Source organism: Rossellomorea sp. GQ25 (assembly GCF_059758515.1).
In genome coordinates this window covers 746,579-804,249 of sequence record NZ_JCAXEQ010000001.1, presented here as the reverse complement: position 1 = coordinate 804,249, position 57,671 = coordinate 746,579, and the positions used below count along the sequence as shown (strand labels likewise).

General features: G+C 39.5%; 60 protein-coding genes, 1 pseudogene and 4 other annotated features (1 of these 65 cut by a window edge). Of the genes and pseudogenes, 43 read left to right on the top strand and 18 right to left on the bottom strand.

The features are described 5' to 3' along the window. Nucleotides 1-526, bottom strand: the beginning of a protein-coding gene (locus AC6CIB_RS04430) for an ATP-binding protein (protein ID WP_498278284.1). 725 nt of this gene lie to the left of the window's left edge; the window shows 526 of its 1,251 coding nt (coding positions 1-526); the start codon lies at nt 524-526; its stop codon lies beyond the left edge, outside the window. Between the two features lie 410 nt (nt 527-936). Here AC6CIB_RS04430 and AC6CIB_RS04425 point away from each other — a divergent pair, with 410 nt between their 5' ends. The 7 genes from AC6CIB_RS04425 (at nt 937) to AC6CIB_RS04395 (ending at nt 7,348) form a co-directional block, all read left to right on the top strand. Beyond that, entirely contained in the window at nt 937-1,839 is a 903-nt protein-coding gene (locus AC6CIB_RS04425) for a YitT family protein (protein WP_498278283.1), read from the top strand. Between the two features lie 208 nt (nt 1,840-2,047). Further along, complete coding sequence (locus AC6CIB_RS04420; RefSeq protein WP_498278282.1) at nt 2,048-2,356, top strand: hypothetical protein; 309 nt, start codon at nt 2,048-2,050, stop codon at nt 2,354-2,356. Nucleotides 2,357-2,401: 45 nt separating this feature from the next. After that, nucleotides 2,402-3,223, top strand: coding sequence for an undecaprenyl-diphosphate phosphatase (locus AC6CIB_RS04415; protein ID WP_498278281.1), 822 nt, complete (start codon nt 2,402-2,404; stop codon nt 3,221-3,223). A 499-nt stretch (nt 3,224-3,722) separates the two neighbouring features. Next, nucleotides 3,723-3,944 (top strand) — a binding site (T-box leader). 33 nt (nt 3,945-3,977) lie between these two features. Next, nucleotides 3,978-4,201, top strand: a binding site (T-box leader). Between the two features lie 50 nt (nt 4,202-4,251). Beyond that, complete coding sequence (gene thrS / locus AC6CIB_RS04410; RefSeq protein ID WP_498278280.1) at nt 4,252-5,475, top strand: threonine--tRNA ligase; 1,224 nt, start codon at nt 4,252-4,254, stop codon at nt 5,473-5,475. 188 nt (nt 5,476-5,663) lie between these two features. Beyond that, entirely contained in the window at nt 5,664-6,395 is a 732-nt protein-coding gene (gene pyrH / locus AC6CIB_RS04405) for a UMP kinase (RefSeq protein ID WP_498278279.1), read from the top strand. A 45-nt stretch (nt 6,396-6,440) separates the two neighbouring features. Then, complete coding sequence (locus tag AC6CIB_RS04400; RefSeq protein ID WP_498278278.1) at nt 6,441-6,929, top strand: GNAT family N-acetyltransferase; 489 nt, start codon at nt 6,441-6,443, stop codon at nt 6,927-6,929. After that, a complete protein-coding gene (locus tag AC6CIB_RS04395; protein WP_498278277.1) occupies nt 6,929-7,348 on the top strand; it encodes a GNAT family N-acetyltransferase in 420 nt (139 codons plus the stop codon). Before AC6CIB_RS04400 ends, AC6CIB_RS04395 begins: the two co-directional genes overlap by 1 nt. A 46-nt stretch (nt 7,349-7,394) precedes the next feature. Here AC6CIB_RS04395 and AC6CIB_RS04390 read toward each other — a convergent pair whose 3' ends face one another. From AC6CIB_RS04390 to AC6CIB_RS04375, 4 genes are all read right to left on the bottom strand, one after another. Next, a complete protein-coding gene (locus AC6CIB_RS04390; protein ID WP_498278276.1) occupies nt 7,395-7,688 on the bottom strand; it encodes a 4a-hydroxytetrahydrobiopterin dehydratase in 294 nt (97 codons plus the stop codon). Beyond that, a complete protein-coding gene (locus AC6CIB_RS04385; protein WP_498278275.1) occupies nt 7,685-9,412 on the bottom strand; it encodes an aromatic amino acid hydroxylase in 1,728 nt (575 codons plus the stop codon). Before AC6CIB_RS04385 ends, AC6CIB_RS04390 begins: the two co-directional genes overlap by 4 nt. 93 nt (nt 9,413-9,505) lie before the next feature. After that, nucleotides 9,506-9,716: a binding site (T-box leader), on the bottom strand. 210 nt (nt 9,717-9,926) lie between these two features. Then, on the bottom strand, nt 9,927-10,151 hold the full coding sequence (locus AC6CIB_RS04380; RefSeq protein ID WP_498278274.1) for a hypothetical protein: 225 nt from the start codon (nt 10,149-10,151) through the stop codon (nt 9,927-9,929). Nucleotides 10,152-10,396: 245 nt separating this feature from the next. Further along, a complete protein-coding gene (locus AC6CIB_RS04375; protein WP_498278272.1) occupies nt 10,397-10,864 on the bottom strand; it encodes a DUF2062 domain-containing protein in 468 nt (155 codons plus the stop codon). Between the two features lie 178 nt (nt 10,865-11,042). Here AC6CIB_RS04375 and pssA point away from each other — a divergent pair, with 178 nt between their 5' ends. Further along, complete coding sequence (gene pssA / locus AC6CIB_RS04370) at nt 11,043-11,717, top strand: CDP-diacylglycerol--serine O-phosphatidyltransferase (protein ID WP_498278270.1); 675 nt, start codon at nt 11,043-11,045, stop codon at nt 11,715-11,717. A 171-nt stretch (nt 11,718-11,888) separates the two neighbouring features. Here pssA and AC6CIB_RS04365 read toward each other — a convergent pair whose 3' ends face one another. The 3 genes from AC6CIB_RS04365 to AC6CIB_RS04355 all read right to left on the bottom strand — a co-directional run bounded on the left by AC6CIB_RS04365 (nt 11,889) and on the right by AC6CIB_RS04355 (nt 15,398). Further along, entirely contained in the window at nt 11,889-13,121 is a 1,233-nt protein-coding gene (locus AC6CIB_RS04365) for a chromate transporter (protein ID WP_498278268.1), read from the bottom strand. Continuing rightward, entirely contained in the window at nt 13,093-13,401 is a 309-nt protein-coding gene (locus tag AC6CIB_RS04360) for a PadR family transcriptional regulator (RefSeq protein ID WP_498278266.1), read from the bottom strand. Before AC6CIB_RS04360 ends, AC6CIB_RS04365 begins: the two co-directional genes overlap by 29 nt. 218 nt (nt 13,402-13,619) lie before the next feature. Beyond that, on the bottom strand, nt 13,620-15,398 hold the full coding sequence (locus tag AC6CIB_RS04355; RefSeq protein WP_498278264.1) for a dihydroorotate dehydrogenase: 1,779 nt from the start codon (nt 15,396-15,398) through the stop codon (nt 13,620-13,622). 318 nt (nt 15,399-15,716) lie between these two features. Between AC6CIB_RS04355 and AC6CIB_RS04350 the strand changes: the two genes are divergently transcribed. Further along, a complete protein-coding gene (locus AC6CIB_RS04350; protein WP_498278263.1) occupies nt 15,717-17,198 on the top strand; it encodes an esterase/lipase family protein in 1,482 nt (493 codons plus the stop codon). Between the two features lie 255 nt (nt 17,199-17,453). Next, a complete protein-coding gene (locus AC6CIB_RS04345; protein WP_498278262.1) occupies nt 17,454-18,503 on the top strand; it encodes a M14 family metallopeptidase in 1,050 nt (349 codons plus the stop codon). 627 nt (nt 18,504-19,130) lie between these two features. On the opposite strand, the gene AC6CIB_RS04340 is transcribed toward AC6CIB_RS04345, so the two are convergent. Beyond that, nucleotides 19,131-19,547, bottom strand: a complete 417-nt coding sequence (locus AC6CIB_RS04340) for a universal stress protein (protein ID WP_498278261.1) — start codon at nt 19,545-19,547, stop codon at nt 19,131-19,133. A 268-nt stretch (nt 19,548-19,815) separates the two neighbouring features. Between AC6CIB_RS04340 and AC6CIB_RS04335 the strand changes: the two genes are divergently transcribed. From AC6CIB_RS04335 to AC6CIB_RS04300, 8 genes are all read left to right on the top strand, one after another. Further along, the gene (locus AC6CIB_RS04335) at nt 19,816-21,297 is read left to right on the top strand and encodes a SulP family inorganic anion transporter (RefSeq protein ID WP_498278260.1); all 1,482 of its coding nucleotides are present in this window, start codon (nt 19,816-19,818) and stop codon (nt 21,295-21,297) included. A 258-nt stretch (nt 21,298-21,555) separates the two neighbouring features. Then, the gene (locus AC6CIB_RS04330) at nt 21,556-21,900 is read left to right on the top strand and encodes an ArsR/SmtB family transcription factor (protein ID WP_498278258.1); all 345 of its coding nucleotides are present in this window, start codon (nt 21,556-21,558) and stop codon (nt 21,898-21,900) included. Nucleotides 21,901-21,914: 14 nt separating this feature from the next. Beyond that, nucleotides 21,915-23,213 (top strand): arsenic transporter, encoded by a 1,299-nt coding sequence (locus tag AC6CIB_RS04325; protein ID WP_498278257.1) that lies wholly within the window; start codon nt 21,915-21,917, stop codon nt 23,211-23,213. 28 nt (nt 23,214-23,241) lie between these two features. Beyond that, on the top strand, nt 23,242-23,661 hold the full coding sequence (arsC, locus tag AC6CIB_RS04320; protein ID WP_149155688.1) for an arsenate reductase (thioredoxin): 420 nt from the start codon (nt 23,242-23,244) through the stop codon (nt 23,659-23,661). 132 nt (nt 23,662-23,793) lie between these two features. Next, nucleotides 23,794-24,156, top strand: coding sequence for an arsenite efflux transporter metallochaperone ArsD (arsD, locus tag AC6CIB_RS04315; protein WP_498278255.1), 363 nt, complete (start codon nt 23,794-23,796; stop codon nt 24,154-24,156). A 15-nt stretch (nt 24,157-24,171) separates the two neighbouring features. Beyond that, nucleotides 24,172-25,944, top strand: coding sequence for an arsenical pump-driving ATPase (gene arsA / locus AC6CIB_RS04310; protein WP_498278253.1), 1,773 nt, complete (start codon nt 24,172-24,174; stop codon nt 25,942-25,944). Between the two features lie 12 nt (nt 25,945-25,956). Next, nucleotides 25,957-26,373 (top strand): protein-tyrosine phosphatase family protein, encoded by a 417-nt coding sequence (locus AC6CIB_RS04305; protein WP_498278251.1) that lies wholly within the window; start codon nt 25,957-25,959, stop codon nt 26,371-26,373. 128 nt (nt 26,374-26,501) lie between these two features. Continuing rightward, on the top strand, nt 26,502-26,684 hold the full coding sequence (locus tag AC6CIB_RS04300) for a hypothetical protein (protein WP_498278249.1): 183 nt from the start codon (nt 26,502-26,504) through the stop codon (nt 26,682-26,684). 137 nt (nt 26,685-26,821) lie between these two features. Here the strand turns inward: AC6CIB_RS04300 and AC6CIB_RS04295 are convergent, their stop codons facing one another. Then, entirely contained in the window at nt 26,822-28,399 is a 1,578-nt protein-coding gene (locus AC6CIB_RS04295) for a M4 family metallopeptidase (protein ID WP_498278654.1), read from the bottom strand. A gap of 374 nt (nt 28,400-28,773) precedes the next feature. After that, complete coding sequence (locus AC6CIB_RS04290) at nt 28,774-29,988, bottom strand: S8 family serine peptidase (RefSeq protein ID WP_498278247.1); 1,215 nt, start codon at nt 29,986-29,988, stop codon at nt 28,774-28,776. A 697-nt stretch (nt 29,989-30,685) separates the two neighbouring features. Here AC6CIB_RS04290 and AC6CIB_RS04285 point away from each other — a divergent pair. Further along, nucleotides 30,686-31,045 carry a FixH family protein gene (locus AC6CIB_RS04285; RefSeq protein ID WP_498278246.1) on the top strand — a complete coding sequence of 120 codons (360 nt, stop codon included), beginning with the start codon at nt 30,686-30,688 and terminating at the stop codon, nt 31,043-31,045. A 173-nt stretch (nt 31,046-31,218) separates the two neighbouring features. On the opposite strand, the gene AC6CIB_RS04280 is transcribed toward AC6CIB_RS04285, so the two are convergent. Then, nucleotides 31,219-32,034 carry an STAS domain-containing protein gene (locus AC6CIB_RS04280; RefSeq protein WP_498278245.1) on the bottom strand — a complete coding sequence of 272 codons (816 nt, stop codon included), beginning with the start codon at nt 32,032-32,034 and terminating at the stop codon, nt 31,219-31,221. 437 nt (nt 32,035-32,471) lie between these two features. Between AC6CIB_RS04280 and AC6CIB_RS04275 the strand changes: the two are divergent. After that, nucleotides 32,472-33,021 (top strand): annotated as a pseudogene (locus tag AC6CIB_RS04275) (GNAT family N-acetyltransferase). A 99-nt stretch (nt 33,022-33,120) separates the two neighbouring features. Here AC6CIB_RS04275 and AC6CIB_RS04270 read toward each other — a convergent pair. Genes AC6CIB_RS04270 through AC6CIB_RS04260 form a run of 3 tightly spaced genes read right to left on the bottom strand, consistent with a single transcriptional unit; the run spans nt 33,121 to nt 35,055 of the window. Then, the gene (locus AC6CIB_RS04270; protein WP_498278243.1) at nt 33,121-33,825 is read right to left on the bottom strand and encodes a sodium:solute symporter family transporter; all 705 of its coding nucleotides are present in this window, start codon (nt 33,823-33,825) and stop codon (nt 33,121-33,123) included. A 22-nt stretch (nt 33,826-33,847) separates the two neighbouring features. Further along, nucleotides 33,848-34,687 (bottom strand): sodium:solute symporter family transporter, encoded by an 840-nt coding sequence (locus AC6CIB_RS04265; protein ID WP_498278241.1) that lies wholly within the window; start codon nt 34,685-34,687, stop codon nt 33,848-33,850. Continuing rightward, entirely contained in the window at nt 34,687-35,055 is a 369-nt protein-coding gene (locus AC6CIB_RS04260; RefSeq protein ID WP_498278240.1) for a hypothetical protein, read from the bottom strand. The genes AC6CIB_RS04265 and AC6CIB_RS04260 overlap by 1 nt, the downstream gene beginning before the upstream one ends. 216 nt (nt 35,056-35,271) lie before the next feature. Between AC6CIB_RS04260 and AC6CIB_RS04255 the strand changes: the two genes are divergently transcribed. After that, nucleotides 35,272-36,528 (top strand): helix-turn-helix transcriptional regulator, encoded by a 1,257-nt coding sequence (locus AC6CIB_RS04255; protein ID WP_498278238.1) that lies wholly within the window; start codon nt 35,272-35,274, stop codon nt 36,526-36,528. Between the two features lie 136 nt (nt 36,529-36,664). On the opposite strand, the gene AC6CIB_RS04250 is transcribed toward AC6CIB_RS04255, so the two are convergent. Further along, the gene (locus AC6CIB_RS04250; RefSeq protein ID WP_498278236.1) at nt 36,665-37,210 is read right to left on the bottom strand and encodes a GNAT family N-acetyltransferase; all 546 of its coding nucleotides are present in this window, start codon (nt 37,208-37,210) and stop codon (nt 36,665-36,667) included. Between the two features lie 329 nt (nt 37,211-37,539). Between AC6CIB_RS04250 and AC6CIB_RS04245 the strand changes: the two genes are divergently transcribed. From AC6CIB_RS04245 to AC6CIB_RS04175, 15 genes are all read left to right on the top strand, one after another. Next, nucleotides 37,540-37,806 carry a CD3324 family protein gene (locus AC6CIB_RS04245; RefSeq protein WP_498278235.1) on the top strand — a complete coding sequence of 89 codons (267 nt, stop codon included), beginning with the start codon at nt 37,540-37,542 and terminating at the stop codon, nt 37,804-37,806. A 181-nt stretch (nt 37,807-37,987) separates the two neighbouring features. Next, nucleotides 37,988-38,626 carry a FusB/FusC family EF-G-binding protein gene (locus AC6CIB_RS04240; RefSeq protein ID WP_498278233.1) on the top strand — a complete coding sequence of 213 codons (639 nt, stop codon included), beginning with the start codon at nt 37,988-37,990 and terminating at the stop codon, nt 38,624-38,626. A gap of 163 nt (nt 38,627-38,789) precedes the next feature. Beyond that, nucleotides 38,790-39,857: a dual-specificity RNA methyltransferase RlmN gene (rlmN, locus tag AC6CIB_RS04235; protein ID WP_498278232.1), complete on the top strand. Its 1,068-nt coding sequence runs from the start codon at nt 38,790-38,792 to the stop codon at nt 39,855-39,857. 173 nt (nt 39,858-40,030) lie between these two features. Continuing rightward, the gene (locus AC6CIB_RS04230) at nt 40,031-41,077 is read left to right on the top strand and encodes an ArsR/SmtB family transcription factor (RefSeq protein WP_498278230.1); all 1,047 of its coding nucleotides are present in this window, start codon (nt 40,031-40,033) and stop codon (nt 41,075-41,077) included. A gap of 14 nt (nt 41,078-41,091) precedes the next feature. After that, nucleotides 41,092-42,318 carry an MFS transporter gene (locus tag AC6CIB_RS04225; protein ID WP_498278228.1) on the top strand — a complete coding sequence of 409 codons (1,227 nt, stop codon included), beginning with the start codon at nt 41,092-41,094 and terminating at the stop codon, nt 42,316-42,318. Between the two features lie 73 nt (nt 42,319-42,391). Beyond that, nucleotides 42,392-43,240 carry a DUF2785 domain-containing protein gene (locus AC6CIB_RS04220; RefSeq protein ID WP_498278227.1) on the top strand — a complete coding sequence of 283 codons (849 nt, stop codon included), beginning with the start codon at nt 42,392-42,394 and terminating at the stop codon, nt 43,238-43,240. Nucleotides 43,241-43,256: 16 nt separating this feature from the next. Beyond that, the gene (locus AC6CIB_RS04215; RefSeq protein ID WP_498278226.1) at nt 43,257-44,606 is read left to right on the top strand and encodes an NAD(FAD)-utilizing dehydrogenase; all 1,350 of its coding nucleotides are present in this window, start codon (nt 43,257-43,259) and stop codon (nt 44,604-44,606) included. 95 nt (nt 44,607-44,701) lie between these two features. Beyond that, complete coding sequence (locus AC6CIB_RS04210; RefSeq protein ID WP_498278224.1) at nt 44,702-45,067, top strand: hypothetical protein; 366 nt, start codon at nt 44,702-44,704, stop codon at nt 45,065-45,067. A 50-nt stretch (nt 45,068-45,117) separates the two neighbouring features. Continuing rightward, on the top strand, nt 45,118-45,552 hold the full coding sequence (locus AC6CIB_RS04205) for a hypothetical protein (protein ID WP_498278222.1): 435 nt from the start codon (nt 45,118-45,120) through the stop codon (nt 45,550-45,552). A gap of 21 nt (nt 45,553-45,573) precedes the next feature. Next, the gene (locus AC6CIB_RS04200; RefSeq protein WP_498278220.1) at nt 45,574-45,858 is read left to right on the top strand and encodes a hypothetical protein; all 285 of its coding nucleotides are present in this window, start codon (nt 45,574-45,576) and stop codon (nt 45,856-45,858) included. Nucleotides 45,859-46,079: 221 nt separating this feature from the next. After that, entirely contained in the window at nt 46,080-46,814 is a 735-nt protein-coding gene (locus tag AC6CIB_RS04195) for a hypothetical protein (protein ID WP_498278218.1), read from the top strand. Nucleotides 46,815-46,877: 63 nt separating this feature from the next. Further along, nucleotides 46,878-47,069: a hypothetical protein gene (locus tag AC6CIB_RS04190; RefSeq protein WP_498278217.1), complete on the top strand. Its 192-nt coding sequence runs from the start codon at nt 46,878-46,880 to the stop codon at nt 47,067-47,069. 318 nt (nt 47,070-47,387) lie between these two features. Continuing rightward, nucleotides 47,388-47,816, top strand: coding sequence for a MarR family winged helix-turn-helix transcriptional regulator (locus AC6CIB_RS04185; RefSeq protein ID WP_498278216.1), 429 nt, complete (start codon nt 47,388-47,390; stop codon nt 47,814-47,816). A 43-nt stretch (nt 47,817-47,859) separates the two neighbouring features. Next, the gene (locus AC6CIB_RS04180; protein WP_498278214.1) at nt 47,860-48,495 is read left to right on the top strand and encodes a nitroreductase family protein; all 636 of its coding nucleotides are present in this window, start codon (nt 47,860-47,862) and stop codon (nt 48,493-48,495) included. Between the two features lie 24 nt (nt 48,496-48,519). After that, nucleotides 48,520-48,816 (top strand): putative quinol monooxygenase, encoded by a 297-nt coding sequence (locus AC6CIB_RS04175; protein ID WP_498278212.1) that lies wholly within the window; start codon nt 48,520-48,522, stop codon nt 48,814-48,816. An 81-nt stretch (nt 48,817-48,897) separates the two neighbouring features. On the opposite strand, the gene AC6CIB_RS04170 is transcribed toward AC6CIB_RS04175, so the two are convergent. Next, nucleotides 48,898-50,571, bottom strand: a complete 1,674-nt coding sequence (locus tag AC6CIB_RS04170) for a ribonuclease J (RefSeq protein ID WP_498278211.1) — start codon at nt 50,569-50,571, stop codon at nt 48,898-48,900. Between the two features lie 203 nt (nt 50,572-50,774). Between AC6CIB_RS04170 and AC6CIB_RS04165 the strand changes: the two genes are divergently transcribed. From AC6CIB_RS04165 to AC6CIB_RS04135, 7 genes are all read left to right on the top strand, one after another. Beyond that, a complete protein-coding gene (locus AC6CIB_RS04165) occupies nt 50,775-51,119 on the top strand; it encodes a PadR family transcriptional regulator (protein WP_498278209.1) in 345 nt (114 codons plus the stop codon). Nucleotides 51,120-51,123: 4 nt separating this feature from the next. Continuing rightward, nucleotides 51,124-52,131, top strand: coding sequence for a hypothetical protein (locus AC6CIB_RS04160; RefSeq protein ID WP_498278207.1), 1,008 nt, complete (start codon nt 51,124-51,126; stop codon nt 52,129-52,131). A gap of 311 nt (nt 52,132-52,442) precedes the next feature. Next, nucleotides 52,443-52,919 (top strand): class I SAM-dependent methyltransferase, encoded by a 477-nt coding sequence (locus AC6CIB_RS04155; protein WP_498278206.1) that lies wholly within the window; start codon nt 52,443-52,445, stop codon nt 52,917-52,919. A 69-nt stretch (nt 52,920-52,988) separates the two neighbouring features. Continuing rightward, nucleotides 52,989-53,654 (top strand): O-methyltransferase, encoded by a 666-nt coding sequence (locus tag AC6CIB_RS04150; RefSeq protein WP_498278205.1) that lies wholly within the window; start codon nt 52,989-52,991, stop codon nt 53,652-53,654. 56 nt (nt 53,655-53,710) lie between these two features. After that, nucleotides 53,711-53,919, top strand: a binding site (T-box leader). A gap of 207 nt (nt 53,920-54,126) precedes the next feature. Continuing rightward, the gene (gene tyrS, locus AC6CIB_RS04145) at nt 54,127-55,374 is read left to right on the top strand and encodes a tyrosine--tRNA ligase (RefSeq protein WP_498278203.1); all 1,248 of its coding nucleotides are present in this window, start codon (nt 54,127-54,129) and stop codon (nt 55,372-55,374) included. 164 nt (nt 55,375-55,538) lie between these two features. Further along, nucleotides 55,539-55,859, top strand: a complete 321-nt coding sequence (locus AC6CIB_RS04140; protein WP_498278201.1) for an ArsR/SmtB family transcription factor — start codon at nt 55,539-55,541, stop codon at nt 55,857-55,859. 570 nt (nt 55,860-56,429) lie between these two features. After that, a complete protein-coding gene (locus AC6CIB_RS04135; protein WP_498278199.1) occupies nt 56,430-56,834 on the top strand; it encodes a GyrI-like domain-containing protein in 405 nt (134 codons plus the stop codon). On the opposite strand, the gene AC6CIB_RS04130 is transcribed toward AC6CIB_RS04135, so the two are convergent. Continuing rightward, entirely contained in the window at nt 56,827-57,444 is a 618-nt protein-coding gene (locus AC6CIB_RS04130; protein ID WP_498278197.1) for an acetate uptake transporter, read from the bottom strand. The two genes, AC6CIB_RS04135 and AC6CIB_RS04130, sit on opposite strands and share 8 nt — an antisense overlap. Nucleotides 57,445-57,671: the final 227 nt, after the last annotated feature.

Sequence of the window (57,671 nt, the reverse complement as noted above, 5' to 3'; positions counted from 1 at the left end):
GAGCCACAAATGTAAAATAGAAAACAGTGAAATAAATAAAATAAAACGGCAAATGAAGAATGGGAATATAGTTGTTTATAATCGTGATGTAAAACAATGAATGAAACAGGAAGATGATTGTACTCCCCAGTAATTTATATTTTGTCTTTAATAACATCCTACGAAAGAGAATACCTATTACAAACGCCAGCACTGAGACCGTTATTCCAACCATTACATATGGACCACCTATTATATACCGGAAGATGATCACGCATCCTAAAACGATCGATCCTGATAATAATCCGGCGTAGATTGTCGCAATTAGAATGGCGATCATGCGTAAGTCAAAATGAGTTTCTCCAAGAGTTTCAATCGGATAGAGCATACACAATAAAGCCCCAAAGGATGCGATAAGACCATAAGTGATTTTATGTTTATAATGTGGAACTTGGTTTTCTTTAAATGGAAATAATACGTTAGCATTATACGTAAATGAAAACAAAATTGTAATATTGACCAACAAAGTTTTGATTAATGTAATCAAAGAAAAGCCTCCAAAACCTAATTTACCTGGAAACAGAAAACAGTTCCAGCCTATCCAAAATATGAATATACAAGTATTAAAAATACTTCATTTTCCCCTTTGAGTCAAATCTTACAATTAGCTGAGGGACGGACCTCGAAAATATATAAAGAAAATGGCTAAATAACTTGAATAACATGATAAAACAGGATATTCGTTATGCCCATGAAAGTTAGATGGTGCTCATTTAGAGGTCCGTCCCTTACTCTTAGCAGGTATTTTGAAGGTGATAATAGAATATATAAGTTATACAAGCCGGTTTTTGTGGCTTTGATGGATTGGTTGTGTGTATGTTACATAGATCATTTTGGTTCCACTGAGATGAGTTCAGTAGTTGTCGCCGGATGTTTATCTTAGGAGGAGGAAGAAAGATGATTGAAGGACAGGTAATAAATCAATTGCAGCAAGTGAAGATAAAGCATAAGAAGATTCCACTTAAGGAGGTAGTGAAGAGAGCTTTCCTTATAACCATCGGGGCGATGATCATGGCGGTTGGACTTGAAATATTTCTAGTCCCTAATCAGGTCATTGATGGAGGAATCGTTGGCGTCTCGATTATGCTCTCTCATATAACAGGCGTTAAGCTTGGTCTTTTCATCTTTATTCTCAACATCCCCTTTTTCTTCATCGGATATAAACAAATCGGAAAAACCTTCGCATTCTCTACATTATACGGAATTATTATACTATCGATTTCAACTACATTTCTTCATCCGGTAGCTGCCTTCACACAAGATGTTCTGCTGGCTTCTTTATTCGGCGGGATCGTTCTCGGAATAGGAGTGGGTATGGTCATTCGTTACGGTGGATCTCTTGATGGAACGGAAATCCTTGCTATTTTATCAAGTAAAAAGCTCCCATTCTCTGTCGGTGAAATTATTATGTTTGTCAATCTGTTCATTTTGGCTTCCGCCGGATTTGTGTTTAGCTGGGATAGAGCCATGTATTCTCTTCTGGCCTATTATGTAGCTTTTAAAATGATTGATATTACCATTAAAGGACTGGATGAATCCAAATCGGTTTGGATCATAAGTGAGAATCACAAAGAAATCGGTGATGCCCTCTTACATCGACTGGGGAGAGGAGTGACTTATTTAAAGGGAGAAGGGGCCTTTTCAGGAGATGATAAAAAAGTGATATTCTGTGTCATCACTCGTTTGGAGGAAGCGAAACTTAAAGACATCGTAGCAGAACATGATCCATCCGCCTTTCTAGCCATTGCGGATATAGCAGAGGTAAGGGGCGGAAGGTTTAAGAAGAAAGATATTCATTAGCCGTAAGATAGAAGCGCAGTATTGGGAATTCCCTTTACTGTGCTTTTTATTGATTTGACCCTGAAAATTAATCTTTTATGCCCTTTTCGTGAGAATGTTGGCTCATGATTCATTGAAAGTCCTCTGTTCAATATCGTACAATTCCTTATTGTCGTCCCCTGTAGCTTATAGTATGATTAGCTAGATTATCACGAGAGGGGGGAAGAGAGTGAAAAAAATCATGTTGCTTGTGCTAGTTTGCTGTTTTGGAATTTTTCAGCAGATAAACGATATTCAGGCTCATAGGGGAGAAGAAGTCATTCAGGATCAAGCGCAAATTGCCTATCTTGACGATGATTCTTTCTCATTAACTCCTTCTTTAGTGACGAAGAAAATAGAAGATAAAAGTAGAATTCCTTTTAAAAGAATTCCTTTAATTCCTCCCATTCTTCCCAATGTCCAACTATATTCCCATTATCGTGGGGATTCAACAGGGTATGGGGTCATCGTGAAATACCACTCCAACTATCTTTCATGACTGTCTTATTTACTTTATGATTAAACGATAGAGGAGAAATGATAAATGGACGTCATTATGTTAATAAAAGCATTCATATTGGGTATGGTCGAAGGGTTAACGGAGTTTGCTCCTGTATCTTCCACGGGCCATATGATAGTAGTAGACGATTTATGGATCAAATCGAAAGAAGTATTGGGTAAATATCCGGCAAATACGTTTAAAGTTGTGATTCAACTAGGATCAATTTTAGCAGTTGTCATTGTATTTAGAGAGAGATTTAAAGATTTACTCGGTTTTAATCAACGTACTGCAAGTAAATCATCCAATTTAAAAGTAACCCACATACTGGTTGGATTAATTCCCGCAGTGATTCTAGGCTTGTTATTTGAGGATTATATCGATGAGCATCTTTTTTCGCTTAATACAGTTCTGGTTGGTTTAACGATCGGTGCTTTCCTCATGATTGCAGCGGATTTGTTTCGTCCCAAAAGCGTCACAGTGGAAAACGTCGATCAAATAACACACAAAAAAGCGCTGGTGATCGGGCTTATTCAATGCTTGTCATTATGGCCAGGTTTTTCACGCTCCGGTTCCACCATTTCAGGAGGTGTCTTACTTGGATTAAGCTACCGGGCAGCATCGGATTTCACATTCATTATGGCGGTTCCGATCATGCTGGGAGCAAGTTCCCTTTCTCTAATGAAGAACTGGATGTATTTCACACCTGAGTTTTTACCATTTCTATTGGTTGGATTCTTAAGTGCATTTCTATTCGCTTTTCTATCGATACACTTTTTCCTTAAGGTGATCAATAAAATCAAGCTAATTCCTTTTGCGATTTACCGACTTGTATTAGTAGCGATTATTTTTCTTGTTTTCTATTGAGACCCCTTCGGCAAAGTATATTATTTTTTAACGTGAAATCTGTATGTGGCTCTGTCAAACAGTGTGTGCTAGATGGTGCTGGGAACTGCTACGCATCCTGGGTCTCGGCACGCCAAATATCCTCTGAAGTATACGCAGTTCTCCTCACCATTAAGAATTTTTCATAACAGAGGTTACTAGACTAGAGCTTTAAAATGGGTATTTTCAAACAGTAGCTTTTATGTAAATTTCATGCTGAGAAAGTTGATTCTCGCTGCAGGTAGCTCGACTCCTGCGGGAATAGCGGGACAGGTGAGACCCCTCAGGAGCGCAGCGACGAGGAGGCTCACCGCCCGCCCCGCGGAAAGAGAGTATCCTGTTGCGGAAATCAACTATTACTCTCTTTTTTTGAATAGCAACAAACATCACCAAAAGAGTTATTATCGAAATCACTCTTGACAGTTAGTAAATATCACCATATAATTTCAATAACAAATTTCTTCTAAATTGAATATACTATACAAAAGCAAAGATGAGGACATGATTCATTCCGTTTATTCTTGATCAGAGAGCAGGGTCATTGGCTGAGAGCCCTGAAGAGAAAAGAATGTTTTACCACCTCGGAGCTATTATGGTGAAAAGTCAGTATCCATAATCGGGAAAACCGTTATCTTACTTAAGCGAAGAGTAATATTTTACACTTCTGAATTAGGGTGGAACCACGACCGCACTCGTCCCTTGGTTAGGGATGGGTGCGGTTTTTTTATTAATTGAATAAAAAGTGAGGAAGAGGACACGAATCATTTGCTGTTTTTCTTACCAGAGAGCAGGGTCACATGGCTGAGAGCCCTGAGGAAAAGGAGATGATTTACCACCTCGGAGCTATTATGGTGAAAAGTCAGTATCCATAATCGGGAAAACCGTTATCAACTTTGAGCGGAGAGCTATGTTTTAGCACTTCGGAATTAGGGTGGTACCACGACCGCATTCGTCCCTTGATAGGAATGAATGCGGTTTTTTATATAAAAAAATGATTAGGAGGAAACAAAATGTCAATTCAATCTGAAGTAGAAAAAAGAAATCATAGGAAATTAGGTCAGGAGCTGGAGTTATTTGTATCAATGGAGGAGGCACCCGGGATGCCCTTCTATTTACCGAAAGGGATGCTATTACGGAATGAGTTAGAAGATTTTTGGAAGAGGGAACATCGGAAAGCAGGATACCAGGAGATTAGGACTCCCATTATGATGAAGCAGGAACTATGGGAAAAGTCAGGGCACTGGGAACATTACCATGAGAATATGTATTTCTCTGAGGTAGATGATCAGAAATATGCGATCAAGCCAATGAGTTGCCCCGGGGCAGTCTTGATCTATAAAAGCAAGAGAAGAAGTTATCGGGAGTTACCCCTTCGTTATGGTGAACTGGGATTAGTTCATCGACATGAGCTATCGGGTTCATTAAGTGGATTATTGAGAGTCCGTTCCTTCACTCAGGATGATGCCCATCTATTTGTAAGGGGAGATCAGATTCGATCTGAGCTTCATAAAGTATTGGATCTTATCGATCTTTTCTATAGCAAATTCGGGTTTGACTATAAGGTTGAGCTTTCGACTCGGCCGGAAGATTTTATGGGCTCTGTTGAATTATGGGATAAAGCTGAAGCAGATTTGGAAGTTGTATTGGAAGAGAGAGGAGTCAACTATCACATTAATAAAGGAGACGGTGCTTTCTACGGGCCAAAAATAGACTTTCATATATTGGACGTTCTTGGTCGAAGCTGGCAATGTGGTACGGTTCAACTTGATTTCCAAATGCCTGAAAAATTTGAGTGTGAATATATTGGGGAAGACAATGAAGCAGTCAGACCTATTATGATTCACCGAGCCATTTACGGTTCACTCGAACGCTTTACGGCAATCATCATTGAACATTTCGGAGGAGACTTTCCCCTTTGGTTAGCTCCTCACCAGGTCAAAATCCTTCCTATCTCCGACGCACATATCCAATATGCTCAAGGAGTGAAATCTCAGTTAGAAAGAGAAGGCTTTAGGGTGGAAGTCGATGATCGTGTAGAAAAAGTCGGTCTGAAAATCAGAGAAGCAGAGATGCAAAAAGTTCCTTATATGATGGTAATAGGAGACAAGGAAATCAAGAGTGAAGCGATTTCATTACGTAAGAGAAAGGAAGGAAACGTTGGTATGTTGAAGATAAAAGAAGTTATGCTGAAATTACAAGAAGAGGTAAATGGCTTGGATAGTAGGGCAAACTAAATCTAAAAATTCACTTGACCATTTCCTATATTTTCTATACAATTAGAGAGGGAAAATTCTGAATTGCGTGAGAGAGGGGGAGGAGAAATGTTAATCAATCATGTTTCGGCATTTCTTCTCCTATAAAAAGAGCTAAAAAGGGTATTCATTTCCTTTTTAGTTCTTTTTTTATGTCAAGGGGAGGAATATTGATGAGATACAAGCGTGTGTTAATTAAATTAAGTGGTGGAGCATTGGCGGATAAGGAAGGAAATAATTTTGGTACTGAAGAGCTTGATCACATTGCCAACGAAATCATGTCGATCGTCAATATGGGGATTGAAGTCTCCTTAGTTGTGGGTGGTGGCAATATATTTCGAGGCAGCTTGGCAGATACATGGGGAATAGAGCGGGTAGAAGCGGATAGTATTGGGACTCTAGGAACCATCATCAACAGTTTGATGCTTAGAGGTGTGTTGAAAAGTAAGACCGACAAAGAAGTTCGAGTGATGACTTCAATCCCTGTTTCAACGGTTGCCGAACCGTATATTCGCCTTCGTGCCGTTCACCATCTTGACAAAGGATACATTGTTATATTCGGTGGAGGAAACGGTCAACCCTTCGTAACGACGGATTACCCTAGCGTTCAGCGAGCCATCGAAACGAATAGTGAGGCTATCCTGGTAGCAAAGCAGGGGGTCGATGGTGTTTTCACGAGTGACCCTAAACGAAATAAAAAGGCAAAGATGTACCACAATTTAAATTATGATGACGTTGTAACAAATAATATTAGAGTCATGGATCAATCAGCTCTGCTGTTAGCAAGGGACTATAAACTCCCTGTACACATTTTTAACTTCGATCAGGCAGGACTCATGGAGAAAATATGCTCCGGTCAGAAGCGGGGAACACTGATTAATCATGAAGAGACGAGACTTTGAGAATGGCCATATCATTTACATAAGTATTGATGGGAGGAGCAAAAAATGGATTTTTCTTTTCAAATCATCACACAGGAGCAAGCTGAGCATATTGCCTACAACTGGAAATATGATGGGGAATATGCATTTTATGACCTTACAGCGGATGAAGAGGATTTGGCGGAATTTTTAGATGGATATCAACGTGGACAATCAACCTATGCTGTGCATCACGAAGGGGAAATGATTGGTTTTTACACATTTAATCCATTAAATGAGACGACTATTGATATCGGTCTAGGCATGCATCCGAATCTTACAGGAAAAGGAATAGGAGAGGAGTTCACCAGGGCGGGTGTTGATTTCTCAATCGCAAGGTATGCTCCGGAAGTCTTGACTTTGGCCGTAGCTACCTTCAATACTCGTGCGATCAAGGTGTATAAGAAAGTGGGGTTCGTTCCCATGGAAATATTCATTCAAGAAACAAATGGAAATAGCTATGAATTTATGAAAATGAGTTATGCCCTTAGTCAAAAAAGGATAGGGAGAGCATAATGGAGATCAAGATTCATAACAGATTTGATCCGGATAAGCTAGATGAGATATATGCAGTGTACCAGTCAGCGGGGTGGTTGAAGCATTCAAATGAAGTGATCACCAAGGTTTTTCAAAGAAGTGATATCGTATCTTTGGCTATTAGTGATGGTAGGGTCATTGGTGTTGGAAGAGCTCTAACGGATGGAGTGTTCAATGCCGCAATATATGATGTTGTTGTTCATCTAAAGTATCAACAAATTGGAATCGGCAGTCTCATCATGAGTGACCTAATGGAGCAGTTAAAAAATGTTTCATGCGTTCAGTTAATCTCCACAACCGGTAATGAAGAGTTTTATACAAAACATGGAATGAAGAGACTTAAAACGGGTATGGCAAGATATTTAAACTCAAGTTTGACGGATGAGTATTTGGAATAAGGTCCATTGAACAAAAGAGACAGCCACTTCGGACCGTCTCTTTTGTTTACACCATTTCCTTATACAGTTTTTCATACTGATTGGCCAAATCAAAGTCCAAATCCGTCAGGCCATTTTCACTCCAAGAGGTCAACTCTACAATAACCAATTTGTATTGAATCGTTATAAAAGGATGATGATTCACTTCCTCGGCTGCCTCTGCCAGTTTGTTTACAAACCGTATTCCTTCAAGGTAGCCTTTGAACCTATAGCGCCGTTCAATCCACTTCTCTTCTTTTAAGCGCCACTTTTCAAGAGACTCAAGTTTTTGAGAAAGGGCAGCTTCACTTAACTTCTTCATACCGTAACTCCTTTCCTTCCAAAAATGACATCAAGGCCATTTTGAATGAGACGTGCAAACCGATCTTGCTTACTTAAAACGTATAAGTCTTTCAGAAGAACTTCCTTTAACTGAGATTCTGGCTCGTGAATCTGTAGAAGTTCAATAATTTCAAGTCTAAGCAGCCATTCTTCAGGGAAGTCCTCCTTTAGTCTGCCTACAATACTATGAGTAAGATCTATGGAAAAGGCTACTTCTCTCAGTTCTCTGACCTCTGCAAAGAGGCTGTCTAATGGTGTAAGATCAGCAAATCCGTCATCCTCTTCTTCGATAAGAGAAGTGTCCCCGAAGAATGCATCATAGTCTGCCGCATGTGGACGTGCCGAAACTATTTCACTGCCTACTGCCAAATCGTATGTTCCCCATGAAGGGTGGAATAAAATGTGTTCTCCCAAAGTTACCATACATTCATCAATTGATATGAGGACAAGATGATGATGGTGAAAGACGAGATTCGTCACATGTCCAGAGACTTCAATTCCACCATCAAATGTGATTTGCATCATTTTATTCATCTCAATTCCATGCTTCCTTAAATCCGCTTCGGTCTGGTTCTCAAGAATTATACCATCCTGAAGGATCCCTATAGGAGCACCGAAGCCATCAGCATGATGATCTGTCCCGTGATGATCCAGTTGCTCATTTTGAATGGAAAGTGAAGTAGGTCCTACGGTTTTGACGTAGATTGCTTCACCATGCCCATTTTTTATTACTTCTTTAAATGTGCCGGTAACTTGTAATCCGGAATTGTATTCGATATGAGCAAGTTGATTCGAACGAATCGCTTTATCAATCGCTTCTGTTCCACCTTTACGGAAAGCCATGGTCTCTCCGAATTTCTCTACTTCTTCAATGAGTTGTTCGAAACTTTCACAAACAAATAATTGAGTTTGCATGGAGGTAACATCATAGCTCGTATGGATGGCGTCTTCGATTGAGAACGGCCGTTTGATCACTTCACTTGATAAACAGTGCTTGCTTTCTCCAACCGATGACAGCAGTCCTGCACCGAAGATCTTCGGTTGATGATAGTCCCCAATTAAACCGAATTCGACCGTCCACCAAAAGATTCGCGAAATTTGTTCTGCTTCAGAAAGACCTGAAACGGCCTCTTGCTTTCTACCTAACACCTGCTTTGCTTCTTCAATTTCTTCCAATGTGGAGTTTGGATCCTCCATCACAATGGATAAATGCCTGGTTGCCTCAAAAGCTTCGTGTTCTTCTTCAGTGGCAAAAGCGTTCGCTCCGATATTGCCGATTATCTTTACAAATCGGGAATAGGTTTCATCAAAGAGAATGGGAGCATGTCCGGCTGCTTCATGCAATATATCAGGAGCAGGGGTGTATTCAATATTCGATTTTTGACGAATATCCGTCGCAATGGGGAGAATACCATGAGCTTGGAAATCAAAGAATGCTGTACCAGGGATCAAACCGTCTACAATCGCAGCCCCCCAGCCAATTTTCGCTAAGTGTCGGTTCATATCACTGACCTTAGGAATTTCGTGTATGTTAATACCTGAAGCTTTTAATCCTTCTGTGAATGCTTCATGTGCCGTATCTTCCAGGAAGTGATGATTCTGTCTCATCACATAACGCCACACGGCATGATTGATAGGTGTGTATGAATGATAGTGCTGCTCGGCTACAAATGGGCGTAAATGACTCGGAATCGTTTGGTTCATATTAAATTCTCCTTATTTCTAGTTATTGTTTAGTGCTTAAACGCTTTTATGCGCAAAAGTGGATTCATACAAAAAGTCCCTGCTGAATAAATCAGCAGGGACGAAAAAGATCGCGGTACCACCCTTGTTGTAAGTAAATTGCCTTACCACTCAAATTGATAACGGACAATAACCGTCTTGTTCCACTATAGAACAAGAAGCTCAAGAAACGTAATTCATGAATTTCCTATGTACTAGTTCCCAGCACCACTAGCTCTCTATAACAGGGAGGAGATCACTACTTCAAATCCATCACAGCTTTTCACAAATATGTATGAACAAGATGCTTTATATCTTAAACGCTTTTAAGTGCTAAAGTCAAGGGGGTTTTTACGGAGTATATAATGTTTTTCTTTGAATGGAAAAAGGTGTTGGTAATTTCTCTTAAAGGAATAAGACAAAAATATAACTGAAGTGGACGTGCGAAAATAAGGCCCGACAGATAAAAACGCCAGGAAATCCTGGCGTTTTTTATTTATAAAATTTGTGTTTTTTCCTTATGGTCCTGAAGATTCATTTGTTCTAATTCGAGTCTCATTTTCTGAGTTTCAATCACAAAGTTTTCGTGCTTCAGTTTTTCCAGTTCCAGTTGGTCTTCTATCATTTTTTGCTTTAGCTTGGATTGTTTTTGGAAATGGTCCGTTATGATTCCAAGGATAGGTATCGAAAAAATCATGATAACAGCAATGGTTCCAGTCATGACAATCCTCCTTTTTCTCCTAATCGCATTCGTTACTTAATAGTTAAATTATAACAAAACATAAGAGGGATGAGTATATAGTGTGGTAATGTTAAGATAGAATCTTCATAGAAGAATATACGAATATAAACATGAAGAGTTTCATGTTTATGAAAAGAGAGGGGATTTACAGAGACAAGTATTTTTTTCGGGGAGAATTTTACGACCTCTATTGTTATTCATTGTTAAAGAAAGTGTGGAAAAGACTATAAATTCCACTTCTTCTGCACATACGTAAGCATCGTTTCCCGGTACTTTCTAACAATGGAATTTATGATGAAGTACGTGAGGATACCGAATAAGGGGATATTGATGAACATCCCTATAAAGAATGCTTTCCCCAATCGCACCCCTACGTTTACTGCTTCTCTGGCGTAGTCTATAGACGGATCGATTACATCAATGGGGTAGAAGAGATAACCTACAACTAGATTTAAGTAGAAGAAAAAAGGGAAAGCCCAAATCAAGGTGACCCCTCCTACTAATCCAGCGAATGAGTTTCCTTTAAACACCTTCGCACAGGCTGTGGAAATGATAGGACCTATGCCAAAAGAGGGAACGAAGTTGATTAATAATCCAACCGTGAATCCTAATGCAATACTGTGAGAGTTATCTTTGAGACGCAATAGTTTTAGAGTAAGACATTTACATTCACGAAGCTTTTTTCTAATCATGAGATCAACACCAATTATCGTTTACTTTCATACTCAGTAAATAGTATGGTCAACTTTCAGTATTCTAAATAAAAAAATTTATAAGGTTTCATGAAGTTTTTTCACAACATTTCTTTAAGAAAATCTGTAACATGATATCCTATAAGTAATAGAATTTTTGGTAGAGTGAGGATAAAAAATGAAACTAACGAAAAAAATCCCCAATATGGTCACGTTGGGAAATCTGTATTGCGGTTTCTTATCAATTGGATTTGCCGCAAGCGGACAATTTAAAAACGCAGCAATACTAATTATTATTGGCATGATGCTTGATAGCATGGACGGCAGACTGGCGAGGATGCTGCAAGCGGATAGTGTATTAGGAAAGGAATTGGATTCATTAGCTGATATTGTTACGTTTGGAGTCGCACCTTCCTTTCTTGTGTATTATACATATTTCTTTCAATTTGGATTATTAGGGTTTATTGTGGCAGGGTTATTTCCATTATTCGGAGCCTATCGACTGGCGAGATTCAATACCAGTCCGCCGAAATCTTCTCTTCATTATTTCGTCGGTGTCCCGATTACGGCAGCAGGTGGTATCCTTGCGATTCTCACCCTGTTTGGAAACTTTATACCAAATATCGTGACAACGGTCATCTTCACAGCAATGTGTTTTCTCATGGTGAGCCGTATACGAATCCCGAGTCTCAAGGAAGTGCCTTTACCTAAATACGGAACGATTGTGACGCTCTTCATTGGAGCATTACTATTCGTCATCTACAAAGGGACCTATGAGCAGTTTCCCTACTTAATTTACATTGCTACACCCCTATATATTGCATATCTGGCGTATCGATTTATAAAAAGATAAAATTAAAAATGATCCAGGCATTTATTGCCTGGATCATTTTCATTATTCATCACTCAGAAAAATAGTTTCTGCCATTTATGTTCTATACTTCGACTTCCACTGTGCAAGACCGTTTCCTCTAAAAACAAAAAAAGTTAGGGAGCATGTCCCTAACTCAGTCTATTTGATGAATTAAATGAATCCCATAAAGAGTCCGCCAACAGCTCCTGTGACCACGACGATCCAAGGTGGAACTTTCCAAAAGACCAGCATGCTAAACAACACCGCAGCAAAGGCAAAGTCTTGTGGAGCAAGAATGGAGGAAGTCCATATCGGATGGTAGAAAGCTGCAATCAGGATTCCAACAACAGCTGCGTTCACTCCCATAAGAGCTCCCTTTATTTTAGGATTCCTACGGAGAGAATCCCAGAATGGGAGCGTCCCTAAAATGAGAAGAAAAGCCGGGAGAAAAATAGCGAAAGTTGCAAGCATTCCACCTTGCCATCCATTAATCACAGCACCAATATACGCTGCAAAGGTGAAAAGTGGACCAGGAACCGCCTGGGCTGCACCATACCCTGCTAAAAACGCTTCCTCTGTTAACCATCCTGTAGGAACAAACTCTCGTTCAAGGAGAGGTAATACAACATGACCGCCGCCAAAAACCAATGACCCAGACCGGTAAAAGCTATCGAATAAAGCGACCCATTCAAGTGATGTCAATTCCCTCAAGAACGGAAGAAGAAAAAGTAATCCGAAGAAAAGCGACAAACAAATCACTGCAAATCTACGGGAAATCGGGAAGTCAATTCTGGCTTCATCGTCGGGATTATGTTGTTTAAAAAGAAGAAATCCAATCAAAGCTGAAAGAAGAATGACCCCAACTTGTGAAAACGCCGTTTGCCATAATAAAATGACCACTAATGCAAACAATGCAATCGCTTTTCGTTTTAAATCAGGCGTCAACTTTTTTGCCATTCCTAAAATAGCATGAGCAACCACGGCAACTGCGACAATCTTTAACCCATGTATCCACCCCGCATCTGCCACATCCAGTCCTTGAAGAGCGATTGCGAAAAGAATCAATGCAATGACAGAAGGGAAGGTAAAGCCTATAAATGAAACAATTCCTCCCAACACTCCTGCCCGCATAATACCAATACCCATTCCGACTTGACTGCTGGCTGGACCCGGAAGGAATTGACAAAGAGCGACTAGATCCGCATAACTTTTCTCATCCATCCATTTTCTTCTACGAATATACTCTTCATGAAAGTATCCTAAATGGGCAATTGGTCCACCAAATGATGTAAGGCCCAGTCTTGTTGAAATAATCAGTATTTCAATCAGGGTCTTTAAACTGCTTGATGCTTTCAATATTTTTTCACCTTCTTTGTTAGTTTTTGATTTCTTTAAATAACTCATAAGCTTTTTCTCGTGCTTCACTGAGTACTTTATTTCCTTTATCTGTGGTCGTATAATACTTTCTGATCTTACTGTCAACGTTTTTCTCTTCTTTTGTTAGTAACCCGTCAGCATCCATTGAGTGAAGAATAGGGTAAAGGGTACCGGAGCTTATGCTATACCCATGTTCTCTTAATTCTTCCAACATCCACGTGCCGTAAATGGGCTCTTCTTTGGCATGGTGGAGAATATGAATTTGAATAAACCCGAGAAAGAGCTTCCGTAATACTTTGTCTTCCAATGAAACACCTCCCTATGTTTAAATCGAAATCCAATATCGAAAGTCGATATCGGAATTTTATACATAGACTTTAACATGAAAAATTTACTGACTCAAAGAGCTGACGTCAAATTTACAAACTCTTAACAAAAAGGTACTTCGGATTTTCTTTTAAAATCATTAACTGTAATTAGATAAAAATCCCTTCAACTAAAAAGCCATATCCAAACAGGATATAGCTAAAGTTCATCATTATCCCTATCTCTATGAAAAAAAGAATAGGTTTTGACTAATCCAATCAAAAATAAGCCAATGGCCAAGTAGGCGGGCAGAAGGTGGATAAACGAGGTGTACCCGATAGCAAAATGAATATATATCCCCGATATAAAGGCAGGTAGTCCCCCGATTAGAAGGGTCCACCAAACCCACTTATTTCCTTGTTGAAAGCCCCAAAGTGAAAGAGTTAAGACTAGTAATCCGACACTTAATAAAGCACTGCCGAATCCGGCTCGATCATGGGCAATAACGGGAATGAGATTCCGATTGAACTCATGAAGAATCTCGGGTGGCATACAGAGGTATAGGAGATCCGTCGGAACAAAAACAGAAGTAACCCCAAAGTAAGAAATGACAAGGCCTCCAAGAACAAAAGAAAATCCAAGTACGACAAATGCCAGCTGACCATACAGGGATTGTAACCATATTTTATGATTTCTTCGATTGCTAGATGAGGGAGTTCCCTTTATCTCCCTTGTATGAATCCAGCCATATACGTAAAAGGGTAGCAATATGAGCCAAAATAAAAGATGAAGCCAGTCAAAATAGCCATACCCGATAAATAAGAAAATCCCCAGAAATCCTGTAATGGCGGCAATGTCTATTGACTGCTTGGCCCATAGGAGACCTCTCCTGAGACCATGGAAGGCGAGCTGCATATACACAATCCCACCAGAAATCATTGTACCTGCTAACGTCATCCGATCATGAGCCATAAATTTTACAATACGGTCGTTGAAACCAACAATCGACTCCCTTTGCATCCCCAAGTAATGTTCATCATAGGACAGAATCACCGACGTTAAACTAAAAAGGAGGGCTAAGAGTCCCCCTATAAATATAAATAAACCAAAATACCAGTAAGATTGCCATCCCTTTTGAGGAGGTAACTGATCGTTCAAATCATCCAGCAATGCTTCGTTAATGCGTTTGGTTAAACCCGGACCCGAAAAGACATACCCATCTGAAAGAAGAAGGAGGTCTGCACCCTCACTTAGTAGAGATAGTGCCTGACTTGGTTCACGAACTCCACCTGAAGTGATGATTGATAGAGCAGGGATTGCCTTTTTGAATGAACGAACAGTTGATAGGAGAGTGTTGAATTCATCTTCTTCCACAATGACTCCTGAAATATCTTCAACGTTCAATTTGTAGAGAAGTTCTAAAGTCGGATTTGAAATGAAAATCGGTTTGTCACTATGTAAAGTAAGGTGAATTTCATCACCTTCTACAATATAACCATCTGCAAATACATCTAATTGTTCCATCATAGTAGATAATTCTTCGGGTGTCCCCGACAGGCGTATGATGAAAAGCTGTTTTTTTCTAATCTTCTTTAATTTCTCAAGTGTCCTTTCTAATCCAATGGATTCAAGGGGATCCGAGAACTGAATACGCTGCTCATTATGATCCGCACCAGGGTAAGAGGATTCAGGTGAAGCCTGTAAAGTTACAGGACCAATTTCAATAAAGCCAAAGCCCAAATGAATAAAGGCAGATGTACCGGTAAGTAAGGGATCAATTTTACCAGAGAGACCAACAGGATTGGTAAATTCCATCCCTTTGATTTGTTTATTCAGGTGAGGGGAGCACTCTTCTCTTCCCAGAAAATGAATGATGTGAGGACCAAGGGGGAGAGAAGCGATCGTACTCATTCCTCTATGTATTAACTCTCTCGACATGTAAGCAGGGAGTTTGGATAAAACGGGTTTGAATATTCCGTGATAGGACCAATCAGGCATAGCAAATTCCTCGCGATTTTATTGTGATACCACCATTTTAACAGGGATTTTAATAGAGTGGGTGGTGAATTTAGAGAAGAAGTCAGTTACATGAACAAATGTATTACTTTTTTGACTCGAATATTGGTAAAACCTATTGTAAGAAAAGAGCGTGATATAGATATAACTAAGATTCTGGATCCTCATAATGATGGTTTATGTAGAAGAGCAGAACACATTTTTTAGTTCTTTCTTCCTTAATTCTGTTAGGCCGGTTATATCTTCTGAATTCCGTCGATATACTTTACAGGCTTATTTCAACGGAAAAGGAGAGAGTGTATGATTAAAAAGATTTGTATGATCGTTTTTACTCTATTTTTATTGCTGCCATCTTGGAGCCAGGCAGGTTCATTCGGGGATGTTGATCCTTCTGGAGTTCCCGGACAGTGGTATGTAGGTACAACTCCCTCGTATGTAGCCCCTTCCAAGCATCCGATCCTCTTTGTTCATGGATTAAATAGCTCTTCTAACACATGGTGGAATGAAAATAATATGTATGACACAGCCTATCAAAATGGTTATGAAACCGCTTTTATTGATCTGTATCCAACAAAGAATATGTGGGATAACGGTGCCCTCTTGGCCCAGAAAATTCGCGATATATACGATTACTACGGTGAAAAGGTAGTGGTTGTGGCCCACAGTAAAGGGGGCATCGACACGCAATCAGCACTTGTACACTATGGTGCCTATCCGTATGTCTCAAGGATAATCACCCTTTCCACGCCCCATTATGGTTCCCAACTGGCAGACCTTGCTTATAGCAGCTGGGCAGGATGGTTAACAGGCATTCTCGGAAGTAAGAATGATGCCACCTATTCACTGCAAACAGGGTATATGAGTTATTTCCGTTCTGAAATGGATCATCATCAGAATGTTAATAGAAATCCAGTCTATACATTTGGCGGCACGAAATGGGGAAGCTTCGGAAGCTCTCTTTATTGGGGTGGATTGTATCTTAGTGCTTATGGTAGCAACGATGGAGCCGTTACAGTCAATAGTTCGAGACTTCCCTATGGGACAGAACTGAGAGTGGGGAATTGGAATCACTCGACTATCAAAGAAGGTTCCTCTACCTTTAATTTGTTCAAAAATTATTTAAATGAAGCGACCAATACCTCGGGTTTTAATGCTCAAAGTGTGGTCGAGTCAAAAGATGCAGAGAACGCTGCCTCTTTTGTTAGAGGAGGAGAATATAACGGAAAGAAACAAGAAAAGGTCTTAGTAGAACAGGGGGCTAAGTCCGTAACATTTGATTGGATGAGTAATAGCCCTTCGTCACAATTAATCCTAAAAGATCCTGGTCAAAAAGCAAATTCAATCTTCAAGGTAAAAATGGATGAAAGTGAATACTTTAACGGTGCGTATCACCATACGGTTACCGTTAAAGATCCGGCACCAGGGGAGTGGACGATTGAAGCATCATCGTCTTCAGCAGAAAAGTATCTCTTACATGTGTCTTTTGAAAGCGCGATGAATGATGCAATGAGTATCCATTTAGCACAGGATGAAATAAGCTTGAAAACCAAAGACAGTAAGCTAAAGCTTAAACCAAACATGACAATTGAATTTTACAAGAATGGTAAGTTGAAGAAGAGTAAGGTAAAAACAAAGAATGACTCATTAAAACTCCCGAAGCTTGGAGAAGGAATTTATAATGTGACTATAGATATAGAAGGAAGCAAGGACAAAAATACGTTCCAAAGAACCTTCATTAAAACCATTTACGTTGATGCCTCAGGTAAGGTTTATGGACAGTAGGATAAGTTGGAATACTTTGGGTGAGAAGCTAATGTTTCATAAGCTTCTCTTCTTTGATTGAAGATAGGGACTGAATAATTAGACTCCCTCCATTAGTTTGACAAAAGTCAACAATTGCCGAAAAGTAATAGGAACTTATATCCAAACGCCCTTCCGTAGTTCAGTTCCATAGTTTCATTTTTGCAAATGGAAAAGGGTTTCAATCCTATTATCTTTAAATAGATTAGGGAGTCGAAATAAAAGGAGGAATACATAATGAAGAAAAAATTAATGGTTGGTGCCCTTTCGGGTATGTTGGTAGCATCAGGAATCACTTTCGCTGCACCGGGTGCATCTGTACTTGCAAATGGTCCTGGATATAATGGGAACGAGACGATCAAAAACGAGCGACTTCATAATTATGAAGAAATGGTGAGCATGCTTCAACATTTAGATCAAAAATCAGATGCTCTTTCATTAGAAGTGTATGGTCAATCCGTCAAAGAACGAGATCTTTATCTTGCGAAATTTGGAACAAATGAAAACAACCCTACGATTCTTTATTTAACTCAGCAGCATGGAAACGAAACATTGACGACTGAAGGGGCTCTTCAGTTCATCAAGCACCTAACATCGAACTCAAAAGAAGTAAAAGAAATGCTCGAGAACGTAAATATATTGGTTGCTCCGCGATTGAATGTGGATGGTGCAGAAGGGGATGTTAATTTCTCCCTGGAGGATTATGTATCGGGAACTCACACCCGCTATAATGCGAACGAAGTCGATTTAAATCGTGATCATGTGGACCGTAAACAGCCAGAAACACAAGCTCTCCATAAAAACGTTCTTCAAAAGTACAAGCCTGATTATATGATCGATCTTCATCATCAAGGAGCGGAAACAACGCTTGGGGATACGGATGAACTTGTGTCAGGATCAATTCTTTATCCTACAAATAAAAATGTAGACCCTGAAGTCGTCGAGAAATCAAAACAGCTCGGATCAGTCCTTTACAACACGGTAGAACGCCGTGGATTCGGTACTTTGTCCAAATACATCGGAGGAACGGCACCGACGATCAGCCGTAACGGACTGGCGGTTGAATATGGAATAGCAACCCTTCTTTTTGAAATGAGAGGAATGGCTGATCATTACCGTGATGATTATGTTCTGGGTCAAAAGAGTAATGGGTACCTCATTAAGCAAGCGGTTATTAGTTTAGAAGCTACGGCAAAAGCCATTGCAGACGGGTCAATTGAAAATGCGGATACTTCTTTCTGGGACACACTTCCTGAAAGCTCATACAATCGCAGTGAAAGTGAATAAAAATGTTAAAAAGGGGCCCTTTCTTGACGGAAACGGCCCCTTTTAAGGTTAGAGCAATTCTTCAATATACTCTCCGCATTTTTCAGCCACGATCATTGCGCCTTGTCTATTTAAGTGAAGGCCATCTACTGTATATTTCAATCCCTGTTTAGATGAAAGATGGTCAATTTGGGAAGGACTTTTATAAAAAAGAGCATCTTTCATGATGCTTAAGATGCTGGTGTGGATATAATCGCTGCTGTCTCCAGTGGATAAAGGTTGACGGAAAACCTCTTGCATATTAAGAAAGTGGATGTAAGGATTCTTGCCCGTGATGAATTGGATAATGAAAGATAGTTCCCTTAATTCCAGGTTGAATTCGTTATCGAGACGCTTCGATTAGAGCTGGAGAAGCCACCAATGGTGTTTCGGGACGAGGAAAAATGTTCTTTAGTATGTTTCGGTAATAATCTTTAAACTCATCATGACCTTTTACAACTGGCTGAGACTGAACTTTTAACAGCTTGGAGTATACATTGTTCACGCTGATCAACAAATAAAATTGCTTGGAGAGAGCGGGTACCGATTATTTTTGAATATTTGTATAAGGATTAAATGGAGAAAGACTTCCTATTTGGAAGTCTTTCTCTATTTCACGATCATCACGGGACATTTAGCCCTCTTTGCGACTTTATGGCTTACACTTCCCAAGACCATTTCTTGAAATATATTTAAACCACGGCTTCCAATGACTACTGCATCGAAGTTGTTTTTGTTCGCATACTCAACAATTGTCGGCCCCGGCTCTCCGTGTAAAAAGATAATCTCGTAGTCGATGCCTTCATGTTTGGCTTTTTGTTCAATCATTTGCAGTTTCTGCTTCCGTTTGTCTATTGCATCCAGCCCCCAATGGTGTAGAACATCTTCCTTGGATTGCTTCCCGTCTACTACATAAACAATATCTATTTTAGAGCCTTCATGGCATCTTGCGAGAACGATCGCTTTTTCTCCTGCTCTTAAAGAGTGTTCAGATCCGTCTGTTGCAAGAAGAATGTGTTTGAACATTGCTTTTCCTCCATCCGATGAAAGCGTTTAGTACTTATTTCTATATTATTATTCAATTTCCTTTAATGAAATTTAAGATTATTTTACATGTTTTTGGACTAGAGGAGATTAAAAGTGAAATAAAGAGTAAACGAAAGATAAAATAGTATGTTTGCGCTTTCATAGATGTTTCACAAAAGGGGAGTTCCGGTATATAATGTCCCTTGTGTTAAACGGCCCCGACTTTTATGAGAGTTGAAAGTCATAAATAAAAAGGAAGAGGTGCATTATGAGTTTAAGTCAAAAAATTAAATATGAGTGGTTTGGTAATATTCGTGGAGATGTGTTAGCCGGTCTAGTCGTCGCTATGGCATTGATCCCGGAGGCAATTGCGTTTTCTATTATCGCGGGTGTGGATCCAATGGTCGGGTTATATGCCTCCTTCTGTATTGCAGTTGTGATTGCATTTGTAGGCGGACGTCCAGGAATGATTTCTGCCGCAACGGGTGCTACAGCACTGGTCATGGTGACGTTGGTTGCAGATCATGGTTTACAGTATCTATTAGCAGCGACCATCTTAACGGGTGTGATTCAAATTATCATGGGTGTCCTTAAACTAGGCCGCTTAATGAAATTTGTACCACGTTCCGTTATGGTTGGATTTGTGAACGCACTTGCAATCTTGATCTTCACTTCACAGTTACCACACTTTGTTGGTGAATCGTGGATCATGTATGCTATGGTAGCTGGTGCATTGGGGATTATATATGTTTTACCCCGCTTTACAAAAGCAGTCCCATCACCATTAGTAGCAATTATCGCTGTGACTATTTTTGCGGTGCTGACAGGAAGTGGAGTACGTACAGTTGGAGATATGGGTGAACTTACCCAAGCATTACCAATCTTCTTAATTCCAGATATTCCATTTAACTTTGAGACATTGCAAATCATTTTCCCTTATTCTTTATCCATTGCAATTGTAGGGTTAGTTGAGTCATTATTAACTGCATCTATTGTTGATGATATGACAGATACCACAAGTGATAAAAATAAAGAAGCAAAAGGTCAAGGGATTGCAAATATCGTATCTGGTCTTTTCGGTGGAATGGCTGGTTGTGCGATGATCGGACAATCTGTTATTAATGTTAAGTCAGGTGGACGAGGACGTTTATCAGCATTTGTGGCTGGTACATTCTTGATGATCTTAATCCTATTGCTCAATGATTTATTGGTTCAAATTCCAATGGCGGCTTTAGTTGGAGTTATGATCATGGTATCCGTTGGGACATTTGATTGGTCTTCAGTGAAGAATTTACACAAAACGCCGATTACAGATTCTCTTGTTATGATTGCAACAGTTGTCACTGTATTGATTACACATGATTTATCAAAAGGTGTTCTTGTTGGGATTATCTTAAGCGCTGTATTCTTCGCTTCCAAAATATCAAAAGTGAAGATTACCACAATGGCTTCTGAAAATACTCATAAGAAGGTATATCGTGTGTCAGGTCAATTGTTCTTTGCTTCTGTTACGGAATTTGTTGAAAGCTTTAATTTCAATGAAAATGTGAAGGAAGTAACACTGGATTTAACTCATACACATTTATGGGATGATTCTGCCGTGGGAGCGATTGATAAAATCGTTATCAAGTACCATCAGAATGGCGTGAAAGTAAATCTGATTGGTCTGAATACTGAAAGTAATAAATTAATTGATAAATTGGCTGTGCATAATAAGCCGGGTGGATTAGATAAAGCCGTTAACCATTAAGTAAGAATCTGAAAAGTCCATGGTCAAGTGATCAAGGACTTTTCTACATATAAGTAGTATTTTGCCAGTAGTCTTTGTGGCTGATCTTATTTGTAAAGGAGGAGCCAAAAAGAAAATATTAAAAAAGGTTGAAATGAACATATAAGTATTTTATTATATAAGCAAGAACTTATATAAGAACCTATAAAAGGGTTCTTATTTTTTTATTATATAAGTAAATAATAATATGCTAATAAAAGTGATTGAGGAGGTGTTTACATGCTTAAATCAAGAGTTGATATTGAAAGGGCGGCAACGATGTTAAAACTTCTAGGGGATAAAACCCGTCTTACTATGGTGAAACTATTAGAATCCAACGACTGTTGTGTGTGTGAATTTGTCGAGATTTTCAAAATGAGTCAACCTGCCATCTCTCAGCATGTTCGAAAATTGAAAGATGCTGGACTTGTGAAGGAATTAAGAAGGGGTCAATGGGTCTTTTACTCTCTTAACAAAGAAAGTGATGCGTATCCGTTTGTTCAAAGCTTGTTAGAACACTTGCCTAATCAGGATGATCGATTAACAGCATTAGAAAAGCAAGGATTACGCATTTCTTGTAATTAGGAGGAGGGTTTTCTGTGTTATCAGTAATTTTAGCTACCATGATTTTTGTGGCCACATTGGTCCTTGTGATTTGGCAGCCTAAAGGATTGTCCATTGGCTGGTCTGCTTGTGGAGGAGCGATCCTTGCCTTAATTGTAGGGGTTGTCGACTTCCAGGATGTTGTGGCTGTGACAGGAATAGTATGGAATGCGACTTTAGCATTCATTGCTATTATCATTATTTCATTAATTCTGGATGAAATTGGATTCTTTGAATGGTCTGCTCTACATATGGCGAGAGCAGCAAAGGGGAATGGAGTTAAAATGTTTGTTTACGTTTCCCTATTAGGAGCGGTTGTCGCAGCATTTTTTGCGAATGATGGAGCTGCGTTGATATTAACACCGATTGTTTTGGCAATGGTGAGAAACTTGAATTTTGAAGAAAAAATGGTTTTTCCATTTATCATGGCAAGTGGTTTCATTGCCGATACGACTTCCTTGCCGCTTGTCGTCAGTAACCTTGTGAACATCGTGTCAGCCGATTTCTTTGATATCGGGTTTGTGGAATATGCATCAAGAATGATTATTCCAAACTTCTTCTCATTGTTTGCAAGCATACTGGTACTGTATCTATTCTTTAGAAAAAGCATTCCAAAGAATTATGATGCCAGCCAGCTAAAGAAACCGGTTGAAGCGATTAAAGATCAGCGTATGTTTAAGCTATCCTGGATTGTTCTGGGTATCTTGCTTGTTGGTTACTTTATCAGTGAATCACTGCACATTCCTGTATCGATTATCGCAGGTATTGTGTCGATTTTCTTCTTATTAATGGCTAGGAGAAGCTCAGCGGTCAACACGAAAACGGTCATTAAGGGTGCTCCATGGGCGATTGTATTCTTCTCGATTGGAATGTACGTGGTAGTGTATGGTTTGCGTAATGTAGGACTGACAAATGTGTTAACCGATGTTATCCAAGTGGCTGCTGATCAAGGACTGTTCGTCGCTACGATTTCCATGGGATTCATTGCAGCGATACTGTCATCAGTCATGAACAATATGCCGACCGTTATGATAGATGCGATTGCGATTATGGATACGAACACTACAGGTGTTATTCGGGAGTCCCTTATTTATTCCAATGTCATTGGTTCTGATCTTGGGCCGAAGATCACCCCGATTGGTTCACTGGCAACCCTCTTATGGTTACACGTTTTATCATTAAAAGGCTTGAAAATCTCATGGGGGCAATATTTTAAAACAGGAATTATATTAACCGTACCAACATTACTCATTACCCTTATTGGTTTATATATCTGGTTAATGATCATATCTTAAAACTCACAAGAAAAGGAGCTCGATTATTATGTCTAAAAAAACACTATACTTCTTATGTACAGGTAACTCATGCCGCAGCCAAATGGCAGAAGGTTGGGCAAAGCATCATTTAGGAGAAGATTGGGATGTGAAAAGTGCAGGTATTGAAGCACATGGATTAAATCCTAACGCAGTAAAAGCAATGAAAGAAGCGGGAATTGATATTTCTAACCAAACTTCTGACATTATCGATCCTGACATCTTGAACAATGCAGATTTAGTCGTTACTCTTTGTGGTGATGCAGCTGATAAATGCCCAATGACCCCTCCACATGTCAAGCGTGAGCACTGGGGCTTTGATGACCCGGCAAAAGCCGAAGGAACGGATGAAGAGAAATGGGCATTCTTCCAACGCGTACGTGATGAAATCAGCGATCGCATCAAAACGTTTGCTGAGACCGGGAAGTAAACAGAAATAGAGGGACGGACCTCATGGCAATCTTTAAAGTCCTGTCCAATAGGTCCGTCCCTCTTTTATAAAGCCGAGAGAAGCTTCTCGGCTATTTTTTTATATAAATTTATGAATGGGAGTGGAATTTTGATGGCTAAGGTTGAAATTTTTGATCCGGCAATGTGTTGTTCGACGGGGGTTTGTGGTCCCAGTATTGATCCTGAGCTTACTCGTGTCGCGAATGCTGTATTTTCACTTGAAAAACGAGGATTTGATATTAGGAGATACAATTTAGCGAATGATCCAGGGGCACTTGCTGACCATGAGGTGATCAACCGTATTTTACACGACGAAGGTCCAGATGCTTTACCTGTCACGCTTGTTGATGGGAAACAAGCCGCTGTTGGAAAATATCCTTCAAATGAAGAGTTTTCACAATGGTTTGAAGTACCGGCTGAGGAATTGAATGAGAAAAGAAAAGTACGACTGACATTGGATATTAATAAGAAATAAGAAAGTTGGGGTACAATGTTTACATCGTTTCAATTAGAGGCTGTCAATCATACACCATTCCTCTTTTTTACAGGTAAAGGTGGAGTGGGGAAAACGTCTACGGCGAGTGCAACAGCTATTGCCCTTGCTGATGAAGGAAAAAGGGTGCTGATCGTCAGTACAGATCCAGCTTCCAATTTACAGGATGTATTAGAAACCGAACTTACCAATCAACCAAAACAAGTTCCAGGATTACCGACATTATCCGCTTGTAATCTTGACCCAGAAGAAGCAGCAGCTTCCTACCGTGAAAAAGTTATTGGACCATATAGAGGAAAGCTTCCAGAAGCTGTAGTAAGGAATATGGAGGAACAACTGTCTGGTGCTTGTACAGTTGAAATCGCCGCTTTTGATGAGTTTACAAGCTTGCTGGCGGACCCTGCCATAGTAGATCAGTTTGATCATATTGTATTTGACACGGCACCGACAGGTCATACACTCCGTTTACTGCAGCTTCCAACAGCTTGGACGGGATTCTTGGAAGAGAGTACACATGGAGCCTCTTGCTTAGGACCTCTTTCAGGGCTTGGAGACAAGAAGGATCTGTATTCTTCAACTGTTAACGTTTTATCCGATAAGGAAAAAACAGCTCTTGTACTTGTTGCACGGCCGGATTCTTCATCGTTAATGGAAGCCGACCGGGCATCAACAGAACTCAAGGACATTGGAATAAAAAATCAAATGTTAATTGTAAATGGATTAATGGGTAAGCATCGTGGGGATGATCCGATTGCATCGGCCTTTTACAGCCGTCAGCAAGAAGCGTTACGTTCAATGCCGATTGCTCTTAAGGAAATTCAAATTTATTCGCTACCTTATGTAGCGTATTCCTTAACGGGAACGAATTCCTTGAGGCAATTATTCTCTCATGTAGAGATTAACCCGAATGCTGTAACTGTTGTTGACGAGGAATCAATTGAAATTCCCGGATTAAAAGATGTGATAGATGATTTCTCCAAGCACAACACCCGTGTCATTTTCACAATGGGAAAAGGTGGAGTAGGGAAAACGACAGTTGCTGCTGCTATTGCTGTTGGCTTGGTTGAGAGGGGACATAAGGTCCATTTAACTACAACAGATCCTGCAGCCCACTTAAGTCATATGTTTCAAGAAGAGATTGTGAACGTTGGGTTGAGAATCAGTCGAATCGATCCGAAGGAAACGGTAGAGTCGTATAAAAAGGCTGTTCTTTCAAAAGCAGAAGAGAGTCTCGACGAAGAAGGAATGGCGTATCTGGAGGAAGATTTAAACTCCCCTTGTACAGAAGAAATAGCCATCTTCCAATCTTTTGCAGAGATAGTAGGGAAAGCCGATGAAGAAATAGTCGTGATCGATACTGCTCCAACGGGACATACTCTGCTTTTACTGGATGCAACTGAATCTTATACGAAAGAAGTGTCGCGTTCAAAAGGAGAGGTGGAAGACCATGTGAAAAATCTACTGCCTCGTCTTCGTAATCCAAAAGAAACGAGCGTAGTGATAGTGACATTACCTGAAGCTACCCCTGTTATCGAAGCGAAACGACTTCAGCAAGATTTGCATAGAGCGGAGATTCACCCAAAATGGTGGGTCATCAATCAAAGCTTATCGGTAACGTTTACAACAGATCCCGTGTTAAGAGGCAGGTCTGTCTCAGAGCGGGAATGGATACAAAAAGTGCATAACGACTATTCAAACAAGACCGCTCTAATTCCATGGATGAGTGAAGAAAAGATAGGGTACAAAAAAATGATGGACTTCTCTAAATAAAGGCGGATAACAATGAATTATAATGAATTAGTGAAAGACCGAATTTATATCGGGGGTTTCGAAGATGCGGACTCTGTTCGTGATAAAGTGGATATAATCGTCGACTTACGAGCTGAAGCACCAGGAGTGGAATTTGATGACGTAACTCGAATGCATCGTCCGATCGTAGAGAATGCTGATCAACAAGAAGAGTCCGTAAGACGTGCAATAGTGGAAGTGGTAACAGCCTATCAAAATGGCAAAAACGTCTACTTCCATTGTAACGGAGGAAGTAACCGAACAGGCACGGTCGCAGCAGGAACTCTCCTATCACTGAAAGAAGCCTCCACGCTCGAAGAAGCCGAAACAAAAGCTAAAAATGTCCGACCAATAATCAACATCAAACCAGAACTGAAAAATGTACTGAAAGAGCTATATTCAAAGAATTGAGGGACTGACCTCAAAAAGAAATGGGGATTGTATACAATGAATATTACGAATGAAGCAAAAGAAGTACTGTTGAATGCAATGGCAGAGAACAAATCGGAAGGTATCAGATTTGTTCTGAATCAAGGTGGATGCTGAGGCCACAAATTGGAGTTTCTTTAGATTCAGCTCAAGCAACAGATAAAGTGGAAGATATTAATGGAGTTTCGGTTGCATTTGATACGAATGTTATTTCTATGACTGAGGATATCACATTAGATGTGCAAGATGGGGGATTAGTATTAGTGGGTGTTCCGGATAGCGGCTGCTGTTAAGGTCATCCTAAATAGAAAAAGCCTGTTCTGGGTACTTATTGTACTTAGAAGCGGGCTTTTTTTATTGAGTAAGAATGAAGAAATTCCAATGAAGAAAACCAGCAAAGATCATAATCCCTGCTGGTCTGGCAAACTCTTTAGTTAATTCCTACTGCATCAAATGATAACTTCACAGCATTTACTTCTGCTGAAGTGCTTCCATATAAATCGGTTGCAGACTGGACAGCTGCAGCTCTTGCCTGACTAAAAGTTGAGGAAGCTGTCAAGTATACTGTATTCATACGGTAATAAATATCCCCTAGCTTTTCACGACCAATTCCGGGAACGGTTATTCCATAATGATTACCACCTTCACTTAATAGGTAAGCCTGCTTGTTAATGATACCACTGTTAGTATGAACACCGCCATTATCTCCTGTACCAGTATAGCGTTTAGAGTAGTGATCAGGGTCACCGTATTTAGCAGGGTTGCTCATGGAGCGGAGGGCATCACCGGATGTGCCAGGTGTATAAATATCTTCTCCAATCTCGAAATCTGGATTCGATCCATTCTCGTATTCTACCAATGTTCCAAAAATATCTGAAATCGCTTCGTTTAAGGCTCCCGATTCATTCTGATACACAAGGTCAGAAGTAAAGTCTGTAACCGCATGAGTTAATTCATGGGCCACAACGTCAATGCCGCCTGAAAGTGGGGCGAACGTTGTGCCATCCCCGTCACCATACACCATTTGAGATCCGTTCCAGAAGGCGTTATTGTAGCCGCTGCTGTAGTGAACAGAAGACACCAGGCGAGCGCCTTGATTATCATAAGAATTACGATTGTAGTTATCCTTGTAGAAGTCATACGTGACACCTGCGAAATAATGAGCATCAACTGCAGGAGCATCATAGGCAGCATTTAGTACATTATCGCTATCTGACCACAAAGTGCCCGGTAAGAAAAATTGAGGGAAGAAGGTACGGTTGTTCATGTTGTATGTATACACACCATTCCCCCGAGTATTATCCTGCAAATAGTACTTACCACTTGAAAGGGTTGTGTTCAACGGTTTAGAGTCACCTAATACGCCTTTACCGGTTCCGACTTGATTCGTTCCTGTGACATCATGCATGTCATTGTATTTATTTAAAACCTTACCGGTTTTCGCATCAATAAAATAGTTCCAGTTACCAGGAGACGGTTCTAAATAATTCAGATTTACAAAATATGCATAGGAAGCAGAATCACCATCTGTATAGATGACTAGTTCCGGTTTAGCTTCTTTTTCTAATTTTGGATCAATTCCAAGATCTTTCTTAGCGATCTTTAAGGCATTTTTCGCTTTCACTTTCTTATTTGATGAGGTTAGCTTTTGATCCAAGTCAGCTATGACAGTACCAGAAAATGCTTGAAGAGCGCCATCTTCCTTTACAACTGCTGACTGTGTGGAACCCCAAACAGGTACTCCATGGTAGGTTTGCTGAATACGAACGACTCTATTTCCAAGTTCATCTTTTTCAACAGACAACAGCTTGAACTGCTCGTCCGATTTCTTATCAGAAAGCTTGAATTTCGCCTTGTTCTTTTCTAAAAAGGAAAGAACGATTGTCTCCGCCTTTTTCCCGGATGGAGCAGATAATAGTCCTGAAACAAATTCCGGTGTTCCTTCTTTTTTATTCATTTGAAAGAGAGCGTTGTCCGATGGTGCAGCTAAACTCCCCGTAGTCATCATTCCAGACAGTAAACTGATGGATAACCCCACGCTAATGATTTTATTCTTTCTCAAATCAATTCCTCCTCTTTTTTTCTAAAAATTCTGTCAAAAATAGAGTATCATAGGTAAGATGAAGACGGTATTGAGAAAATGCAGGACTTTATGAGGGTATAGAGTAGACTATTAATGGAACTATTCAGGAAAATTTTCATGAAAACGAATCTTTTTATAAGATATTAAACTTTTGTTTGAATTTGGTATTTTATTTTTGGATCTATATATGCGGGTTGGGTTATAAAAGACGAGTGGTTTTTCTAATTTTGTTGGGGAAATAGATTCAATAATTGTAAAACACCCCTTAACCGATTGGTTAAGGGGTGCTTTACTACTTATTAGTATCTTACAGCATCGTAAGAGTTAATTCTTCCATGTTGGAAGTAAGAGCCTGTACCGCTGATAGGGTCTGCTGTTTGTTCGATCGCTTGACGGATTTGAACATTATTTCTTCCTTGCCCTGCAAGTAATCCTGCTAAACCTGCAACGTGAGGGGAAGCCATCGATGTACCTGACATGTATGAGTAGCCATTATTAGGTACGGTAGAAGCAATGTCAACACCAGGAGCGGTTACATCCACCCATGTTCCATAGTTTGAGAATGATGCTTTACGGTCTCTGGAATCCACTGCCCCTACGGCAATCGCGTTAGGATAAGAAGCTGGCTCAAACGTTGTTGATACCCCGTCATTTCCAGCTGCGGCAATGACGACAGATCCTTTGTTCCACGCATAATCGACTGCATTTTTTAAAGTTGTGGTATTACAGTCACAACCAAGAGAAAGGTTCAGAACTTCAGCGCCTTGATCTGCAGCGTAACGAATACCTGCCGCGATATCATCAAGCGATCCACTTCCGTTGGCATCCAATACACGAACGGCAAGAATCTTTGTATTAGGGGCCATACCAGCAACCCCGGTTCCGTTGTTCGTTTCAGCCGCTGCGGTACCCGCTACATGTGTACCATGTCCGTTTAGATCCATTGGATAATAGTCATCGTCCACGAAATCATATCCACGAATCGTTTTGCCATCTAAGTCAGGATGGTTATAATCTACACCTGTATCAAGAACGGCGATTTCCTGACCGCTGCTCCCGCGTGCAAGATCCCATGCACTTGGTGTATACGTGTTTTGGGGTCCATATTGATATCCTTGGTAGTAATAATCATTTGGGGTCCAGGTTGCTGAGAAGGTATAGTTCGGTTCTACGTATTCTACATTCGGGTTTTTACTTAATGCTTTTACGGTTGCTTCTACATTTCCTACTTTTAACACTTCGAAGGGCTTCTTCTTACTAGCTTTTTCCTTTACTGCAGAAGCATTCACTTTTTTGAGGGTGTTTCCTTTTTCAGACTCTGCTACACCGTCTTTAAATTTTACAATAACCTCACCTTTTACATAGCTGCCTTTTTTGAGGTTTTTACTGACAACTGTCTTTTTCGGGGCTTTTTCAAGAGGGTTTTGATCTTGTGCAAAGGCACTTCCTCCGAAGCTAGGTACGAGAGCAAGTGATGCAGCTAGAGATAAAGCAGCAATTTTTTTGAACTTCATAATAGTATTCCTCCGATTTTCTTTTTTTTGAATGATGTGTTTCAACGACAAATGAATGGAGTATTAAATCGTTTGCTTATGGAATTACCTCCTCTTATGAAAATTTACAAGAATAATTGAGATTGTGTATGAGAAACTATGTATATGATTCTTGCTAACTAGGATTCTAGCAGACCCTTTAGAAAAAAAGAATAGGGTAAGAATTTAACATTTGTAAATATAAGGAAGATGAATCCGGCCAGTTACAAAAATCACCGAGAATCATGAAAACTTTCCTCCAAACTACCTCAAAAACAAAAATGACCATAGGAAAACAGTCACGCATTTTCCCAACATCATTTTAAAATTTTGAGGGACGGACCTCCATTTTTGATGAGAATATCATGCTAATATGCTTTAATTAGCATGATTAGGAAGAGGGATTTGGAGGTCCGTCCCTCTTTTGACACTTTCATGGCACTATCAAAGACCATAATGATACAGAAAGATCCCAGTGGATGGGTTTTCCACTGGGATCTTTCAACTACTACTTTGTAAGCAACAAAGTTTATGAATACAGCCAATTTAAAAAAGATAACGGTTTCATTTTTATTTCACAACTCCATAGTACATTAAATAATGGCTAATAAGTCCGTTCACGCAAGAATATCAAACCAATAAAGGCCTGGTTGAATTAAGAATTAGGGGAGTGTTAATAATGAAGAAACTTATAAAAGTTTTAGGAATCATAGTATTAATAGCAGTGTTATCAGCTTGCACTGGCAATTCTAACCCTTCTGCAAGTGAATCAGAAATATCTCAGTTAGTGGAAGTGGATATCTCTTTACCAGAAAAAATATCATCTAATGAGGAAAGGAACTTAAAGGTTAAAGTAACCCAAGCAGGTGAAAGTGTAGAAGATGCTGGTGATATACAGTTTGAAGTATGGAAAATGAATGACAAAGAGGAAAGTGAAAGGATTAAGGCAACTCATGAAAAAGATGGGGTATATAGTATTAGAAAGACATTCAAAGAAGTCGAAATTTATTATGTTCAAACCCATGTAACTTGCACGTGACATGCATGTGATGCCGAAGAAGCAATTTATGGTTGGTAACATTTCTAAAGAAGAGGTGGAGAAAATCAAACAAATGAGGGGAAAGTGACCAGGAAGGTGAGAGCGGAGGGCACCATCGCTAATCAGAAAAAGGACTTCAGTCAATGAAGTCCTTTCTGATATACTATATCATTTTAATGATTTTCTACTGCTTTATTTAATGATTGATAGATTTTCATACTTGAAATGTTTATTCCCATCTGTACAAATTCAATACTCATTTCTGGGCGCATACCTGATAAAATCGGTTCGATTCCCAATAATTTAAGGCTATCAATCAGTTTCATGATTCCTTGTTGGAACAATGGATTCACTTCATACACACCGGAAAGATCGATGATTAATTTATGGATGGATAGCTTCTTACACTCAAGAAGGACATGTTCTGCCATCATTTCTCCACGTACTTCATCCACTTGTCCAATGAGAGGCAAAACAGCCAAGTCGGAGAAGATGGGTACGACTGGAGTGGATAAGGACAAATACTTTTCTTCAGATGTTTTCAGCTGCCCTTCTGCATACTCACTATATGCTTCACAGAAAGCAGAAATCATAGTGGTGAATGTGTAATCGATATCGTTTGTGAGTTGCAGTAGGATTTCTTTAGATATTGTTGCTTCATTGTGCAAAACGATATCTTCTAATATAACTTTTTTATATAAAGAGGATTTACTTATGGACATATGCAAAGGGACTCCATGGCCTGAAGCAAGTCTTCCAACTTCTTTTCCCCACTGACTTGATTTGTCTAAGTTATTTTCTCCCCTTAGCAAGCCTTCACCTATAAGTTCGATAAGCTGTTCATAATAAGGAAGGCTTTCAGTTCTACTTGCCTCCACGTAAAGTGTTGGATAAGCAGCTAAAAGATCTGAGAAAATGTCATTGGCGATTTCCTGCTTTCTCTCAATCAATTGATCGCCAATAGAAGTAGTGATTGTGTGGTGAGTCATTTTTCTCCTCCAGATGGATGTTTTTCCTTTATTATAAAGTATTATTAATTTTTAGTATAGGCTGGAAAGACTAGAATAATAGTATACCAGTTATATTGACAATAGGAGGTCATTATCTTATAATTTCATTAATTTTAAATATTTCCAATTAGACGATGAAGAGAAGATCATAATGAAGAAATTGATGTACAGAGAGCTTTGAAAAAGGGCCATCATGATCATTATGGTAAAAGACTTGGAGTTATGTATGAAGCTCTTTCAGGCAGTGAATACATCGGGACCTCCCGTTATAGAGATAGGATATACGTTGTATCCGAAGAGGTTGGTATGGTGACATGCCAACAAACAGAGGTGGTACCGCGAAAAATAAACTCTCGTCCTCAAGAATTATTTCTTGAGAATGAGAGTTTTTTATTTTGATAAAAGGAGTGTTTTGTATGAACCCTGTATTACTTGAAGTTCCACCAGTGTTAGAAACGGAAAGATTAGTACTAAGAATGCCTTAGCCAGGTGATGGCAGATCAGTTAATGCAGCCATTAAGGCTTCTCTATCTGAATTAAAATCGTGGTTAGGATGACCCTTCAGTAGAACATACGGAAACGAACACCCGTGAAGCTCACGCAAAGTTTTTAACAAGGGAAAGTTTGAGGTATCTCATCTTCCGAAAAGACACAAATGAATTCGTTGGTTCAACAGGCTTTCACAACATTGATTGGAGTGTTCCAAAATTCGAAATCGGTTATTGGATTGATACAAGAATGAGTGGGCATGGTTGCATGGTGGAAGCCGTTGGAAAATTGACCGATTTTGCTTTAACTGAATTAAAAGGAAAAAGAGTAGAGATCAGGTGTGAATCCACAAATGGGAGGAGCAGGGCGATTCCTGAAAGGCTTGGCTATGTGCTGGAAGGGGTTTTGCGCAATGAGGATCTTTCGGTTGATGGGGAGCGGTTAACGGATACGTGTGTGTATGGGAAGTTTAAATAGATGAAGGAGGGTCTTAATTATGCCCCTCCTTCATTAGTCTTCAGGGTACTCTAACCCTACACCATCTATTGTAACCGCCATTTTATCGACTACTTATTTTTAAGCTGCTTCTGATTCTTTCGAATGAACTTTTTTCATGAATTCGTTTACATCTCCAGGTACCCTGCGATCGATCTTTGAAACGATATACACAGAAAGGAATCCAATCGGAACCGTTATTAACCCGGGTACATTAAACTGTAGAAATTCAGGTAGGGTAGCTTTAAAGAAAATCATATACATAGAAGCAATAAGGCCAATAACAAGGCCGGCAATTGCCCCTTTTTCTGTCATTCCCCTCCACCAAATACCCAGGATGAAGATTGGTGTAAACGTACTCGCTGCAACTGTAAATGCCAGTGCTACCAGATGACCGATGGAAGCTTCTTTTACCATTAGACCAAGAACCCCGTATAGAATACCAAGAATGATAATCGAAACCTTTCCTGCTAAAACACGTTCTTTTTCTGTAATGTTTTTTCGGAAGAATGTTGCATATAAATCATGAGCCAATGCACCGGAGCTTGCAATGAATAAACCGGATAGGTTTGAAAAGACGGCAGCAAATGCGCCCGCAATAACAAGACCAAGCAGCCACTCCCCACCAAGGGCCTGCGCAGTAGAAGGAACAACCATATTGTTTCCTCCGGCGATCAGGTCTTTCATAACACCTGGATCTGTGTCTCCGCTTAGAAAAATCGAGCGCCCGACCACTCCAAGATATACGGCAAAGAAAAAGAATACACTTGCAATACCTATTGCCATAAGAGCGGACTTACGAGCTGCTTTAAGCACTAGGGTTTGTGTAGAAACGAAGCAAAATATGCGGAAGTCCAATTGTACCGAGTGAAAGTCCGATTGTCATTGATATGGTTTGCCAGAATGATGGGAAGTAATTCCCGGTCCCCGTCCAAGCAGCACCATCAAAAGGTATATCCTTTCCATCAGTAGAAAAACCCGCAGTTCCTGAAATAACCCCTTTAAATTCATTAATCGAAGCCAGGATTTCCTGGTAATGGAGTCCACCATAGATAGCAGCACCAACCATAAGAAGAAAGGCACCAAGACGAATCCAAAGTTCGAGAGCCTGGTTAAGTGTAGTACCCTTCATACCACCGATTCCAACGTAAAAAATCATGACAGAACAAGTGAAAATGATTCCAAATTCATAGCTTGTCCCAAAGAACATACTTAAAATTTGCGCAGCACCAAGTAACTGAGGGGCTGCATAGAAGCCTGAAATGGCTAAAACCACAGCAACAGCTGCGAGGCGTGCACGTTTGCTGTGAAAACGATACGCTAAAAAGTCTGCTACTGTATAGGCTCCGAATCGACGAAGTGGACCTGCTACGAAAATAGCTAAAAGAGTTAGACCAATAGAAAAGCAAAATGCATAATAAGCACCATCATACCCAAGCTGATAGGTTAAACCGGCAATACCAAGAAAGGTTGCTGCGCTTAAATAGTCTCCTCCTATAGCTGAACCGTTAGTAAACCAGCCAAAGCTTCTACCGCCAACAAAATAATCAGAAGCAGTGGCATTTCTTTTTGATAAATAGGTGATATAAACGATCGTCCCCATTAAGAGGAGCGTTAAAAGGAACTTTGGTTCTAGTAAAATACCCATCAATTGATTCTCCTTTCCTCAGAAGATGTACTGGAGTGGGTGGGAATGTGGTGATCATTCTTTAAACGTTTCTCATAAAGAGTAGTATGTACATAGGCAATGATGAAAGCCATTGCCATGGCCACGATACTTGTAAAAAACCAGCTATACGTCATACCACCCCACATACGTGAGAACATAAAACCATCTGCATACCAATTCAATATCGGGATTGATAAGATAAAAACATAATAAAATAGCGTAAGTTTAATTCCAGTACTGAATTCACCCTTCATGATTTTTCTTGTTTCCGGATCGAGTGGCTCAAGTTCGCTGACATCAATAGTGTCTGCAGCCACATAATCATATTCTGAATACTCTCCAGCCATAAAAGACCCCTCCTTAAGGTTTGTGCTTTTGCTGATTATTGATTGCTGTCCTCCTTTTCCAATAAGATAATATAAAATTGATTTTACGATATAAGAAGAATATATACCTTACAATAAATTATCAGAAATATACAAATATTTAATATAATCTAATTTTTAATCTATAATTTAGTTAAGAATTAGACATCATCATTATGTATATCATAGGAAGGCAGGATGGAAGAAAAAGTGTATTCAATGAAGCTAGTCGTAAAAGATCAATTGGAATATGAAAAGCTGGAAGATTGGATTACAGAAGAATTTATGGGAAACATTGCACTGGTCGAGGAGGAAGTGAAACCTCCTCATATACATATAGCAATTTTTGAAGTAAGCACATGGCTTGATTGGGTGAAAATAAACCGATTTCATAAACGTAATAAAGAATGCATAATCATTCCTTTGCTGGAACCATCATTATTATATACTTCACCACTAGCAATTGAGTTAAAATTAAGCAGTTTACTAGTCAAGGCTGTAAAAAAACATAAATTTATTCGAATGTTAAAACAAGTTATAGAGGGTATTTCAAGTGAGGGGCATGCATTGACCAGTGACGATGAATTATTCATTGGGCTTCATCAGGAACCAAAGAAAGGGAACCACACGTTTCCTTTCCAAGAAGCATTTTTACGAAGATTACTTTCAGGGGAAATAAATTCTGAAGAGGAATTGATTCAATCCCGATCTCTCTTTCCAGTTGATGGACTGCCAAATGTGGTATGTTTTATACAGGGATTTATCAGATGCCCTGCCTGGAAAGAAGAGCAAGAGTGGCATGCATCGATGATTATTCAAGATCACTTTAGAAAACGTTTTCATGAAGGTGGGGTTTCTTTTCTATCATATCGTAAACACTTACTTATGCTCATTCGGATTCCTTCGAAGTATGGATCTTTAAAGCACTGGAAAGAAGGAGAAGCCAATATACTGGATGCGATTGGGGCATTAGAAAGGGAGTATGGGATCCATCTTTATATTGGTGTGGGGTCCATCTATCGAGAACCACTTCTCCTTCATCATTCATATCGGGAAGCATATAAAGCCAGGCGTACGTCACCATATGAGAGATTATCCCTTCGTTATTATGAAGAAATCACAAAGGATCTGCAGATTCGAAAATGTACGGACTATATAGCTCATTGTTGTACAGATAACCTTTCAATAAAACAAGTAGCTGAACAGATTAATTTTAGTGTACCGTATTTCAGTAGGATTTTTAAACAAGAAACAGGACGGAATTTTGTTGAATATGTCACCTTTGTTCGTCTTCAGCGTGCTGTGTGGCTTTTGCGTCATACCAACCATACAATTGAGTACATTGCTGAAGAGCTTGGATTCAATACCCCCAATTATTTTAGTGGTACGTTTAAAAAATATGTAGGCCTTTCTCCAAGAGAATACAGAGGGACGGAAGAAATTATTTTTATTTAATAAGGCATGGGACGATTTTTGTAACCATGCAGCTGGATTGGGTTGGGAGTTATTTTTCCCAACGTAATAGTGAACCTTATATGATCTCAAGAGGAGGCGTTTTTCAATGAGAATCGCCTTTGTAATGAGTGACTCTTTAAGACCTAACCCAATCCTTCCTCAACAAACTATACGTTATAAGATCCTCATAATGATCATACAACCATTGACCATCCCGCGTGATACCTTCTTTCTTAAATTCCAAACGTTCCGGGATGCCGATGCTTTTCTTATTGTTGATGGCACATTGGATTTCTACCCTGTTGAGGTCCATTTCAATAAATAGATAGTTTAATAGAGAGGAAACGGCTCGGGTAATGATCCCTTTTCCTTGTGCTTCTTCCGAAAGAAGGTATCCAATACTGGTGCTCTTGCTTTTCCAATCAATATAATGAAGCCCAATCATACCGACTAATTCCCCTTGATAACGTATCCCGGCATCGAATCCGTTGTTATCCGCGTAATTCCGAATCCATAGGGGAATGATCGGTTCTAAATCCTGAGGAGACCGGCGTTTATCGACCCATAGAAGCCACTTGCGAAGATGATCCCGGTTTGAATCAATCAGTTCGTATAACTCCTCTTTGTGGTGCTGTTGAAATAGCTCGATTGAGATTTCTTGATCTACTGTGAATGAAAACATGGGGGACATCTCCTTTAAGATATTTAGAAGATTATACCATATATTGCTGGTTTTTAGGGAGGAATCAAATTTAGGTTGTTTATCATAATGTGTTTCAACCTTATTTATTTTATAATAGAAGAAAATGAACAACATCTTGAAGGAGGTGGTGACATGGTAATGAGAGCAATCTTACCAGAGTCCCAAGCGTCTCATGCAAAGCCTATTATTAGAAAGGCGATACTTTGCATGGGGTGGAATCAAACTTAATCGCCCTAAAAGTACATTTCTATTAAGTCGGCTTTGCACCTTATTTATTTTTTTAATCAGAAAATAAGGGGCTGACTGAAATGAAATATGTAAAAGCGGAGAGTGTTTTACCACAATCACTTCTTGTTGAAATCCAGAAATATGTACAGGGGGAAACCCTTTATATACCTAAACCTAAGGTGAAATACCGAAAATGGGGCAGCCGTTCTGGTAGTAGAAAAGCAATTGATGAACGAAATGTTGAGATCAAAGAGGATTTTTCGAATGGAAAGACGATTCAAGAATTAGCCGATCATCATTATCTTTCACTAGAAACAATTAAGAAAATAGTGTACAAAAAGCGCTGATGTATATGTCAGTGCTTTTTTATATGTATAGTTTGATTCTGAACCAAACTCAACATATCTTTCTGCCATGTACCGTTATATAGTATAAATGAGGTTGCACGGAATGCCTGTGCTCCTTGACTCATCTTGAGCATACCCTTTAAGATGAAGATAATGACAAATGTTTCTAGGAGCGATTAATATGGAACCATTTATTCGAAATGATCAATATAACTTCATTACGTATCAGACTCAAGTGCTGATCAATGGATATTCAACAGTGAATGATCTAGGTGTACTTCAAGCGTTGAAAGGACTTGTGAAAGATAAGGTGACAAATTTGTTCGATGAACTGTCTCAAGCTCAACAGGACATACTTGATCCAATAGGGGATATCAGTGATACTGACCACGCGGAGGATTATTTAATTGGATTAAAGCCTTATGTGATTCCATTTCCATCTGTTTCTGATGCCTCATTGAAAAAGTTATTCCCGAAAGTGAAAAAGCTAAAGACACCTGATTGGGGAAATATCGATTTCAGGGATCTCTCCTATTTAGGCTGGAATGATTACGGACAGGAGAGAAAATATATCGTTGCTGAGTATGAGGGTAAATTGAAAGGATTCAAGGGTACCTTCAAAAGCAGCAGCAAAAAAGGAATTTGTACGATTTGCAATACCTTTGGAAGCATCGGGTTTTACATGTCTGAATCGAAAACGTCATCTCAAGGAACCTTTGTGAAGAAAGGAAATTACATCTGCCAGGATAGTGATGAGTGTAATGAAAAGCTGAAAGACAAAGAGAAATTGGATGATTTCATACAAAGAATCAATCATTAGAAGGATGCGCTGAGGCAGAGTCTCGGCGTATTTTTTCATTGTATTTATACTATATTACGGAATTCCAATTCTTCTCAACACTTATAAATCCCTTGAAACATTGCCATACTTTAAGTAGTATAGATAAGTAGAAAATTGTAGAGTTTCGAAATGAGGGTTTTAAATGGAAAAGAAATCCATATACGGATTAACATTAGATCAACTGACAACATGGCTGGTCGAGCACGGCCAAAAGAAGTTCCGTGCGGCTCAGATATGGGATTGGTTATATAAAAAGAGAGTGACAAACTTTTCGGATATGAAGAATCTAAACGCTGACTGTGTACAGTTGCTGGACGATCACTTCTATCTTCATACACTCACTCAAGAGGTTAAACAGGAATCTAAGGACGGCACAATCAAATTCTTGTTCAAACTTGAGGATGGTAACCTAATAGAAACAGTTCTTATGCGTTTCAATTACGGACTGAGTGTATGTGTGACGACTCAGGTCGGATGCAACATCGGTTGTACATTCTGTGCGAGTGGACTACTCAAGAAGAACCGAGACCTATCAAGCGGTGAAATTGTTGAACAAATCATGAACGTCCAACATCACTTGGATGAAGCAGGAAATGGAGAACGAGTCAGTCATATCGTCGTAATGGGAATTGGTGAACCATTCGATAACTACGATAACATGATGGACTTCTTCCGAGTAGTGAATGACCAAAAAGGTCTTTCCATCGGAGCTCGTCACATCACTGTATCAACAAGTGGTCTGGCAGATAAGATTTACAAATTTGCCGACGAAAACATTCAAATCAACCTGGCCGTTTCATTACACGCACCAAACAATGAATTGCGTACGAAGATTATGAAAATAAACCGTGCGTACCCGTTAGAGAAATTAATGCCGGCCATTGATTACTATTTAGAAAAAACCAATCGACGCATTACCTTTGAATATATCTTGTTGAGTGATGTGAATGATCATAAAGAAGAAGCCATTCAGCTGGCCAAGCTGCTGAAAAACAAGCGTCACCTTTCTTATGTGAACTTGATACCTTACAACCCGGTTGACGAACACAACCAATATCAAAGAAGTACGAAAGAAGCGATTGTCGAATTCTACGGTACATTACTTGAACATGGAATCAACTGTGGAGTCCGTGTGGAACAAGGCACGGACATTGATGCAGCTTGCGGTCAGTTGAGAAGTAAGCAGATCAAAAAGGATAAGGTTAAATAAATCTTAAAAACTTTTTTTAATGAAGCACATGAATTCCTGAGTGGGATTTATGTGCTTATTTTGGTTGTAAAGCTTGCTTTTTTAAAAAATATATTCAAAAAATATTGAATTAATAATTCTAAAAGTATAGAATAATTGTAAGGATGAAATTTTTGGAAATGAGGTGTTTCTACATGGATGTGCTCCATATGACCAGTCGAAAAAGAGAGACGTATGAGGTTAGGATCGAGGCTTCTCTTCTTTGGGAATGCGCTTTGGGTATTGCTGCAGTCACAAATACAAGGCTTATTGATACGTTAGAAAAACCAAAAGAGTCATGGGACAGGTTAAAGAAATCTTTCTCTGAACCATTGATAGAGGACTTGAAATTTGTTGAAAAGAATAATACGTGGAAATCCCTACTCCTTTTGTTGCATCAAAAAGAGTTTCGGGATTTATCTGAATTTATCACGTTTCTGGATGAGTTGGCTGATGAAAACCTCAGATTTATCTGCATTCCATACATAGGGAATAAATTTGAAGATCTTCGAATGCTTGCTTCAGAAGGGGATGAGTCATCACGAAACAGATTGAAAAAGCAGACAGAGGGTAACCCATTTTTTCCTGAGTATATTGAGTTTGTCTGCACAACCCAAGTTCATCCCCTAAGAGAACACCTGAAGAGCGTCATGACCCGGTGGTATGAAGAAGTGATTGTTCCTCAAAGAGAAACAATATCTCAAATACTGAGAAGAGATAAACAAGCCAAAGAGAAGATGAGTGGGAAGCTGAAGCCCGAGGCCATGGTGGAATGGGCAACCGGAGGAATTACCTATCTTCCAGAGCCGAGTGTTCATACAGTTCTGCTAATCCCCCAGTCGATATATCGCCCTTGGAACGTAGAAGGGGATGTTGAAGGAGTCAAAGTGTTTTATTACCCCGTAGCCAATGAAAGCATTTATCCGGATGATAAGGATATGCCAAGCTATTTTCTCGTCCAAAAGCATAAAGCCCTTGGTGATGAAGCTCGCCTCCGAATGGTGAAATTACTTAAGGAATCAAAGCGTACTCTCCAAGAAATCACAAATGAGCTGAACATGGGGAAATCCACGGTCCATCACCATTTGAAAATTCTCAGGTCCGCAAGGCTGGTTGAGGCACAGGATGGTAAGTATCGTTTGAAAGAGAATGCTGTACAATCTTTATCGAATGAATTGATGCAGTATTTAACTGATTATTAAAAGGGGAATCAGATATGGGAGAGCGTGCGGTGAAGCTAAATCATTTGGATGATTTACCGCCCTTAAAGAAAAACTATTCTGTTTTCAGATTTATGGGCGGGAATTTGATCTCATTTTTCGGGGATCAAATCTATTTAATCGCGATTCCACTAATGGTATTAACGATTACTGGATCACCTGTGAGTATGGGAATTGTGGCGGCGCTTGAACGGCTGCCGATTCTATTGCAGCCCTTCGCAGGTATCATGTCCGATACATTCAACCGGAAGCACTTGCTCCTTTTATGCGATTTAGGGCGATGTTTACTTGTTGGTATGATTGGGGTTCTTTTTATCATGGAGGTACTGGAGATGTGGATGGTATATCCGGTTGTGTTTGGTATCGGATTATTAAGCCAAATATACAATACATCTCAATTTGCTTCAGTTCCTAGCCTGGTGAGAAGAGAAGACCTTCAAGCTGTGAATTCACTGAATTCCGGGATATTTAATTTAGCGGTTTTTTTAGCACCCGGTTTAGGAGGGTTGATCATTTCCTTTTTTAATCCGGGATATGCCCTGTTGGTGAACAGCGTCAGCTTCCTGGTATCTTTTCTTGCCATTGCGAGTCTTCGGATGAAGGTGAATGAGAGAGTTTCATCGAGGTATTCCATATGGGGAGAGATCAAGGAGGGATTTGAATTCGTTGCAAAGACCAAGCCGATCTTGTACTCCAATCTAGCCATGGTATCTTCTGTGTTCGGAACTACATTATTTCTCACATTATTGGTGTTTCACCTAAAGGATTCCATTAATGTAAATGCGGTCATGATTGGTTGGTTATTATCAATGGGAGGAGTCGGTGCCATTGCAGGCGCGGTTACGTCAAACCTTTTTCGGAAGCGGTTTTCTTATCGGAGCATTTTATTTACGGCATCTGTCATCGGAGGGCTTTCGATCCTGTGTTTCGGTTTGATAGAAACCTATTTTTGGCTTGTGATCATGAATGCAGTAGGGACCTTTTGTGCTTCGATGATGAGTCCTTGCATCATCACAATCCGGCAAACGCTGACACCCGATCACTTATTGGGAAGGGTCCAGGCCACAAGCCGCCTTATGACATGGGTATTCATGCCCCTGGCCGCATTTCTTGCAGGAATACTGGCTGAAGCAATAGGAACAAACCTGACCATCATGCTTGCTGGAGCCATCTCGACACTCGCTTCCATTCCCTATCTCCATCACAGTTTGAAAGATAAATAGAGGGACGGACCTCCTCAATTCTGTTTTATGGTAGGATGGAAATGGAAACCATTTTGGTGAGGAGAATTCAGATATGATAACTGAAAGTCAACTGAAAGAGAAATTAAGAAAGATCGATTTTAATCGTCCTGATTTAGTGAAAGAGATGGACTTGAATCCACTTTTGAATGATATGACCATACATATTGGGTCCACCGACGGAGAACTTAGAGACCAATTGATCTACACAAGTTTTTACAGATTCATGGAAAAGGATTATTTATCACCCGAACAAATGTCATTCCTGCTCGATACTTGTATAGATGAAGACCATTTATTTTATTGTATTGGAAGAAAGGAGGATGATTCGATTTTTACCCGGGCGTTTTCATCTTTAGTACTTGTATTACTTTTGGACAAAGATCGTGCGCTCCCGTTTTTACCTGCTGGTGAGGTTCAGAAAGCGATCGATGCTTGTTTTCTTTACTTAGAAGCTGAAGAAGATACCCGTGGTTATGTAGAAGGAAAAGGATGGGCTCATAGCATTGCACACGGAGCGGATTATTTGGTGGAAGTGATCCGTCACCCTGTCTTTCCTTCTGAGCTTCATCAACGGTGTCTGCAGGTGATCAAAAATTGTTTATTGAAAGATGCTGCCTATATGGATGATGAAGATGGCCGATTATTTTTTGCTATTGAAGCACTGCTTGATAAAGGAATGACTGATGAAGATCTATTAATATGGCTAATTGATTTGTCAGATACGGTAAATGATCGTAATAAGGAAAAAGGCTATTCTTACTCTTTCTACAGAATGAAAATGAATATCGAAAATTTCTTTAAGACATGTTATTTCCGACTGAAATGGAAAGAGGCAGGAAGCAAATCAGGAAATCATATCAGCTCTGTGTTGGAAAAGTGGCACAAGCACGATTACAACTAAGAAAGGGGAGCAGAGGATGCAATCGAATCATCACGATATCACCATCATCGGAGCAGGTGTGAGCAGTGTGTTTCTCGCTTACACCTTGATGAAGCACAATGAACATGTCTCCATCCACATGATGGATCTCGGCAAGAAACTGAGTGAACGTTCATGCGGTTTAGATGATGGGCGAGTGTGTACTTGTGAAGGAATGTGCAGTAAATACATTGGGTTTGCAGGTCTTGGGAAATCAGAAGGGAAATTTAATTATACGAATGATTTCGGGGGAGAGCTTGGTAGGAAAATAGGAGAACAAACCGCCCTTGATTTGATGAAGGAAGTAGACGATATTCTCTGCGAGTTTGGCGGTGACATCATCCCCCCCTATAGCACGAAAAATGAGTCACTTTCGAAAAGAGCCGGGATGGTAGACTTGAAGGTACTTTCAACAGTGGTCCGTCATTTAGGAACACGTTTGGCAAGTGAGGTTTTTCATAAGATGTATGAGGTGCTGAAAAACCGTATTACATTCAGTTTCGAAACTCATGTTGAAACGATTTCTAAACATGAGGCGGGCTTTCACTTGAAATCAAATAGCGGTGATTTTACAACAAGAAAATTAGTGATTGGTACAGGAATGAGTGGCAGCACATGGATGAAAGCACAAGCAGGATCACTTGGACTTTATCCAGGGGAAACCCGTCTGGATTTAGGGATGCGTGTGGAAATGAAAGGTGATCAGCTTCAATCGATATTAAAAGATACATTTGAAACGAAGCTGAAGATCGAGAGGGAATCATTCAGTGCGACAACCTATTGTATGAATCCACGAGGGAGGATCATACGGAAGCACCAGCATGGCGTAGTGATGCCTGATGGACAAAATGCCCGTGAAGAAGATACACCAAGTGCGAATCTGAACTTCAGCTTGTTCGTTTCACGCTATTTTCTCTCCCATGTTGAGGCAATGGACTATGCGATGAACATCATAGGGGGAATCAATCAAGAAAGAGATCGAATTGTCGTTCAGAGATTGGAAGATTTCAAATCAGATAGGAGTACAGAAACGTTGGAGGGGAATCTGATAGGTCCGTCCCTCAAAGCGGAATATGGGAATCTTAGGGAAGAGGTTCCAGAATTGTATGGGATGGCGCTCGAGAAGTTTTTCGCTTCTTTGGAAAGGCTCATTGGGGAGACTATACACCCTGATACACTTTTGTACGGTTTGGATGCGAAGTTTTATGAACCTAAAATACCGACGGATGAGAACTTTGAAACAGATGTGTCAAATCTGTATCTTGTTGGTGACTGCTCCGGAGAAACCCATTCCTTATCGCAGGCAGCGGCAAGTGGCATTTATTTGGGGAAACATCTGGGAAGATAAGATTTTCCAGTTAGTAATAAATTTGGAATAATTTGAAACCTTTCTGTTTGTTTTTTCGTATTATGTAGAAAAGAACAGGCAGAAAGGATTTTTTTATGGGATTAAAAGTAGAAAAAAACGATTTTGAATATGAAACGATTGTAGATAGTCATCAAAAAAAGCAGATGAGTATGTACTCGTTCCTTCGTTTATTGGGAATTGTTATTTTCGTTGGGTGGGGATTCATGTTCTTCACTGTCCCGCTAGATCTCAACCAAAAATTCGAATGGGTTCATGTGAAGGGCATCCATATAGATGGGGAAATGATGAGAGAGTTCTTTCTATGTCTAATCACAGTTGGATTCATATATTTTGGATTGCTATATTTATATTTTAAAAAAATGTGGGGAAGAACGTTTTTATTGATCACTTTATTAAGTCTGGGAGTAATCGATGGCATCTTATTTTTCCTTGCATTTTAATCCTTCTAATCTGAAATGAGGAGAATAATCTATGAATGGAGGCAACCCAAATGAACTACTATCTAAATATTTTATTAACCATTGTCATCCTGATTGCAGGGACCGGTCTTGCATTTTTCATTGACCAATTCTGTAAACAATTAGAAAAGTTTATTCATCCAAAATACTTATCCCTTACCATCATTGTGATCCTCTTTTCGCTAATGACTGGCGCTACAGTAATGATCAATTCATTGAAAGACTGGAGCTTAATGGATACGGCTTTCATTTCCAGCATCTGCTTTTTTGCACTTGGATTGATCACCAATATTTCGAAAAAAGCACAGATCAATCAGGCATCAACGGCCGCCAAGTTTATTACGAACCACCAATTTAAATATGAATATGAATCAGCAAGTTCTTCTAATAAAAGTCCCTATTTGATTGCGAGTTTGCTGTTTCTCGCTTTAAGTTGGGGGATTTCATTTTGGATTGCGTATAGTTAGACATGGTAAGGAGGGATTTTTTTGTCCGATTATGGCGTCTTGTTTCTGTTGTTCATTATCATTGTGACGGTATTAGCTTTGACCAACTTTACGGTAATGAAGCTGGCAGGAAAGAATAAAAAGAAGAGAATTTGGTCTGGAGTCGTATGTTTACTGCTCACACCCGTGGTTTTTATCCTGACTGGTTTATCCGTAAGTCCATTTGATCCTCATGGGTTTGGAACGGGCATGGTCATGATGATTTATGGGACCTTTTTTGCATTGAATGGCTTAGGAATCATTGTGGTTGGATGGTTCACTGAATAAGGAATAGCGGCTTTTAGGCCGAGTAATATTATTTTTAGATATTCTATATGTTGATGCCGAAGGAGGTTCGAAACTGAGCTTCTGAACTCGGGTGACCTTATCCATTGTATGATGTAGAAGTGTTGCTGCAGGGATCACTACTGAAAAGAATAAATAGACTTGGATCCCTATGATTTTTACAGAATGATGTACTCATTACATTGAGAAAAGGAGGATTTGCATTGAATAAACAACAAAAGCAACTCATCGAAAAAGTGAAAATTATTCAAGGTGACAACTATGCGACCATCGAGGATACGAATGATTTGACCATTGCAGAACTGAAAGAACTTGTCAGTTATCTGGATCAGACCCCGCCCTATCATTCCCTGTCTAACTTGAAGATTCTTGTGAATCAAACATTCTCCCGGGAATTGGATGAGTATTTTGAGGGAAAAGGATATGACCTGGTTGATGAATTTGTGACTGTGCATAAAAAGCTTGAGAAGTCGGAAGTCAAACACTCTTTTACATTGAAAAATTTACATGTGATTTCAGAAAAAGAGTTTGCTCATATTTGGGTACAATCTATGGAGGGCTCCCTTAATGCTCCATCTTGTTTAACCATGCCAGAACATATGAAAAGTGTAGCAATCGAGTTGGGTGACAGCTATAAGGATTCCTGTATTGCGATTTATGAAGGAGATCAGCCTATTGGCGTCATAATGCCACATATAGAACCGGGCACGGTAGATGAGGGAAGGTTGTTTTATTTCGGATTGATTCGGGATGAAAGAAGCAAGGGAAAGAGCAAGATTCTTCATAAACTGGCACTTAATCTGTTAGCAAAAGATTTTCATGCAAAAAATTATATTGGGGGGACAAGTAAGCATAACACTCCGATGATCCGAACATTTCTTGCAAATGGGTGTGAAGTGAAGGATGTGAACAGGGTGTTCTATAAAAAATCCCTTTAGTACTGTGACCAGCAGTGTTATACTTGATGAATTGTTCAAGTAGAAGAGGGGAGTTATAGCCTTATGAAATATATGAAATCACAAATGAAGCTGTTAATCAGAGATAATAAAGAATTGCAAGCCCGTCTGAAAGTATTGATGGATGAGATGAATTTAGAGCGTACATTTGCTCTTAAAGCATTGTATCATTCAGAGGTTGCAGAAGGCGGAAAATATCAGGCTGCCTATCAAGCGTTAGACCTACCAAAAGAGTAAGTCTTTTTTTCTGTGAAATCCCGTATAGGTATAGTAATCTCATACAAGTGATATGACTAAGTTTAGCGTGTTTATAGTGCACATAGAAGGCCAGGTAGGAGAGGGCATTCCCTCATTACCTGGCCTTTTCCTTTTTTACACAGCAAAGATCTCCTATTTTTACTCACTCTACACCTTCCACATTTGTCAGAAGGATTCCTGTTAATTTATTAGGGTTTTCTCCCAAGATCCATACATTTGACTTTTAAAACCATATGTATTATATTAGTTGACAGGTCAATTGTTGACCCATCAATTAATCAAAAGGAGGAGGATGCTTTGTCCAACTCGTGTCGTGAAGAAGAGAAGATAATCGTTCAATTAAATGATATATATAAGCAAATGAGTCCTAAGTTTGAGCGCTGTACCGGAATCAGTCAGTCTCGTTTGGATCTTTTGCACAAGTTGTTTGATGTGGAAGAGATCAGTCAAACGTCTCTGCAAAGAGAAGTTAATATTGATAGTGCAGCCGTGACGAGACACTTAAAGCAGCTTGAAGGAAAAGGGATGGTCTCTCGCCGTAAAAATCCTGATGATAACAGGTTTACATTTGTTCGGTTGTCAGAAGAAGGCCGTAAGAAAATAGAAACTTATCGTGAAGAGAAAGAGGTCTTTATCTCAAAAGTCTTTAAAAGCTTTACAAAAGAAGAACGTTCGGTTTTATCGGACATGCTAAATCGTATTCAGGATAATGTTTCGGAGATCTAATACTAGATATTTTAGACCAATCTATTTAAAAGGAGAATGCACCATGAATCAAACAAAAATCAATGACTTTAACGAAATCATCACAGGCCGTCGTTCCATCCGTAATTATGACCCATCTGTGAAAATTAGCAAAGAAGAAATGAAAGAAATTCTAACCGAAGCCACACTTGCACCATCATCTGTAAACTTGCAGCCATGGCGTTTTGTTGTCATTGATAGTCCAGAAGGGAAAGAAAAACTTGCCCCTCTTGCGAAATTCAATCAGACGCAAGTCAAAACTTCTTCTGCAGTAATCGCGGTATTTGTTGATATGAACAGCCTTGACTATGCGGATGAGATTTACAATAAAGCAGTGGAAGAAGGTTATATGCCCGCAGAAGTAAGAGACAGACAACTTCCATCTATTAAAGGATTACTACAAATGATGACAACTGAACAGTTCAGGGAAATGAACCTCATTGATGCAGGATTAGTATCAATGCAACTCATGCTTGCTGCACGTGCTCACGGGTTTGATACAAATCCGATTGGTGGATATGAAAAGGATCAAATTGCTGAAGCATATGGTATGGAAAAAGACCGTTACTATCCAGTCATGCTGATTTCAATCGGAAAAGCGGCAGATGCAGGCTACAAATCTGTTCGCCTGCCAGTCGAGTCCATCACAGAATGGAAATAATAATGAGAATAGAGGAGAAGTAACATGATAATTATACATGCAGAATTTCATATTAACCCAATCAAAGAACAAGCATTTTTAGAAGAGATTCGTCCACTTGTAGCAGCATCCAGAGCAGAAGAGGGAAACATTTCTTATGACTTAATGAAGGATACTGAAAGAGATAGTGTCTATACAATGGTAGAGGTGTGGAGGGATGCTGCTGCCGTTGAGAATCACAATGCGAGTGAGGATTTTTCTTCATTTGTTGGAAGAGCGCCTGAGTATTTAGCGGCTCCTTTAGATGTGAAGATTTATGAAGGAAATAAGGTAGAGAAATAATGATTTAAAGGGCACCTGACTTTTTGTTAGGTGCCCTTTTTAACAGAAAATGCCAGGCGCATAAGCACCCGGCATCTCCAACTACACTTCAATAATGATTGGCAAAATCATTGGTTTCCTCTTCAAATGCTTGAATAGGTATTGACCTACGTCTTTTTTGATCGCCTGTTTCATTTCTTTCCAGTCCCGAATATTTTCTGCAGACAATTCATCTACGACTTTTCTAACGAGATGGTTTACGTCCTTTAATAGGTCTTCTGAGTTTCGTACAAAAACGAATCCCCGTGAAATGGTATCAGGTCCAGAAATAATCGTATGCTCCGTTTTACTAAGGGTAATGACAATGATAAGCATTCCATCTTCAGAAAGTTGTTTTCGATCCCGTAAAACAATTGATCCGATATCTCCGACGCTCAAGCCATCTACAAAGGTGTCTCCTGCAGGAATGGCCCGCGTTTGCCGGGCAGCGGAATTCTCAATATCGACGACTTCACCGTTTTTTATTATAAAGGTATTTCCCTCTTCCACTCCTACCGATTCGGCGAGCAAGCGGTGATGATGCAGCATTCGGTATTCACCATGTATAGGAATAAAATAGGTCGGCTTCATTAATGTGAGCATGAGTTTTAAGTCTTCTTGATATCCGTGACCTGACACATGCATGCCTGTTGTGCTTCCACTGCCGTAAATCACGTGGGCACCAAGTTGAAATAAATTATCCAGAATTCGTGATACGTCCTTTTCGTTCCCTGGGATAGGTGAAGCAGCCAGAATAACCGTATCACCTGGATAAACGTTTACGTCCCGGAAGCTTCCAGTCGAAAGGCGACCTAGTGCGGCCATAGGTTCCCCTTGACTTCCCGTACATAATATCGCTACCTTTTCGGGAGGTAATGCATCAATTTCTCGTGCATCAATCAGCATCCCGTCAGGCACGGTTAAATATCCCCTTTCTATGGCGACTGAAACTACATTGATCATGCTCCTTCCTAATAAGGCCAGCCTCCTGTTTGTCTTGATGGAAGCATCGACAACCTGCTGGACCCGGTTGACATTGGAAGCAAAAGTTGAGACAAAGATCTTTCCAGTGGCTTTCAAGAACGCTTCATCCATATGATTCCCCACCATTTGTTCAGATGGCGTCAGGCCGCTCCGCTCCGCATTCGTGCTTTCAGAAAGTAAGACCAACACCCCTTCATCACCGATCCTGGCCATTTTATGAATGTCTGAGTATTGATGATTGGCAGGGGTTAAGTCGAATTTAAAGTCTCCAGTATGTACGACATTTCCTTCCGGCGTATGAAATACGATACCTAAACAATCCGGAATGCTGTGACTGACCTTGAAGAAAGAAACATCGATCGTTCCGAAATTCAGGTTGGAATTTGAGTCGATGGTTACAAGTTTTGTATCCCTTATTAGCCTGTGCTCTTCTAATTTTAGTTCGATTAACCCCAAGGTGAAATGTGTAGCATAAATGGGCATGTTAATTTTTTTCAGAAGATAAGGTATGCCACCTATGTGGTCCTCGTGGCCATGAGTCACAATTAAAGCCCGTATTTTATCTTTGTTTTTTTCCAGATAAGTAACATCAGGAATAATTAAATCGATACCCAAGAGACTTTCATCAGGAAACTTACCTCCACAATCAATGATGACAATATCATCACGATGTTGAATAACATACATATTTTTTCCGATTTCATTGATTCCGCCAAGTGCAAAAATGGATAATGCCTGCTCATTGGTATGCAAGAATGAACCCTCCAAGACAATTTGTTTTGGTTATTATGCCCGAATAGGTTGATTTCATTTATATTGAATGATTAAAAGATGGATAAAACAATCATCACACATGTTGCAGAATAAATTGTGTTTTCCTGTACGGAAATTTAATATTATTGTGTCATTTACAATGGTGTGTGTCATACACTATAATGAGAGCAGGAGATGATGATATGAGCGATGTGAATGAACTAGTCGACAAATTACTTCAAGAATTGAGAAGGGGAACGATTACCATTGGAGTTCTAAGTCAGCTCTCCTATCCTCAATATGGGTATTCACTGGTGACGAAGCTTGGAGAAAAAGGAATCTCTGTAGAACCAGGAACCCTATACCCTCTTCTACGGAGATTAGAGAAGCAGGGGCTGCTGCAAAGTGAATGGGACACAAACGAAGCGCGTCCTCGCAAATATTATGTGCTGAGTGCTAAAGGCAATAAGGTGTATACACTGCTGCAAAAAGAATGGAGAAAGATTGTGGAGAGCATGGATGTGTTAATGGGGGAAAGGGGAGAATGACCAAATGGAGATGATTGAGAGATATATTTACGCAGTGACAAATAAACTGCCTCAGTCACAGCGAGATGAAATTGGCAGGGAAATACGCGGACTGATTCACGATATGCTCGAAGTGAAAGTTGGAAATAGAAAAACAACGGAAGAGGACATAGAAGAAGTGCTGGTAGATTTGGGGATTCCGTCGGATATGGCTGATAAGTACCGTGGAGGTGGTAGATACCTCATCAGTCCTGATTTGTTCTATCCTTATTTACACATATTAAAGATTGTTTTGATTTCCATTTCCATTGCATTGAGCATTGTGTTTGTGATTGAAACGATCATAAATCCCGTTTCCATCATAAATCATTTTGTTGGATTGATCGTGTCGTTGATTCAAGTTGGAACACAGACTTTTGCATGGATCACCATTGTGTTTGCCTTTATAGATTATCGACAAGTCATTTCAGGTGAAGTAAAAAAAGGGAAAGTGCAGGAGTGGAAACCAGCAGATTTACCTCCGATTCCGGATCACAAGAAAGAGATCAAACGTGGCGAAGTCTTGACTGGTATCATCTTTTCCATCCTGTTTTTAATTCTCATCTTGTTCTCAAATCGAATGATGGGTGTGTTTGTTTTTGAAGAGAATGAATTTAAGGGGATTGCACCTTTCCTTAATCCAGAAACTCTCAACGATTATCTTCTATTAATTTACCTTATCGTCGGACTAGGTATATTTAAAGAAAGCTTAAAGCTGATAATAGGAAGATGGACGAAGAAATTAGGTGTATCTACTCTAATTATTAACGTGGTAACTTTGATATTAGGACTCTTTTTATTAATGGATCAGCAAATTTGGAACCCTACATTCGTTGAAGACCTATTTCAACTAAGAGGACTGAATCTATTAGATCAGTCTTATGAGACAATTAATAGCATCTGGGAACAATCCAAAGAATGGGTTGTAATCGGGTTCATCGTGACAATAATTGTGGATACGGTAAGTGTGCTTTATAAAGGTTTTAAAAAGTAAATAGAAAGATAGCAGGGGCGCTATTCATTTTATATGGATAGCGTCTTTTCAAAAGAGTTTCTTGATTATTGAGTTGAAGGATGTCACTTAAGAAAAATGGTGAATTATAAGGAATCTTGTATAGGTTATGCAGGGGTTTACAACATTTTACTAGAAGTACTAAAGTGCTGACTTATCATAACTGAAGGGGTGCTCACCATAAGAACCAATGAAATAATAGGGGTAGGAAAGAATGTTTTCAATAATTGATAAGATTAAGACCAAAAATATGCAATTAGGCTGGTGAGCAAAATAAGGAGTCAGATGCTCATATGCCTTCGAACGTTGGTAGGGATAGCTTGTTTTTTAAAGGGAAAGGTTTAAAGACGTTAAGTACTGATCTGTCTTCCGAATCTGTTCAGTTGTGCAGGGAAAAAGGGTTACACGCAGAAGTGATGAGCTTTGATGATTTATCATTAACTGATGGTCAATTTGAGTCTATATGGGCATTAAATTGTCTGCTCCATGTTCCGAAACAGGAGCTGTCACTCGTCTTAAAAGAGATTAAAAGAGTACTGGCTCCAGGTGGTCTGTTTTACATTGGTGTGTACGGTGGGGTGGACTTTAAAGGAATCTGGGAGGGGGATCATTATGAACCGAAGCGTTTTTTTTCCTTTTATGAAGATAATAGATTAACAGATGCACTTTCCGATGTTTTTATAATCGAATACTTTAAACGAGTTCCGAAAGAAGTAGTAGGAGGGGCGTTTGACTTTCAATCCATCATTTTAAGAAAAGGGAAATACTGAAAATTCATGCAACCAATTACATGGTAAATCATGGTGCTATTGTTTATGTTTGATAAATACTAAGGAGTGATGATGGTGACATCTGAAAACATTTGGACAGAAGTAGATCAATATTTTACAAGTAAACTACAAGTATCAGATCCACTTATGGATTCTGTATTGATAGCAAATAGTGAAGCAGAACTGCCTGCAATCGATGTATCTCCGAATCAAGGGAAGTTTCTCTCATTGCTTGCACAGCTTAAAGGAGCGAAACGCATATTGGAAATCGGGACCCTTGGAGGCTATAGTACGATCTGGCTTGCCCGTGCACTGCCTGAGGACGGCCATCTTGTAACCTTGGAATATAGTGAAAAACATGCAAAAGTCGCCGCAAAAAACATTCAAAACGCTGGAATGGATCGAAAGGTGGAAATTAAGGTAGGTGCTGCATTGGATACGTTGCCGACTATTGAGGGTGAATTTGACTTTATTTTCATTGATGCGGACAAACAAAATAATGCAAATTATTTAAAATGGGCACTCGAGCTTTCTCAACCTGGAGCTGTCATTATTACAGATAATGTGGTACGCGGTGGAAGAGTAATCGATGAAAACAATGAAGATGAAAGCGTTCAGGGTGTTCGCCATTTTGTTGATATGTTGTCTAAAGAGCCCCGTATTGATTCAACGGTTGTTCAAACCGTCGGATCTAAAGGATACGACGGGTTTGCGATGGGGATGGTGAAGGGATAAAAAATATTATTGTATTTTACTGCATTCTTATGTAAAATAAATGAAAATTCATAATCGTAGATGTCATGATAGGAATGAGTAGTGACTTATCTCCCTGGTGAAGAGAGCTGATGGCTGGTGGGAATCAGTACAAAGATAAGCGCGAATTACCTCCTTAAACATTCTCTGTGAACCCTTAGTAGCAGAGAACGGCCGGTCCGTTATCCGAATGAAGTGGAAGAGAGATCTTCAATGAGGGTGGTACCGCGTTAACCACGTCCCTTTTTTAGGGGCGTGGTTTTTTGGTGTGCATTTTTAACTAGAAGGGTTGTATAACGGCGAAATCTGAAATATAACGGGAAATCACAAATTCGTCTTCTGCAATCTGAATTTATCAGCGAAATTTTCTTTTTATCAGTGAAATTGAATTTCAGCGATCACGACCAACCCGACAAATATTTAAACGAATCATATCAATCAAGGAGGAATGATCATGCAACACAAATGGGAATCACTTTCACAAGAACAACAGGCAGAAGTAGAAAGGCAGTTAGCTGTATACAAATATGGAGTGCATGAAATCATCCCAGAAGCAGAATTAAAGCAAAAACTCGTCAAGTCAATTGCAACAGGAGTACCATTGAAAATTAAGCTAGGTCTAGATCCAACCGCTCCCGATGTTCACCTGGGTCATACGGTTGTCCTGAACAAATTAAGGCAGTTCCAAGAAAGCGGCCATATCATTCAGCTCATTATCGGGGATTTTACTGGTAAGATCGGTGATCCAACTGGCAAGTCTGTTGCAAGAAAGCAGCTGACTGATGAAGAGGTGAAGAGAAATGCCCAAACTTACTTTGAGCAATTTGGGAAAGTCCTCGACAAAGAGAGAGTGGAGCTTCATTACAATTCCAAATGGCTGTCATCGTTGAAACTTGAAGATGTGATTCATTTGTCCTCTAAGATAACGGTTGCTCGATTAATTGAAAGAAACGATTTTTCTAATCGGTTGTCAACAGGTAAGCCAGTCTCGCTTCATGAGTTTTTCTACCCGTTAATGCAAGGATACGATTCCGTCGCATTAGAAAGTGATGTGGAGCTTGGCGGGACGGATCAGCAGTTTAACGTGTTGATGGGAAGACATCTTCAGGAGCATTACAACCAGGAGAAACAAGTAGTCATTTTACTTCCTTTACTTGAAGGCCTTGACGGTGTAGAGAAAATGTCAAAATCAAAACATAATTACATTGGAATTGATGAAGATCCTAACCAAATGTTTGGGAAGACGATGTCGATTCCGGATGAATTGATCATCAAATACTTTAACCTGATAACTGACTTAACTTTAGATGAGAAATCGAAAATAGAGAAGGAATTAAACGAAGGGACACTCCACCCTAGAGATGCCAAAATACGTTTAGGAAAAACCATCGTGTCCATGTACCACGGAGAAGAAGCAGCCGGGCAAGCCGAGAACAATTTTAAGGAAGTATTCCAAAAAGGCGCACTGCCTGATGACATTCCAGAGATACAGTGGACAGGTGAAAGGAGAGTGCCCATTGTCAACTTACTTGTTGAGCTAAATATGCAAGGGTCAAAGAGTGAAGCACGCCGAATGATTCAAAATGGTGGAATTAGAATCAATTCAGAAAAGGTTCTGGATATGCAATTAGAAGTAGAGATTGAAGATGGACTGATTGTGCAGGTAGGGAAGAGGAAGTTTATAAAGCTGAGAACAGTGTGAATATTGATTCCGTAAGAAAGTCGTCTAATCAACATGAATAGATGGCTTTCTATTTTTAAAAAATAAATAAATCAACTATTTTTGATTTATTAGTTGACTAAATGGAAAATATTGCATATAGTAAGGATATATCAAATAAAATTGATTTAAGAGGAGCAGATACCATGAACAAACAAATTCCATTAAAAGATATATCACTGGATTCAACTTTCAGTAAATACGAAAAAAAATTCAAGGCACTTGCAGATCAAAAAAGGTTGTTTATCCTGCACCAAATTACTGAAATGGGAGAAGTGTGCGTATGTGACCTATCGGATAAATTAGACTTACCCCAATCTAAACTTTCCTACCATCTGAAGGTTTTAATGGACGCTGAGTTGATCTTGAAAGAAACGCGAGGCACGTGGAGTTACTATACATTAAATCACACTGAATTGAATCACTTGTTATCTGAGCAACTTTGCTGCTTGTTTAGGCGGAGATAAGGTGAAGGTGATTAATTTGCATGAGGGTATGATTTATTAATCAAAAAAAGTCGATATAGAGAAAGGTAGTTATTTTGAGAAAGAGAATTTTAGATAAAACCAATTCGAATTGGTTAATTTTGATTTATTAATCAAAATAATTTGATGTATGATTTTCCCGATAATTAATCAAAAAAAATTGATTTAACATAAAGGAGGCAGTCAAAATGCATTGGCTCTGTACTCACCATGTCTACTATGTCGGGATTCTTATTTTACTTTATATAAGGAGGTGAAAAAAATGAATTGGTTAAAGAGTTTGATTGGTCAGAAAGAAAAGAAGGATTGCTGTAAAGTGAAGTTGGTTGAAGTAAAAGATGAAAATATTAAAAAAGAATGTTGTCAAAAATGAAAAATTGAAGCCCTCGTCTTCTAACGCAGGGCTTCATCTTCTTTTGTGTGGATTGTAGTAAAGAGCGTTTGCGAATAACTTCTTTCAAATCAATGAGTCGGCGTTTCGGTTAAATGAAAGCCAATATACTTCAATGCAGATTCTAAATTGCGTACCTTAACAATAGGTAGTTGAGATAATTGTCCGTTTTCCTTTTCGTGAATCGCAATTTCAGGTGTAATTCCTGTGCGACCGGATGGTTTTCTTCATTACCAGCCTATGAATTAGGGGAAAATCAAGCGATTCCGGAAGATATGGAGGAGATCACGATTCCATCTATGAGTTATTTCATGACTCACAATAAAAAAGGTGATGATATCGGTCATACCTATCATCGTATTTATCAATGGTTCAAAGAGAGCGAATACCAACCTTATAGTGAACCGACCTTTGAATACTTCGATGATGTTCCCATCAAACATGAAAGATACCACAGTGATCGAGATTTAAAGGATCCTCATTTTGATATCTTGATTCCCATTTTGAAAAAATGTAAAAAAAGAGATAGATGCGCATTTCATCTATCTCTTTTTTCGCTTACTTAAATATCCCGAATGGCTTTCCTACTGGAAGTGTTTCTCTCCCAAAGTGGGTGTTCAAAACACTTGCAGCAGAGCCGTAGAAGCTGAATAATGCAATAAATAACTCAGAAATGGCCGCTAATTTATGCATGGCTTCAGGTGCAATTCCAAGTGTAGACAGCGAAAGGCCGATAAATAAGAAATCAATCAGAACAAAAATAATGAATAAGACCTTATGTGTTTCCATGGCACCAACGGTCATAAAAATACTGAAAATCAGGTAGCCGATATACGCAATCCCTAGTTGGTGTGGATCAACTGCAGATGCCGCTGCTTCTCCAAACACACCGAATGAAATTAACCAGGATGTTCCGACTCCAAGCCAAAATAAACCGAATGCACCAAATGCAGTGGATCCGAACGTATTATTATGTTTTGCATCTCCAAAGCATGCGATCAGCTGTGCAATTCCACCAAGGAAAATCGCCCATGGTAATACAAATGAAACGCCATCCGTCCATCCAAGTTTCGCTGAAGAAGCTACAAGGGTAACCATAGCTAATCCAAAAAGTCCAAGAGCAGATGGATCGGCAGTTGCTATTTGAACTCGTTGAGTGTTTTGTGTTTGATTCATGATGATACCTCCTATTAAACATACTTGACTAATTTACATAAAAAAGTCTCCGTATGCAATAGAAAATATTATGTAAGCATAACTTTCATAAATAAAGGCGGTATTTTAGATGCAGTTGAGGTATAAAGTGGATTTCGCTGATATATTTAAAATATCGCCGATAAAATCTTTCTTACGCCAATCCAGCTCTCAAAAAGTTTACCAAAAGAGTCGATTTTACCAAGATG

Bases quoted from the DNA above. Each gene is read 5' to 3' on its own strand.
- AC6CIB_RS04300 (WP_498278249.1), top strand. From the start codon at position 26,502: ATGCTGAGGCCACAAATTGGAGTTTCTTTAGATTCAGCTCAAGCAACA.
- AC6CIB_RS04155 (WP_498278206.1), top strand. From the start codon at position 52,443: ATGCCTTCGAACGTTGGTAGGGATAGCTTGTTTTTTAAAGGGAAAGGT.
- arsA (WP_498278253.1), top strand. From the start codon at position 24,172: ATGTTTACATCGTTTCAATTAGAGGCTGTCAATCATACACCATTCCTC.
- AC6CIB_RS04220 (WP_498278227.1), top strand. From the start codon at position 42,392: ATGATAACTGAAAGTCAACTGAAAGAGAAATTAAGAAAGATCGATTTT.
- rlmN (WP_498278232.1), top strand. From the start codon at position 38,790: ATGGAAAAGAAATCCATATACGGATTAACATTAGATCAACTGACAACA.
- AC6CIB_RS04160 (WP_498278207.1), top strand. From the start codon at position 51,124: ATGGAGATGATTGAGAGATATATTTACGCAGTGACAAATAAACTGCCT.
- AC6CIB_RS04140 (WP_498278201.1), top strand. From the start codon at position 55,539: ATGAACAAACAAATTCCATTAAAAGATATATCACTGGATTCAACTTTC.
- AC6CIB_RS04150 (WP_498278205.1), top strand. From the start codon at position 52,989: ATGATGGTGACATCTGAAAACATTTGGACAGAAGTAGATCAATATTTT.
- AC6CIB_RS04190 (WP_498278217.1), top strand. From the start codon at position 46,878: ATGAAATATATGAAATCACAAATGAAGCTGTTAATCAGAGATAATAAA.
- AC6CIB_RS04365 (WP_498278268.1), bottom strand. From the start codon at position 13,121: ATGAGTTATTTAAAGAAATCAAAAACTAACAAAGAAGGTGAAAAAATA.
- AC6CIB_RS04290 (WP_498278247.1), bottom strand. From the start codon at position 29,988: ATGAAGTTCAAAAAAATTGCTGCTTTATCTCTAGCTGCATCACTTGCT.
- AC6CIB_RS04395 (WP_498278277.1), top strand. From the start codon at position 6,929: ATGGAGATCAAGATTCATAACAGATTTGATCCGGATAAGCTAGATGAG.
- AC6CIB_RS04210 (WP_498278224.1), top strand. From the start codon at position 44,702: ATGGGATTAAAAGTAGAAAAAAACGATTTTGAATATGAAACGATTGTA.
- AC6CIB_RS04305 (WP_498278251.1), top strand. From the start codon at position 25,957: ATGAATTATAATGAATTAGTGAAAGACCGAATTTATATCGGGGGTTTC.
- AC6CIB_RS04245 (WP_498278235.1), top strand. From the start codon at position 37,540: ATGAAATATGTAAAAGCGGAGAGTGTTTTACCACAATCACTTCTTGTT.
- AC6CIB_RS04390 (WP_498278276.1), bottom strand. From the start codon at position 7,688: ATGAAGAAGTTAAGTGAAGCTGCCCTTTCTCAAAAACTTGAGTCTCTT.
- AC6CIB_RS04165 (WP_498278209.1), top strand. From the start codon at position 50,775: ATGAGCGATGTGAATGAACTAGTCGACAAATTACTTCAAGAATTGAGA.
- AC6CIB_RS04215 (WP_498278226.1), top strand. From the start codon at position 43,257: ATGCAATCGAATCATCACGATATCACCATCATCGGAGCAGGTGTGAGC.
- AC6CIB_RS04250 (WP_498278236.1), bottom strand. From the start codon at position 37,210: ATGTTTTCATTCACAGTAGATCAAGAAATCTCAATCGAGCTATTTCAA.
- AC6CIB_RS04285 (WP_498278246.1), top strand. From the start codon at position 30,686: ATGAAGAAACTTATAAAAGTTTTAGGAATCATAGTATTAATAGCAGTG.
- AC6CIB_RS04380 (WP_498278274.1), bottom strand. From the start codon at position 10,151: ATGACTGGAACCATTGCTGTTATCATGATTTTTTCGATACCTATCCTT.
- AC6CIB_RS04205 (WP_498278222.1), top strand. From the start codon at position 45,118: ATGAACTACTATCTAAATATTTTATTAACCATTGTCATCCTGATTGCA.
- AC6CIB_RS04335 (WP_498278260.1), top strand. From the start codon at position 19,816: ATGAGTTTAAGTCAAAAAATTAAATATGAGTGGTTTGGTAATATTCGT.
- AC6CIB_RS04400 (WP_498278278.1), top strand. From the start codon at position 6,441: ATGGATTTTTCTTTTCAAATCATCACACAGGAGCAAGCTGAGCATATT.
- AC6CIB_RS04345 (WP_498278262.1), top strand. From the start codon at position 17,454: ATGAAGAAAAAATTAATGGTTGGTGCCCTTTCGGGTATGTTGGTAGCA.
- AC6CIB_RS04225 (WP_498278228.1), top strand. From the start codon at position 41,092: ATGGGAGAGCGTGCGGTGAAGCTAAATCATTTGGATGATTTACCGCCC.
- arsC (WP_149155688.1), top strand. From the start codon at position 23,242: ATGTCTAAAAAAACACTATACTTCTTATGTACAGGTAACTCATGCCGC.
- AC6CIB_RS04230 (WP_498278230.1), top strand. From the start codon at position 40,031: ATGGATGTGCTCCATATGACCAGTCGAAAAAGAGAGACGTATGAGGTT.
- pssA (WP_498278270.1), top strand. From the start codon at position 11,043: ATGAAACTAACGAAAAAAATCCCCAATATGGTCACGTTGGGAAATCTG.
- AC6CIB_RS04270 (WP_498278243.1), bottom strand. From the start codon at position 33,825: ATGGCAATAGGTATTGCAAGTGTATTCTTTTTCTTTGCCGTATATCTT.
- AC6CIB_RS04260 (WP_498278240.1), bottom strand. From the start codon at position 35,055: ATGGCTGGAGAGTATTCAGAATATGATTATGTGGCTGCAGACACTATT.
- thrS (WP_498278280.1), top strand. From the start codon at position 4,252: ATGTCAATTCAATCTGAAGTAGAAAAAAGAAATCATAGGAAATTAGGT.
- AC6CIB_RS04255 (WP_498278238.1), top strand. From the start codon at position 35,272: ATGGAAGAAAAAGTGTATTCAATGAAGCTAGTCGTAAAAGATCAATTG.
- AC6CIB_RS04130 (WP_498278197.1), bottom strand. From the start codon at position 57,444: ATGAATCAAACACAAAACACTCAACGAGTTCAAATAGCAACTGCCGAT.
- AC6CIB_RS04350 (WP_498278263.1), top strand. From the start codon at position 15,717: ATGATTAAAAAGATTTGTATGATCGTTTTTACTCTATTTTTATTGCTG.
- AC6CIB_RS04295 (WP_498278654.1), bottom strand. From the start codon at position 28,399: ATGATGACTACGGGGAGTTTAGCTGCACCATCGGACAACGCTCTCTTT.
- AC6CIB_RS04240 (WP_498278233.1), top strand. From the start codon at position 37,988: ATGGAACCATTTATTCGAAATGATCAATATAACTTCATTACGTATCAG.
- AC6CIB_RS04340 (WP_498278261.1), bottom strand. From the start codon at position 19,547: ATGTTCAAACACATTCTTCTTGCAACAGACGGATCTGAACACTCTTTA.
- tyrS (WP_498278203.1), top strand. From the start codon at position 54,127: ATGCAACACAAATGGGAATCACTTTCACAAGAACAACAGGCAGAAGTA.
- AC6CIB_RS04175 (WP_498278212.1), top strand. From the start codon at position 48,520: ATGATAATTATACATGCAGAATTTCATATTAACCCAATCAAAGAACAA.
- AC6CIB_RS04330 (WP_498278258.1), top strand. From the start codon at position 21,556: ATGCTTAAATCAAGAGTTGATATTGAAAGGGCGGCAACGATGTTAAAA.
- AC6CIB_RS04385 (WP_498278275.1), bottom strand. From the start codon at position 9,412: ATGAACCAAACGATTCCGAGTCATTTACGCCCATTTGTAGCCGAGCAG.
- arsD (WP_498278255.1), top strand. From the start codon at position 23,794: ATGGCTAAGGTTGAAATTTTTGATCCGGCAATGTGTTGTTCGACGGGG.
- AC6CIB_RS04425 (WP_498278283.1), top strand. From the start codon at position 937: ATGATTGAAGGACAGGTAATAAATCAATTGCAGCAAGTGAAGATAAAG.
- AC6CIB_RS04180 (WP_498278214.1), top strand. From the start codon at position 47,860: ATGAATCAAACAAAAATCAATGACTTTAACGAAATCATCACAGGCCGT.
- AC6CIB_RS04355 (WP_498278264.1), bottom strand. From the start codon at position 15,398: ATGCCTGATTGGTCCTATCACGGAATATTCAAACCCGTTTTATCCAAA.
- AC6CIB_RS04265 (WP_498278241.1), bottom strand. From the start codon at position 34,687: ATGGGTATTTTACTAGAACCAAAGTTCCTTTTAACGCTCCTCTTAATG.
- AC6CIB_RS04375 (WP_498278272.1), bottom strand. From the start codon at position 10,864: ATGATTAGAAAAAAGCTTCGTGAATGTAAATGTCTTACTCTAAAACTA.
- AC6CIB_RS04415 (WP_498278281.1), top strand. From the start codon at position 2,402: ATGGACGTCATTATGTTAATAAAAGCATTCATATTGGGTATGGTCGAA.
- AC6CIB_RS04280 (WP_498278245.1), bottom strand. From the start codon at position 32,034: ATGACTCACCACACAATCACTACTTCTATTGGCGATCAATTGATTGAG.